The following is a 55478-nucleotide window of genomic DNA, read 5'->3' as shown; positions in this document are numbered from 1 at the left end:
TCTGAAGAGCCTTGCCGAAGAGAGCAATCTGTCGGAAGACGTCATCGTAGCAAGCTTGGAAGCGGCGCTTGGCGCGGCGTATCGAAAGTACCGGGAGGGCACGACCGAGCCGGAAGTGCACCTCAACCGAGAGACCGGCGAAGTCGAAATTTACGACGTTCGCCGGACGACGGAGAACCCAGTCGCCGGAACCAGCGAGATCACTCAAGCGGAAGCGGCTCAAATGGGATATTCGGACGTTCAGCCCGGCGATTTGGTCCGCGTGCCGGTGTACGTCCACCCGGAGAAGTTCGGCCGCATTGCCGCTCAAACGGCCCGTCAGGTGATTATTCAGCGGCTGAAGGACGCGGAGCGGGAAGTCGTGTTCAACGAGTTCTCCGAGAAGATCGGCGACTTAGTGCTCGGCGAAGTGATCCGCTCGGAAAACGATCAGGTGCTCATTCACATCGGCGAGCGGAGCGAGGCGCTTTTACAGAGGGAAGAGCGGATCCCTAACGAAAAGTACGATATCGGCATGAGGCTCAGGTTTTTCCTGCTGGACGTCCGCCAGACGACCCGAGGGCCGCGAATCGTCCTGTCCCGCACGCACCCGGGGCTCCTTCGCCGGCTGATGGAGCTGGAAATTCCTGAAATAGCCGACGGAACGGTGGAAATCAAGGGCATCGTCCGGGAAGCCGGCGCGCGGGCAAAAGTCGCCGTGGCGACGACAGATCCGTCGGTCGATCCTTTGGGCGCCTGCGTCGGCGCTTCTGGCGCGAGAATCCGTTCCATCAGCAGCGAACTTTGCGAGGAGAAAATTGACATCGTCCTGTGGGACGAAGACCCATTGACATACGTCAAGAACTCCCTTTCTCCGGCGACGCCGGTTAAAATTGAGCTGGTTCCCGACGCGGAAAGGTCAGTCCGGGTATTTGTCAAACCCGACCAGCTGTCACTGGCCATCGGTAAGACCGGGCAGAACGTTCGGCTGGCGGCCCGGCTCACCGGATGGAAGCTGGATATTCAATCGTCCGAGAAGTTGGACGAGCCCGCCGGGCAGACTCGGTGAAGCAGACGATTAACCCCCGCAGCTGCGTCGCCTGCCGAAAAACGGACCAGCCGGAAAACATGATTCGGGTTGTCCGCGCTCCCGATGGGAGCGTCTGGATCGACCGGGACGGCAAAGGACAGGGCCGGGGCGCCTACGTCTGCAAAGACGAGCGCTGTATCGTCCTGACCTGTAAGAAAAAGTTGCTCGACAAAGCGCTTCGCTGTTCGGTCCCAGCTGACGTTTACGTCTCTCTAGCGGCCGAAGCCGGGACGAAAACGGCGGGCGCAGGTCGGACGGAGGACCTGCTTTCCCTGTTCGGCTTGGCGCGAAGCGGCGGAAACCTGACGATCGGTCAGGATAAAATTATTGAAGAACTCAAATCGGGCAAACGTCTCGCCGTCTTTACGGCCAGCGACGCGTCCGCCCGGTTTATTGAAAGCCTCAGAGACCGATGCCGGATCGTTCCGGTTTCAGCGGATCGGGAACGGCTGGGGAAAGCTCTGGGACTGCAAAGCTGTCAGGCGGTGGCTCTGGAAGAAGATTCGGGTTTTGCTCGGAAGGCGGGAGACTTCCTGCCGGAGGAAGGAGATGTGCATATCGAACATGCGAGTATATGAACTGTCCCGTCAGATGGGCATATCAACAAAAGAACTGTTGGCGCTGTTGGCGTCGTTGGGTATTGAGGTGAAAAATCAGCTGGGCTCGTTGGACGAGGCGACGGCTGAAAGGGTTATCGCCGCGTATGAGTCTTCTAAGCTCAAAGCGGAGGAAAAAGCGGAAAAGGCCGGAGAAAAGAAATCGGAAAAACACAAGGCAGAAATTTCTCAGAAACAGGCTCCGGCCGAGGAAGCAAAGCCGGCGGCTCAAAAGCCGGCCGCTGAACCGAAGCCGGCTCAGCCGGCCCCTCAGCCGACTGAAAAGCCCAAAAAGGAATCCACGCCTGTTCGGGACGTGTTTGTTGAAAAGGGCAGCACGATTGAAGACGTGGCTGCCGCTTTAGGCGTCTCTGCCGGCGAGGCGGTCAAGCGCCTGATCTCTGAAGGGCTCATGCTCCCGGCCGATCGGCCCGCTGACGACGAAGTCCTTCTGGTGCTCGGAGAGGCGTTCGGCGTGAACTTGGACTGGGCGAAGCCCAAGGAAGAAGAGAAGAAGACCACCAGCATGCGGCCGACGCTCAAAGGCGACAAGCAGGTCGAGCGGTCGCCGATCGTCACCGTGATGGGGCACGTTGACCACGGCAAGACGTCCACGCTGGATGCCATCCGGAAGACCCGGGTCACCGAGCGGGAGGCTGGCGGCATTACCCAGCATATCGGGGCGTCGCACGTCACCCACAACGGAAAGACCATCGTCTTTTTGGACACGCCGGGACACGCGGCCTTCACGTCCATGCGGGCCCGGGGCGCTCAGGTGACCGACATCGCCGTTCTGGTCGTGGCGGCCGACGACGGCGTCATGCCCCAGACCGTCGAAGCGATCAACCACGCGAAAGCGGCCGGCGTGCCGATCATCGTGGCTATCAACAAGATGGACAAGCCGAGCGCCAACCCGGATCAGGTGAAGCAGCAGCTGGGCGGCTACGGCCTTGTGGCGGAGGACTGGGGCGGCGACACGCCGATGGTTCAGATTTCCGCCAAGTCCGGCAAGAACATCGACGAACTGCTAGAGATGATCCTTCTCGTCGCCGAAATGGAAGAGCTCAAGGCGGATCCGACCGTCAGCCCTGAAGGCGTGGTTATCGAGTCTCGGCTCGACCGCGGCAAAGGGGCTATGGCATCGGTGATCGTCCAGCAGGGAACCCTGCACCAAGGCGACGTGATCGTCATGGAATCGTGCTGGGGCAAGGTCCGCGCCATGTTCAACGACGCGGGCAAGTCGGTTCGCTCGGCCGGTCCCTCCACGGCCGTTGAGGTGCTGGGCATGAGCGCGGTGCCTCAGCCGGGAGAGAAGTTCTACCGCGTCGAGTCCGAGAAAAAGGTCCGGGACATCTTCTCAGCTCAGGAAGAGCAGCGGAGAAACGTTCAGAACGAGCCGGTCAAGCGCATGACCCTCGAAGACCTGTACAGCCAGATGGGCGAAGGCGAAAAGCCTGTCCTGTCGATAGTGCTCAAGTGCGACGTGCAGGGGACGACCGAAGCCATCGTCGGGGCGCTGGAAAAACTTTCGACCAACGAAGTTTCTGTGGCGCTGGTTCATACCGGCGTCGGGCGGATTTCCGAGTCGGACGTCATGCTGGCGTCGGCTTCAAATGCCGTCATCATCGGATTTAACGTCAGACCTGACACCAACGTCGAAAAAGTGGCCGAGCGGGAAAACGTGCAGATACGACTTTATCAGGTCATTTACGACATCATGGACGACGTGAAAGCCGCCATGGAAGGTCTACTGAAGCCGAAGATCACCGAGAACCGGCTCGGCGAGGCCGAGATCAGAGCCGATTTCCGCGTGCCCAAGGTCGGCCGGGTGGCCGGCTGCATGGTGACCGACGGGACAATCAAAAAGAACGCCAGCGTTCGGCTCATCCGCGATGGCGTCGTCGTCTGGACCGGGGCGATCGCGTCGCTGCGGCGGGTCAAAGACGAGGCGTCAGAGGTCAAGGCAGGATTTGAGTGCGGCATGACCTTTACGAACTTCCAAGACTTCCACGTGAACGACGTCGTGGAGTGCTACGAAGTTCTTGAGGAAAAACGCACGCTCTAGCGAACGGTGCTAAAAGGAGCGTACCGGGAAAGGAAACGAAAATGAGCGGCTTTCGCATGGACCGGATAAACAGTCAGCTGATGAGAGAAATATCGCGGATTTTGATGAGCGACGTTAAGGACGAAGTGGCCTCTCAGGCGATCGTCACGTCAGTCGAATGTTCCAAGGACCTGAAGTACGCCAAGGTGTATTACACGGCTCTGACCGCTCGCCGCAAAAGTCTGGCAGAGGCGCTCGAAAAAGTCGCCGGCTTTGTCCGAAAGACGCTGGGAAGTCGGCTGCGCTATCGGACGGTTCCGCTCCTTACGTTCGTCTTTGACGAGACCGAGGAGAAAGCCCGCCAGATGGATACTTTGCTCGATCAGGTTGTCACAGATCTGCCGCCGGAACCTGAGGCGGAAGCGCCTGACGGTTCGAATGGCGAGGGGAAATGACCCTCCGCCGGATCGTCGATGCCTTGGCCGGCTCGGGACATTGGCGTTTAGTGTCTCACTTTAACCCCGACGGTGACACGCTGGGGTGCTGCAGCGCGCTCTTTTCGGTCGGTCTTGCCCTCGGCAAGACCGTCGAATGGTGCGGCCAAAGCGCCGTGCCAGCCAGGTACGCTTTCTTGCCTCACGCGTCGGAGTACCATCAGGCAAACCGTTTGCCCGACGACGGCGCGCTGAACGTTTTTATTGACGTGAGCTGTGCCGACAGAGGCCTTCCCGGGCGAGTTGACGTGAACGTCGACCACCATCCGGACAACGGGAACTTCGCCGGGCTGAATTGGGTTGACCCGACGGCGTCTGCCGCGGCTGAACTGGTCTGGCAGATCGTGAAAGAACTCATTCACCCCGTCCCGCAGGAGGCCGCTCAGGCTCTCTTAACAGCGCTTGTGACGGACACGGGGAACTTCCGATTTTCCAGCGTGACGGCCAGAACGCTATCGGTCGGCTCCGAACTGATCGCTTCAGGCGCCCAGCCCGGGTGGGTCGATCTGCAGCTGAACGGACAGGACAGGCTGGAAAAACTTCACCTCTGGGGCCGATGCATGAGCCGGGCTGAAACGCTTGGAAACCACTGCGTCTTAAGCTGGCTTGACGCCCGCGATTTTGCCGAGACGGGCGCCAGTGAGGACGAGACTGACGAGCTGGTCAATCAGCTGACCCGGCTCAAGAACGCCGACCTCGTCGTCTTGGCCTACGAGCAGCGGGACACCGTTCGGTGCAGCGTCAGAAGTCGGGGCGATTGGTCGGCCAGAGAGTTTGCCGGCCGATGGGGCGGCGGTGGACATCACAACGCAGCCGGCTGCCGGCTGCCCCTGCCCTTTGACGGCGCACTGCAAAAATTGAAGGAGGCTTTGGACGATGCTGAACGGAGTGCTGGTCGTCCGTAAGCCTTTGGGACTGCGAAGCACCGACTGCCTGCGTCACCTGTCCCGCGTCCTCGGCCGCCAACAGAAAATCGGCCATGCTGGGACGCTCGACTCAACAGCCAGCGGCGCGCTGATCGTCATGCTCGGTCGGGCAACCCGGCTGAGCAATTTTGTCATGGACCTGCCGAAGCGATACGTCGCTTCGGTCCAATTTGGCTGGGAGACCGACACGGACGACCGGGAAGGCCGGCCGTTAGGCCCTGAGACCGTCCCGTTTCTGGACGATGAAAAGCTGAGCTGCGCCCTGCTGTCGCTCCTTGGCACCAGACTTCAGGTTCCCCCGGCGGTATCGGCGGTCAAAGTTGCCGGCGAACGGTCCCATCGGCTCGCCCGCGGAGGCTACCAAGTCGAAAACGCTCCCCGTCCTGTCACCGTCACGTCAATTCGCGTTATCGGCTCGTTGGAGAAAAGCTGCCGAGTTCTTGACGTGCGGTGTCATCGGGGCACCTACGTGCGAAGCTTGGCGCGCGATTTGGGGCGCGTTACCGGGTGGAAGGCGCACCTAAACGGATTGGAGCGGGTTTCTGTGGGAAACTTTTGTGCGGAGGGCGGGTTGCCGCCGGACGAATTTTCCCCTCAAACCGTGCAAAGGGCGCTTCACCCTGTGACGGCGGTCGCCCGCCATTACGCGAGAGTGTGCGTTTCCCAAGACGTGGAACGCCGGCTGCTTTGCGGGCTACCCCAGCGGCTTGATTTTTTGCCCAAAATTAAATTCGGTCCAGTCACAGGGCCTGTGGCAGTCATCGGGCCGAGTTGGCTGTCCCTGTGCCGAAACGAGCGGCGAGACGGCATGCCTATGTTGTCCCCGTTAGCCAACGTGCCGCTGGCGAAGGTCGTCGAATGATCGGCGTCATTGGAGCCTTCGACGGGTATCATCGCGGACATCAGGCCCTTTTTGCCGCCGCGTCGAAGATGAGCCAGCAGCTTGAGAAACCGTGGCGCGTCGTCACCTTCCAGCCGAGGCCTCGAACCGTGCTGGCCGGAGCCGAAACGGTCTTGTTTACCGACGCGGAAATGACCAAGCTAGACCGGTGGTTCGGCCTTCTGGAGCCGGTCAAGCTTTCGTTTGACGAGCGGCTTCGCTCGCTGCCGCCGGAAGCGTTTTTGGAAGAACTTCTGCGGTCGGTTCACCTTGACGGGGTTGTGGTGGGGCAGGATTTTCGGTTCGGCTACCGCCGCAGCGGCGGTGAAGCCGAGCTGTCTCGGTGGTGCAGCGCTCACCGGGTTTGGCTTGACATTGTGCCGTCGGTTCAGGATCCCGAAGGGCAGACCGTCAGCAGCACCCGCCTGCGGAAGATCGTCGCCTCAGGCGACGTGACCGGAGCCCGACGGCTGCTTGGGTATGGGTGGTTCGCGTCCGGGACCGTCGAAAACGGCCAAGGCCGAGGGAAAACGCTCGGCTTCCCGACGGCGAACATGAGCCTGCCGGGAACGAAGCTCAGACCGGCTGACGGCGTTTACGCCGGCGCGGCGTTGGTTGACGGGCACGCCTACGCGGCTGCCATCTCGGTGGGAATAAACCCCACCTTTGGGGACGTGACGGAGCGGCGAGTCGAGGCGTTTCTGCTGGACATGGAAGGGGACCTGTACCGACGGCCGGTTGACCTGTTTTTCCTCCAACGCCTTCGCCCGATGATTCGGTTTCAAAACTCCGACGAGCTGTCGCTTCAAATTGGCCGCGACGCCGATCGATCCAGAGAACTCTTCGCGCGGCTGTGGCCGGCGCTTCCTGTGCCTGTTGCGGCTTGTTAAAACACGTGATATGATGAGCGCCGCGCGGCCCCGTAGCTCAGCGGATAGAGCGGCTGCCTCCTAAGCAGCAGGTCGAGGGTTCGAGTCCCGCCGGGGTCGCCATTTGGGCTTTTTTTCGGCATGTTTTGCCATCAATCGGAATATGAATAAAATAGCGTGCTAACCTTGAAAACATCTGGGTTGGCACGCTATAATTTTATCGGGGTTAATCGGAATCAAACGGTCTTTACCGGTGCAAAACCGGGACTTAAACCGGGACTGTGTTTTTCGGGTTGAAGATGTTCCCGTTTACAGTCCCGGTTTTTCTTTCAACCCCTTGCTATTGCCGGTATTTCATTTGGGACTTTTTGCAAAAGGAGCCGTCACCTATGCTGACAAAATTAATGATTGATCGATCAAGCGGATGCAATAATAAAAATAAGATCTTTTTACTGAAAATAAGGTCTTAGTTTATAAGGCCCGCCTCATGGAAGGGAAGAGGCTCTTGACGCTGCTTTTCACCTTTGTCTTATAATGAATACAAACGGAGGAGGAGAGCTGAATTGATGTCGAGTATTACAATCCGTGTAACCGAAAGCGAAAAGGCCGTCCTTGAGAGCTTTGCGGCCGAGCGGCGGCTCACCGTGTCGCAGCTGTTGCGCCAGAGCACTTTGGATCGGATTGAAGACGAGTATGGTCTCGCCGTTTACCAAGAATATCTTGCCCTGAAGGACAAAGAATATATTCCCTTTGATGAAGCCGTCAAAGAATGGTACTGAAGAAAGGCTGCAGGGGAGTAAGCTTTTCAATGGGAGGTCAAACGCTTGCCAGTTAAAGCGAAGTGCCTTATTGAAAACTTATTCGCCGGAGACTCTAGGGCTGCGAAAATCCAAGAGCTTTGGGACGCGGGCGCTGTATCCAGAGAGGTCATTCTTTTCGAAAATAGACACATCTTTGTCCCCCCTCCCCGTTGGCAATGCTAGCCCCTTTAAAAATGTATCTCATATCATCTTCATCGAAATCATATCGCTTCACGGGAATCATATAGGGTGAGCAGGCGTTGTAATTGATATCATGGCTGGAGCCGTTTAGTTAAAGTCAAGGCCATGTTCTTCAAGGAGTTTTATAATTTCTTTTCTCGGATTCGTCCATAACGCCCTGTCGCGTGTTCTGCCGCGGATGAATAAGGACACGCGGCCGCAGCTGAAACGCTGGGCGCAGTAAAATAAAAATAAGGGGGTAATCCGAATGTCTTTAATTGACCGCTGGCTGGAGGACTCAAAGCATCCTTTTTTCTAGTTTAATGACCCCAAAACAGGTGAGCAGAAAATTTTAGACGGCCATAAGATAATTAATCTCACACCCGATGACCCACGCTGGGAGCCTATTGACGAAGATATTTATTACGCTCACCACCCAGAAGCGAAAAAGCTTAAGAAGAATCCCCAAAATAAATAACCAACCAAACTGACGCGAAGCATATGGCCCTCCTGCGCTCTGCGCGAAGTATCGGCTGGCCGCGTATGAGTGGGCTAACGCCGCTGTGCGGCTGTCGGGGGGACAGGGAACCAGAGGAAATAGAAGGAGCGGGCTGGCATTTGCCAGCCCGCTCCTTTGTGCCTGCTAAAAATTATTTGCGGAAGGCGAGGAACCAGTCGCCGGACTCCTGGCGCTCGTCGGCCAGTTTGTAGCCGCTGTGGGTGGCAAAGCGAATCACGTTGCCGCGGGCGGTCTCGTTGTCAACGATGACCTGAAACTCCGCCGGCGCGGAGACGACGGCACGGCGGGTGAGGACGACCGGTTCAGGGCAGGAAAGACCTCTGGCGTCGATAGTCATTATTGCTTCCCTCCTTCAATGCGGAGCTGACGGCGCATAGCGAAGCCCACGATGAGGCAGAACAGAAGACCGATGCCGAACGCATAGGGCGCGTGAGCGCCAATGCCGGCGCCGCTGGAAGCCAGACCGAAGTTGTGGCTCGCGGCCGCGCCGAAGACCATGCCAATGACGAACGCGGCGGCGTCGCCGTCGCCCTCGCCGGCCATGATGAGCTGCCGGCCCGGGCACCCGCCGGCCAGTGTGAAGGCCAGACCGGCCAACACCATGCCGAGGAAGTTCCACACGCCGTCAGTGTGGGCGATGGGCTGTCCGGAAAATCCGGGCTTGAACATGCCCAAGTACATGTTGGTACCCATGGCGACGACGATCAGGGTCACCAGCCCCCAGAATAGGTGAGGATCCCGCGCGATGACGAGGTCACGAATGGCTCCGATGGTGCAGAACCGGCTCTTCTGGCAGAGGAAACCAACGACAAGAGCCACAATCAGAGAGTAAACTATAGGCGCGTGCATGGAGCCGGGGCCCTTTTCGGAGAAGAAGATCGGGCCGGCCCCCTCAGGGCCGAACTTGGGCGCAATAAGGAGAAGCGCCAGCAGACCGAGGGCGACGACCGGCAGGACGAACCCGCCGATTTTCGCTTCCTGAGGCGCTGGGTAGGAACGGCCGAGGCTGAACCCGCCGTTCAGGCACTGGATACCGACCAGAATGCCGACCACTAAGCCGGCTATGCCGACGATCGCGTTCCAGTCGCCGCCGGCCAAGCGAAGCATAGCGCGCCACGGGCAGCCGAGGAAGATCAGGGCGCCGATCATGGCGAAGAACCCTAAGAAGAACCGAACAACAGGCGACGAACCGGCGCGGGGTTTGAACTCTCCGGCGGCCAGAGCGGCAACCAACGCGCCCAGAATCAGCCCGATGACCTCAGGTCGAATGTACTGAACAACCGCGGCGCGGTGGAAGCCCAGAGCGCCAGCGATATCCCGTTCAAAGCAGGCGATGCAGAACCCCATGTTGCCCGGGTTGCCCCAAAGAACCAGCAGAGGAGCGAGGATACCGATTGCCAGACCTGTTATAATTGGGCCGGCCCACGACGACAGAAACGACGGTTTCTCATTCATTCTAACGACCTCCAATTAAGTATAAAAACATTTCATCAATATTATAAGTTGCATTCTGTTCCCGTCAAGAGCGGCGGACTCTGTTGAGACGGAAAGGGAGATGGAAATTGCGGTGCATTGCGACGTTCGACGTGACGAGTATGGCGCTGATGTTTGAAAAAGCGTGCCGCGCCGAGGGGCTGTCAGTCCGAGTTATTCCAGTGCCGCGGCAGATTTCAGCCAGCTGTGGGCTGGCGTGCAGTTGGCCCTGCGATAAAGAGTCGGACGTGAAGGACGTCTGCTCCCGCTACCAGATCGACGTGGCGGGCTGGCACGAGCTGGAGGACTAAGGGGCGATGCTGAACCGGCGAACGATTGAGGACATGTGCAAAGCCGCTGAGGCCGGCTCTTCGGCCGAGTCCGCTTGGGCGGCTCAAATCTGTCGGCAGCTGCTTGACCTGCAGGTCGGCGAAACCGTCAAGGTTTCGTTCGAGCCCGGCGAGGAGTTCCTGATCACCTGCTGTCAAGAGGGTTATGAGCTCGAATGACGAAGAAGCGTCAGGACTGTTCTCAGGCCGGAGCTGAAGACCTTTCATTAGGAGCGGCCTTCGGCCAACTTTTCCCGGACGGCGAGCAGGTCAGTTCGGCCGAGGACATATCTTTTGAGCCGGAGTCTCCGACGGGACAGGGGGAGACGCTGAACCTTGCGGGGCGGCGTATCCGTCTGGGGATTCAGCGAGTTGGTCGGGCCGGCAAAACGGTGACTGTCGTTTGTGGTCTGCCTGACGGCGACGCCGGGCAGAAAGCGGCGAAGCTGCTGAAAAAACAGCTGGGGTGCGGCGCGTCGTTCCAAGACGGCGAGCTGATTCTGCAGGGAGACCAAAGGGAGCGACTCCGGGCCGAACTGAAGGCGCTGGGGGCTTCAGACGTGAAGTGACGCGGCGGCACCTACCTTTTGGGGCGTCAGAATTTTATAAAGCGAGGAGCGAGACGGCGATGAGCGATTTGTTCGGGCGCAGAGTCAACATGAGAGGGTTCCCTTACGAAAGCCTGCCGGCTGACGTGGTGGCTGATCTGGAAAACGCGGCTCGGGTCTGCCGGGCGCTCGCGGTGGCGATGACGACGCGGGCGAACAGCGGACACCCGGCCGGGTCCCTGTCCAGCATGAAAATGTATATGGCCGCGTACGGCGTCGCGAACTTGACGCCGGACAACGCGGCGGACCTTGATCGGGATTACATCGCGATCAGTCACGGCCACACGTCCCCGGCCGCGTACGCGACGCTGGCGTACTACGGGTTTGTTGACGGTTTGGACGCCGTGCGGGAGTTCCGGCGCTGCGGATCACTCTTTCAGGGGCACGTGGAGCGGGACGTCCCCGGAATAGACTGGAGTTCCGGCGACCTTGGCCAAGGCCTTTCGGCCGGGGCCGGGTTCGCCTTGGCTCAAACGGCGCGGAAAAACAAGTCAAGAGTGTACGTCCTCATGGGCGACGGCGAGCAGGGCAAAGGCCAGCTGGCTGAGGCCCGTCGGCTGATCGCGGCAAGAAATCTGCCCGTGACGGCGCTGGTCGACGCCAACGACATTCAAATTTCCGGTCGGGTGGAAGACGTAATGCCGATTCACCTGCGGCAGATCTGGGAGGCCGACGGCTGGCAGGTCATCGAGTGCGACGGTGATAATTTCCCGTCCCTGTACGCTGGGCTTCGCCAGGCGTCGCTGTCCGATCGGCCGACGGTTTTAATCTGTCGCACCACCATGGGACAGGGCGTGTCGTTCATGGAAGACCGGCCGGATTACCACGGCAAGGCGGCTACCGGAGATCTGTACCGCCAAGCGATGGACGAACTGAAAGCGCCTGACTTGGTCGCCATGGCGAACAGCTCGTCCGTCCGGACGGCTGGGGCAAAAATGGACAGGCCTCGCCCGGCTTTGAACGTGGGGGCGCCGCGGGTCTACAAGCTGGGTGAAAAGGTCGACTGCCGTTCCGGGTTCGGCAACGCGCTGAGCGACGTCGGCGCGGCGACGAAGGAAAACGGCGGCGGTCCGCTTCTCGTGTTCGACTGTGATCTGGCCGGCTCGGTGAAAACCGCCGACTTCTCCAAAAAATTTCCCGAGTGGTTCGTCCAGGGCGGCATTCAGGAGCACTCGACCGCGACGGCCGCGGGCTCGTCGTCGATTGCCGGGGCGGCCTCTGTGTTCGCCGGGTTTGGCATGTTCGCCCTTGTGGAAGCCTATAACCAGCAGCGGCTCAACGACATCAACGAGACGAACCTGACCTTGGCGCTGACTCACGTGGGGCTGGACGTGGGCGAAGACGGAAAGACGCACCAGTGCATCGACTACGTGGCTCTGGCGGCGAACTGCTTCGGCTGGAAGCTGATCGTCCCAGCGGACGCGAACCAGACCGACCGGGCGCTGCGCTGGGCCGTTCAGGAAGGCGGCAACGTCTGCTTGGCTATGGGACGGAGCAAACTGCCGGTCCTGGAGTTGGACGGCCGACCGGCATTTGAGAAGCCGTTCGTTTACGGCGACGTCGTCCGTCTGCGAGAGGGGAAAAACGGGGCGATTCTCGCGCTCGGCGCCATGGCGAATCAGGCTCTCGAGGCGGCGGCGCTGCTGGCTCAAAAAGGGATTCAGGTGTCGGTCTACTCGGTGAGCTGCCCGTTGGTCTGCTGTGACGAAACGCTGAAAGAGGCGTTCGAGACCGGGGCGGTGCTGACGCTTGAAGACCACAACGCCCGAACCGGCATGGGAAGCTTGTGGCTGGCTCGGGCGAGCGAGCTGGGGCTGACCGGCCGAGCCCTTCGGCTTGGTGTGACCCACTACGGCATGTCGGGTCCCAGTTCGGACGTGTACGCTCAGATGGAACTTGACGGGCAGTCCGTCGCCGAAAGGTTCGCCCGGCTGATTCGATGATTAAAGCGGCAAAAGGGAGACTTCTGCTTCACCTGTGCTGTGCGCCCTGCGGAACAGTCGGCTGGACCGACCTCTTGGCAGAGGGCTGGGACGTGACGGCGTTCTTCTGGGGGGCGAACATTCACCCGTACGGCGAATGGGTTCGCCGCCGGGAAGCGGTCGTCCAGCTGTCCAAAGCGCTAGACGGTCCGGCTCTGCTGCGCCCGTGGGCGCCTGAAGGGTGGTTTGCGGCAGTCCGCGGGTTGGAGCGGGAGCCGGAAGGCGGCGCCCGGTGTGAAAAGTGTTTTGCCCTGCAACTTCAAGCGGCGGCTGACGCGGCCCGCCAGGGCGGCTTTGACGCGCTCTGCACGTCGCTGACGTCAAGCCGGCAGAAGTCGCCGGAGCTGATTAACCGACTGGGGAGAAGTATTGCCGAGCGGCAGGGTCTTTATTGGGAAGAGCGTATTTGGCGCCGGAACAACGGCGCGGCCCGTTCGGCCGAAATCTGCCGCCGATTAGGTCTGTACCGGCAGGATTACTGCGGCTGTCTTTTCAGTCTGGCGTCCCGGCGGAGAGAAGGGAAAATCGCATGAGCGGGATAGTGGATCGGGTTGGCAAGCTGCCGCCGGACGTCCTCCAACAGTCCGTTCTTCGCTGGACTGGCGCGCCTCGGCCCGAGGTTCGCGTTGGTCCGGGGCTTGGAGAGGACGCGGCGGTTATCGACTGGCCGGCGGGCCGCCGGCTCGTCGTGACTAGCGACCCTATTGTGGGCGCGTCAAACGGCGCCGGGCGGTATCTCGTCCAAGTCAACGCCAATGATATCGCCTGCAAAGGCGGGGATCCGGCCTTTTTGGTCGTCACGCTGATCGTCCCGGTCAAACTGGGGCGGAACTGGGCGTCGGAGGTCATGGAGCAGGTCGATCAGGCCTGCCGGGAGCTCAACGTGGCGGTGGTGGGCGGACACACCGAGCTGACAGACCGATATGACTGGCCGGTGATCGTCGGAACCATGATCGGGACAACCGAGTGGGACCTTCAGGCGGGCCGGATTCGGCCCGGCGACAGGCTGATCATCACCAAGCACTTGGGACTTGAGGGAATGGCGATTCTCGCGTCCGATCGGCCGGATCTGTTAAAACCGTCGATGACGTCAGAGGAAATCGCTCAGACAGCAGACTGGCGCGGCCGTCTTTCCGTGCTGCCCGAGTCCAAAATCCTGCGCTCTCGGGCGCATTTTATGCACGATCCGACCGAAGGCGGTTTCTTGGGCGGCCTGACGGAAATCAGCCGCCTCGGCGGGCTGGCAGTTCATCTGGACTGGGACGCTCTGCCGCTTCACCCGCTGACCCGGCGGGCGGCGGACGCTCTGGGGTTTGACCCGCTCAAGCTCATCTCGTCGGGTGCGCTGCTGGCCGTGGTTCCGGAAAACGACGCCGCTGAGCTGATGGGTGAACTGAAGCGGTCGGGCATTGAAGCTGCCCTCGTGGGCGAGGTCACCGAAGGGACGAACAACTGGGAGCCGTCGGCGGATGAAGAACTCTGGGGGCTGTTGGTCAGAGCCTGACGGACTGAAGGAGAAAGGGGAGGTTCAACTTGGAACACATTTGGGCACGGATCGGCGAACTGCGCCGGAACTTGGCTGAACGGAAGCTGGACGCGCTGGTACTGATTGACGCGGAAAAGCTGGGGTGGGTGAACGCTTTCTACTACAGCGGATATCAGGGCACCAGCGCGACAGTCGTCATCACTCATGATCGGGCAATTTTGGCGACCGACTCCCGATACACCCTTCAGGCCAGCGAGACGTCGCCTCTGGAGCTTCAGACCCAAAAAACAGGCGAAAACCACGCCGTTACCGTCAAGCGTTTGGTCGGCGAGCTCGGGCTGAAGCGCTGTGGTTTTGACGGAGCCGCCCTGTCCGCGTCGACCTTCATTCAACTCTCCGAGCTTCCCGTTCAGTGGGAAGACTGCAGCAGCATGATTACCGCCCAGCGGCGCCACAAGGACGCCGGCGAAATTGCCCTGATTCGTCGGGCCGCTGACATCGCGGCCGGCGCGTATCTGGCGGCGCTTAAAACCGTCCGTCCGGGCATGAAGGAGGCTGAGCTGGCTAAAATTATCGAATTGGAAATCGCGAAGCTGGACGGCGAAGGCGTCTGGCACGACGGCGGCATGATCGTGGCTTCGGGCGTGCGGAGTGCCCTGCCTCACGGCAGAGCGTCGAAAAAAACGATGCAGTTGGGCGAGCAGGTAACAGTTGACTACGGCTCGATATACGGCGCGTATCAAAGCGACATCACCCGCAACTTCTCGCTCGGCCCTGTGGCCGACGCCGAGTTCCTCAAGATTCACGATGTGCTGTTGGAAGCGCACAACACCGCGGCTGCGGCATTGAAGCCCGGCGTCATCGGCCGGGATATTGACGCGATCGCCCGGAACATCATCGCCCGGGCCGGGTACGGCCAGTACTTCGGGCACGGACTGGGGCACAGCTTCGGGCTGGAAATTCACGAGAACCCACGCCTGTCCCCTGCTTACGGGGAAGAGCTGCGGGAAGGCGACGTGATCACCGTCGAGCCGGGCATTTATATCCCCGGTCGGGGCGGCCTGAGGCTGGAAGACGACTACCTGATCACGGCGAGCGGGGCCGAACGGCTCAGCAGCGCTCTGCCGCAGGAATTTATTCACCTGAGCCTGTAGTTTCGGAGCTTGTGCCGCGCTGATGTCAGAGGTTCTGAGGGGGCCGTCAGCAGTCTTGCGGCAGAGAAGACGAAGTCTCGTGATATAATAAGAACTGTTCTTGTAAGGAATCGAAAAGGCAGGAAAACTGAGAGGGGGAAAAACAGTGAAGAAGTACGTTTGCACCGTATGCGGCTTTGTGTACGACCCGGAAGTGGGGGATCCGGACAGCGGGATTGCTCCCGGCACGGCGTTTGAGGATATTCCGGACGATTGGGTCTGCCCGGAGTGCGGCGTGGGCAAGGATATGTTTGAAGAGCAGTAGAGAAATGAAACGAAGCGGCGCTGCCAAGCGCCGCTTTTTTTTGTGCGCCCTGCGCCCCAGCGGAGAGCGGAGCCGATAGAGTATAATGAACAAACGGGGCTGTTCTCCCGCTCCCGACTCTCTGACGAAGAGGTGACCTGATGCCCATCACAGTAGAATTTCCGTCGCAGAACAGCGTTCAGCTCAACCAACCGATCTTGGGGACGGAGTTGTTCGCGCTGTACCCACCGGCTCGTCCGGCTGTCGCGATGCGGGTCAACCATTATCTGAGGCCTCTCAGCTGGCAGATAGACGCTGACGCCGCTGTGACGCCAGTGGACACCAGCACGTTTGAGGGCGTTTGGGTGTACCGAAACACTTTGAGCTTCGCGCTGATTATGGCCTGTCACCGCGCTCTCGGCAAAGGGCTGACCGTGCGGCACTCGATCAGCGACGCGCTGTACTGGGTCTTTAACGACGGCACGGCGATGACCCCGTCGGACGTCGCCTCGATTGACGCGGAACTCAGACGGCTTGTCGCCGCCGATATGCCGATTCAGCGCGAGATCCTTTCGCTCGACAAGGTCGTCCGCATCTTCAACGCCCAAGGAAAGCAGGACACGGCCAAGCTTTTGGCCCTGACGGCCGTCGATCCGGTCGAAGTTTACCGCAGCGCCGACCTGTACTGTTGTTTCTACGGCCCCCTGATGCCCTCGATGGGTGAGCTGGACCGTTTTTCCGTTGAGCCGCTGGAGGACGGCCTGGCGCTTCGGTTCCCGACGGTCGCCTCGCCCGACGGTCTGCCGGCGTATACGCCGCTTCCCAAGGTCAGCCGGGTGTTCAGCGAGTTCGGCAACTGGCTGAAAACCATCGGCGTTACGACCATGGCCGATCTGTTCGACGTGGTTAATTCGGGCGGCGACGCGGACGTGGTTCTGTTGGCCGAGGCGCTCCACTCTCAGCGGTTCGCTCAGCTGGCCGAGGAGATCGTCAAAGACCCTGAAAGGCGTATGGTAGCCATCGCCGGGCCTTCCAGCGCCGGCAAAACGACGTCGGCTCAACGCCTCAAAATTCAGCTCCGAATCACCGGCGCTCTGCCGGTTACGCTGTCTTTGGACGACTATTACTTGGACGAGATCACCACGGTGGACGAGCACGGCGAGCCCGACTTTGAGTCCATCGAGGCTCTGGACTTGGAGCGGCTGGAAAAGGACCTCCAGTCGCTGGTCGAGGGCCGTCCCACGAAAGTTCCGATTTTCGACTTTACCCGTCACCGCCGAAGCGGCGAGCGGACCGTCTCGTTGGGCGACAAAGGCATTCTCGTGATGGAAGGCCTCCACGCGCTGAACGATCGGTTAGTTGGCATGATCAAGGCCGAACAGCGTTTTGGGCTGTTTGTGGCCCCCATGACCGGGGTCAGCCTTGACGGGCACAACCGGACGAGCACGACCGACAACCGGCTACTGCGCCGAATGGTGCGCGACTACATGACGCGCGGCTACTCGCCGGAGGAAACGCTCAAAGTGTGGCCGTCGGTTATTCGGGGCGGCAACAAGTACATCTTCCCGTACCAGCAGAACGCCGACGCTATGTTCAACTCCGTGCTGTTCTACGAATTGGCGGTGCTGAAATCGCTGGTTGAGCCCCTGCTTCGCCGCATCGAGGACAGCTCGCCGGTCTACGGCGAAGCCCAGCGCCTGCTGGGCATTCTGCGCTTTGTCCCCGTGCTGTCGGCTCATCTGGTGCCCAACAACTCGGTGCTGCGCGAGTTCATCGGCGGCAGCGTCGTTGCCATTTAGTTTGGAGGTGTCGCCGTGGATAAGGTGACCATGTCTCAGGTTGCCGAAGCGGCTGGGGTCAACAAGGCGACAGTCAGCCGCGCTCTGCGGGGCGACCGGCGCATTTCCGAGGCGACTCACGCTCGCGTCTGGGCGGCGGCCCGCCGCCTCGGCTACGAGAGAAACGCCTTGGCCAGCGGTCTGTCCAGTCGGCACAGCGGCGTCGTTGGGCTTGTTTTGGCGTCGCTTCGTCCGTCATGGACTGGCGCTCTGATTTCCGGCGTCTCGCGAGTGCTGGCTCGCGCCCGCGTTGACCTGCTGATCAGCTCCATAGACGGCAACGGGCGAGGGGCTTCGACGGTCCTGCGCCGCATGACGTCCCGCCGGGTTGATGGCCTGATCTGGCTCGGCCCTTGGGCTGACGGCGAAACCGTTGACGTTCCGGCGGTGTTCCTGGGCGACGGCGCTCCGCTTGGCGGCTGTCAGATCGGCACCGACAGGGAAGAACTGCTCCGGCAGGTGCGGACGCTGGCCAACGGACGGCCGATCCTGTACCGACAGGGGCCGAACGCTTCGTTCTGTTTTCTTGAGGAACTTGCTGCGGCCGACGGCGCTGCAGAGGGGGCTCCTCTTGTCATTTGGGATGGGCTGTCCAGCCCGATCGAAGGCGAACGGCCAGAGCTGGCTTGCGTTCCTCAGGGAGCTTGGGATTGGAACGCTCCATGGCGCGTCGAGCTGCCCGCCGCGGAGCTTGGCGTGCTGTCCGGCCGGCTGCTGCTGAACTGCGTCTTCGGCCGGGGCTGCAGGCCGGCGAAAGTTTCGGTTCGACCCAACTTGGTCTCCCGCGTGGGGACAAACGAGGCGGAAGGAGATGTGGGGTAGATGTCAGGTTGTTCGGGTTCGTGCAGTTCTTGTTCCCATGCCGGGTGCGCCGGGTTCGTCAAGGACCGGCGGGGCGTCAAACGGATCATTGCCGTGGGGAGCGGCAAAGGCGGCGTCGGCAAGAGCACTGTAACGGCGCTCTGTGCGGTAGCCCTGCGCCGTCAGGGCCTTTCGGTCGGCGTTCTTGACGCCGACTTGACCGGCCCGTCGATTCCCAATCTGCTGGGCGTCACGGCTCGCCCGCTGGTGGACGAAAACGAAAAAATTATCCCGTCGGTCAGCTCAACCGGCATCGGCGTGATGTCAGCCAGTTTAGTTCTGGAAGACAACCGGCAGCCGGTGGTATGGCGCGGGCCGATGATTACCGGCGTCATAAAACAGTTCTGGCAGGACGTGGTATGGCAGGGACTGGACTGCCTGCTGATCGACCTGCCGCCCGGAACGGCCGACGCGCCGATCACGGTTCTCCAAATGATTCCGGTTGACGGCCTGCTGGCCGTCACGACCCCGCAGAGCTTGGCGGCGACTATCGTTCAAAAGCAGATCGCCTTGGCCCAGATGCTGCAAGTGCCGCTTCTCGGGCTGGTGGAGAACATGAGCTACACGGTCTGTCCGCACTGCGGCGAGGTCTGGGAGCCGCTGGGGAGCAGCCACAGGGAGGCTATTGAAAAGAACTACGGCGTCAAGACGGTTGCCCGCGTCCCGATGGACCCGAAACTGACCGCGTTAAGCGACGCCGGCCGGCTGGAAGAGTACCAGAACGGCGACCTTGAAGCTCAGCTGCGGGAGGCGTTTGGCCTGTGAGACGGGGAGAAATTCTCCTGTCGCCGGACGCTGGAGCCCAGCTGCCCGAGCTGACGCCGCCGGTCATCGCTGAGGTTGGCTTCGGCAACGGTGAGTTTATGACCCACCTCGCTTCCCGCCGCCCGGACGCGACGGTGGTGGGCTTGGAAGTTTCCATGACCTGCGTCGAAAAAGCCCTGACGCGGGTGCGGCGTCAGGGCTTGCCAAACGTTCGTATTCTTTTAGGGGACGCCCGGTTTCTCCTTCGGGAGTGCTTTCCCGACGGGACGTTCGAGAGAATTTACATGAGCTTCCCGTGCCCGTGGCCAAAAGAACGGCACGCCAAACGCCGCGTCACGGCGGAAGGTTTCTCTTCCACGCTGGCGGCGGTTCTCGCTTTAGGCGGCGTCTTTGAGCTGGCCACCGACGAAGGCTGGTACGCCGACGAAGTGGCGTCCGTCTTGGGCTCTCACCCGGCGCTGTCGCTTGAAAAACGCCTTCTGAACCACCGGCGGGAAATCACCACAAAATACGAGAAGCGCTGGCTGGAAGAGGGCAAGGACATTCACCATCTGTATTTCGTCAAAAAAGCTCCCTGGACGGTTCAGCGGCTGACAGGGCCGAAAGGAGAAGACGCGATGCACGTTCACGTTCCCGGAAGCTCGTTCGATCCGGACGCGTTGGCTCAGGCAGTCCGCGGTCGGGTAGGCCGCACAGGCGAAGCCGGCGGGGAACAGTCCGGCTTTTGGGCGTTCCATTCCGTCTGGACGGGAGAGGACGCCGCGCTGGTCGAGGCGATCTGCACCGACGACGGGTTTGAGCAGAAATTTTACTTTAAAGTCGTTCGTCGGGACGACGGCCTGCTGGTGAAGCTCGACGGGATACACCTGCCGTACTTGACGCCGTCCGTGAGAGGAGCCTTGGCCGATCTAGCCGGTCTGGTGTCGTAAATCATGAAAGAGATGAGGCCCACGACGGGCAAAACGCTTTTGGCTCTTGCCAGCATTTTAGGGCCTATGAGCGGTCGCCGTTTCCTCGACCTGTTTTCCGGATCAGGCCGCGTCGCCGAGACCATGAGGGACCGAGGTGCCGACGTCGTGACGGTGGAAACCGTTCGGAGCCGGGCGGCGGCGATACAGGCGCGGCTGGGGAACAACAGCCACCTCTGCTTAGCTCTCGACGTCCGTCGGGCGCTCAAGTGGCTCTCAAAACACGCACAGACGTTTGACGTCATCTTCGCCGATCCGCCCTACAACGCCGGGTGGATGGAGACGCTGCCGGGCATTCTGGCCGGGTATCCGGAGCTCCTTCGCGACGGCGGGTGCGTCATTTTGGAACATCAAGCCGACGAAAGCGTTCACTTAGAGAAAACGGCATGGGTACAGACCGACGAGCGTCGGTACGGGATCAGCTGTCTGACGTTCCTGCGCCGCCGCGGAGAGGGGGAGTGACGTGTCCAGTCAGCTGAGGGCCATCTATCCGGGCTCGTTCGACCCGATTACCAACGGCCACGTGTTCATTGCCGAGCGCGCCGCCGCCTTGTTTGAAGAACTGTACGTGTCGATTCTGGTCAACCCGCAGAAAAAATCGGCGTTCAGCATCGAGGAGCGGCAGGAAATGGCTCAAGAAGCGCTGAGCCACCTGCCGAACGTGAGGGTGAACGCCTTTGAAGGGCTGCTTGTCGACTTCATGCGTCAAATTCAGTGCCGGGTTGTCGTCCGAGGCTTGCGGGCTCTATCCGACTTCGAGTACGAGTTTCAGATGGCCCAGATGAACCGCCAGCTGGCGCCTGAAATTGAAACGCTCTTTATCGTCACCGAGGCCCGTTACTCCTACCTGTCCAGTCACGCCGTCAAGGACGTGTTTCGGTTCGGCGGCGCCGTGCAGAACATGGTTCCTCCGGGCGTTTACCGCCGTCTTCGCGAGAGGTTTCTGCCGTTCAGGGGCACGGATCGGCAAGAATAAAGTGCTCTTTCAGCACGTCCCTGCTGCGCGGGGCGTCGGTCAGCTCTTCCCAAAGTTTCGCGCCCCTGAGGCCAAGAAGCGCCATGCTCTGGGCAATGTCGCTGTGAGGAACGTCGCCCAGCCGGGAAACGACCGGCAGGTGCGCCGCGTCTCTCATTTGAGCCAAAAGACGCCTCCCGTTTGGGGAAGCGGCCAACGGCCGAATCCACTGCGGCCCGGCGGACTGGAACGCTTTGTTTTCCGGCTGCTTCAGCCCTAAAAAGACGTACAGCAGCTGACGGAAAAGCCGCGTCCTCGGGTATCGGCGGGTGGATAGCCGCTCCACCAGCTCTTCGACGGTCGGGGCGTCCTCGTAGGCGTCCAGCAGGGCGTTTTCTATTCCCTCGCCGAACTCGGCGTAGCTTTGCAGCGACTCGCTCGTCTCCCGGTGGAGGAGGACTTTCAGCGCCGTCCAATAACGCTTCGTGTCCGTCACAGCCCTTCCGCCCCTGAGACAACATTTTAAAATTTCGGCCGACGGGGCGGGTACGCAGACCAGAGCCTCATCGGTCCGGTTCTCGGCGAGCAGCGCGCGCACGGCCGCCGCGCTCGAAAGGCGGCCGCACGGCCGGCTGTCCGAATACCCGGCGCCTTCCCGCTGAATTGGGAACAGATCTGGATTCCAGCCCTGACGCAGCGCCGCCTCGACGTACGACAAGGCGAGAAGGTTGTTGGGAGAGGAAAAAAGCGGGCTGGGGCGGCCGAGCTCGGCTTGCGCCGCTTGGGCTCGGGACACGGCGTAAGAAGCGCCGCTGTCCAAGTTTTGCCGAAGAGCCGCCTTGAAAGCGGCACTTTCGTGAACTAAAATAGAAGCCGTTTCCCTCAGCGGCTCGCCGGGAGTTTCCATGCCAAAGCTGAGCGCCGTCACCACGCCAGTCGCCTGAAGCAGTTTCACCGCCCCGGCGGCGAAGACGCCCGCGTTGAACGAGCAAAACGGCAGCGGAAGCTCAATAACAAGGTCTATCCCGCAGCGGACTGCCGCTTCGGCGCGCTTGTGAGGGGCGGCCACCGCCGGGAGTCCTCGCTGGGTAAAATAGCCTGACATCACCGCGACCGTCGCGTTGACGACGGTTTGACGCTTTAACTGTTCGATTTGCCGGGCGTGCCCGAAATGAAACGGGTTGTACTCGGCCACAATGCCTACCACAGGTTCCATAGGCGAAACTCCCTTCGGGAAGAACTCTGTTTCGTCGCTTAATTGTACCCCACCGAGAGAATCGGGACATACAGTCGAGGAGGTTCTGTCATGAAGATTTTGGTTATCAACTGCGGCAGCTCGTCTCTGAAGTACCAGCTTTTCGACATGGCCGACGAAAGCGTGCTGGCCAAAGGGCTCGTTGAGCGAATCGGTATCGACGGTTCACGGCTCAAGCACACCCGGACGGGGCAGGAAGCCGTTCTGGTTGAACAGCCTATTCCGGATCACAAAGTCGCCGTCTCGCTGGTGCTCAAAGCCCTGTTGGATAAACAGCACGGGGCGATCAAGAGCCTTGACGAACTGGGCGCAGTCGGCCACCGAGTCGTTCACGCCGGAGAAAAATTCTCCTGCTCCGTTCGCTTGGACGACGCCGTCATGGCGGCCCTGAAAGAGTGCATTCCCTTGGCGCCCCTTCACAACCCGGCCAACATCATCGGCATCGAAGCCATCAGCGCCTCCCTGCCGAACGTGCCTCAGGTCGGCGTGTTCGACACCGCGTTCCACCAGACCATGCCCGACTACGCGTACATGTACGCCGTTCCCTACGGGTATTACAAAGACGCGAAAGTTCGCCGCTACGGCTTCCACGGCACGAGCCACCTGTTTGTGTCCCATCGGGCCGCAGAGATTCTCGGCAAGCCGATCCAGGACCTCAAAATCGTCACCTGCCATCTGGGCAACGGCAGCTCGGTCACGGCGGTCAAAAACGGCAAGAGCGTTGACACGTCCATGGGCTTCACCCCTGTCGCCGGCCTCGTCATGGGCACCCGCTGCGGCGACGTTGACCCGTCCGTCGTCACCTACATTGCCGCCAAAGAAGGCGCCGAAAAGGCTGACAAGATTCTCAACAAAGAGAGCGGACTGCAGGGCATTTCCGGCAAAAGCAGCGACATGCGGGACATCGAAGAGGGCATGAAGGCCGGCGACGCTCGGTGCACGCTCGCTTACAACATGCTCTGCTACGGCATCCGCAAGTACATCGGCGCCTACGCGGCCGCCATGGGCGGCATTGACGTTCTGGTGTTCACCGCCGGCATCGGCGAGAACAGCCCGGAAGTCCGCGCGTCCGTTGCCGAAGGGCTGGAATTTTTGGGAATCAAAGTCGATGCGGCCAAGAACGACTTCCGCGGCAAAGAGCGGATCATCAGCCCCGAGGGCGCGCCTGTGACCGTCATGGTGGTTCCCACCAATGAAGAGCTGGTCATTGCCCGGGACACCCTGCGGATCATCTCCGGACGGTAGAAGCCATGACTGAGGAACGGCACGAAGCCTGGCACGCGCCGGCCCTCTTTCCGGACGAGGCGCCGGGATCCGAAAATTCTTTTCAGTGGAACCTCGGCTTGGCAGAGCCGATAACGGTTGGCGGCGCTGAGTATTCGCTGAGCGAACCGGCCCAAATCACCGCCAAAATGAGCCGTCAGAACGGCTCGGTTCTCTTGATCCTGTCACTGTCCTGCCGAATTATCACCCCATGCCGGAGATGTCTCCGTCAAGTTGGTGTTGCAATTCAGGACGACTTCATGTATTCTTTTATCTTGCGATCCGACGTACTTGGAGAGGAAAGCTCCGCCGGCTCAGGGGCCGGTGATGAGGCTGTACTCGTCCCGGTCGCTCGGCTAACTGGCCCGATAGACCTCGGCGATCTGGCATGGGAGTGCTTCATCTGCTCGCTGCCGCCCTACGTTTCGTGTGAAGGCGGCTGTGAAGATGCGGTTGAGCGCTACGGCTCCACGGCCGACCCCAGAATGCAGGTCTTCGCCGATCTTTTCAAAGCGGAAAAGGAGGGAACGAGTAATGGCAACCCCGAAGGGTAAAACATCCCACCGCAGAACACACCTGCGCAAAGCCCACTGGCTCGGAGCTCTGAACAGCCCTGAGACGACGGCCTGCTCTCACTGCGGCGAACCCGTGGCAAACTACACGGTATGCCCGGCCTGCGGATATTACAAAGGCCGTAAGGTCATGACCGTCGCAGCTGACAAAGCTGCCGCCGCCGCCGAATCCGAAGAGGCTGAATAACCTGTAATCAGCTGGGTCGGGCTCGCTGAGCCCGGCCCTTTGCCCTTGATAGGGACGGCTTGTTTTTCGCCGCTTGACTTCGTTGAACTCGTCGGGTAAAATGCTCCGGTACGGGCGATTAGCTCAGAGGAAGAGCGCTTCCCTGACACGGAAGAGGTCACAAGTTCGAGTCTTGTATCGCCCACCATTGCGAATAGGAGCCCCGCCGGATTATTTCCGGCGGGGCTTTTTTGTTTTGGGAACAAATATGGAGCGAAAGTCTCAGAGGATCGCCTGCGTACTCTCACAAAAATACTTGCTTTCGTGCATAGGACGGTGGCTTGTCCGCTGATGAAAAATAAAAATCACCGTACATGCGGCGGACGGCCGGCAGAGACAAGGAAGGGGCAAGGTGGCGGGCACGACGGTTGGAACCATTCTCTTTGACAAACAGCTGTAGTGATGCCGAAGAGCCCTTTTCTGGCCTTTGGCTGACGCTTGCCCATGCTTTGAGGATATTTCTGCGTCAGTCGCTAAAAGAGCGGAGGATTCCTTTTCTATTGGACGTCGACAACATAACGAGCGGCCGCTGCGGGCAGTCGAAGAGGTTCAACGCGGAAAAAGCCAGCCGTCCGTTTTGCTCGGCAGCCGAACTGATGACCGATTTGAATGCTGATGAGCAGGCGCAGTGTTTGGGGCGTAACAAATGCACCGCTAAACAGCGAGGCAGCATGGGCGGCTTGAACGGGCGGCTGAGGGGCTCCAGATGGACTCAAAGGCCATCTACTGAGCGATTCTTCCCTGATTTCCACAAACGCTACATCTTGTCTTGCAGGCTGTTATTAGTGTTTACCTCAGCGATGAGGTCGGAGCTTCATGGTATTGAAATAGTGGAACACCCGGCAATTTGTCGGGCAGATAACAAAATGTGTCAGCTTAAAGCGTCAAGAGGCGTTGTAACGTCAGCACTTAGTCTCCGTCGGCCTAAGGAACGGCATTATTTTCCGCTGGTCCTGGCTCGGGCAAACTGGCGTCGCGTGACAACCTGAGTTCGCTGTCATCAGCGATAAAAAGTGTTAGAATAATCTATAAGTAGAATATGGTGTAGTTTTAAAGACAAAATAAATGAAATAAAAAATAACTTGGAAATAGCCCTTTCTGTTTGGAGATAAAAGCGGTATACTGCAACAAAGCTGAAAGACTCTCGAGGGGGGAGCGAGGCGATGATCGTCGGTATAGGCGTTGATCTGTGCTCAATTGTGCGCATGGAGCGATGCTGTGCCGACGATTTTTTTATTCGCCGGGTATTCACGCCTGATGAGGCGGCGTACTGCCTCCGTCAGGCTGCCCCGGCCCGCCATTTCGCCGCGCGTTTTGCCGCTCGGGAGGCGTTTGTCAAGGCGGCCGGGCTCGGCCTGCTTGAGATAGGCTTTCATAACGTGTCTGTGGCCCGGGACGCGGCCGGCCGGCCGTCTCTTCTTCTGTCCGGACGGGCGGAGGAAGTCTGCCGCGGGGGGACAGTTCATCTGTCGCTGTCCCACGATGGCGGGCAGGCGATAGCATTTGTGGTGATTGAGAGGTGAACCGATGAAAAAATATTACGATTCGGCTTCGGTCGCGAAGCTCGACGCGGGGTTGATTTCATCGGGGATTCCCAGCGCCGTGCTGATGGAAAACGCCGGCGGCGCAATAGCTCGCGACGTTTTGGAGCTTTTCCCGGCGAATGGCTTGCCGCGCAGGGCAGTCATCTGCGTTGGGGCTGGCAACAACGGCGGCGACGGTATTGTGGTCGCCCGGCGGCTGGCCCTTTCCGGTTGGGCTGTGACAATTCTTCTGACTCGCGATCGGGAGGCGCTGAAAGGCGACGGGGCAGTCTTTGCCCGGTTTGTTCCGTCCTCTGTCAGATGGGAAGCGTCCGGCCGTTTAAGCGATGAAGAGGTTCTTCGGGCGTTTGACGCCTCTGACGTGGTCCTTGACGGGCTGCTCGGCACTGGGGCAACCGGTGAGCCTCGCGGCGAGATACGTCGGCTGATCGGCCTGCTGAACCGCTCGGCCGCGCCGTGTCTTTCAATAGACCTGCCGTCGGGGATCGAGAGCGGCGGCCCTTGGGTTCAGGCGGCTTTCACGTCGTCTATAGCGGCGTACAAGGCTTCATGCGCTAGCGGTTCCCGTCGGACGGCCTGCGGCCGGGTGAAACTTCATGCCCTTTGTTTTGGCGAGGCCGATCAGTTAGAAGAGCCGGCGCTGTGTGGGCTTGAACGCTCTGACGTGGCCGCTTTGGCTCCGCGCTGTCCTAACTGGGCGCACAAGGGAACCCGCGGCGGCGTGCTGATTTTTGCCGGGAGCGATCGATACCGCGGCGCGGCTCTGCTTTCTGCCCGCGGGGCGCTCCGCGCTGGGGCGGGGCTGGTCGTTTTGGCGTCCAGCTCTTCGGTGCTCGACGCGGCTGCGGCGTCCCTGCCGGATGCCATCCTCGAGCGGCTTGACGATGGAAGCGACGCGGCGTCAGTCCTGAGCCGCTGGAAAGATCGCTGTCGGGCGATGATCGTGGGCCCCGGGCTTGGCCGGGATGGCCGAGCCGAGGAGGTAGCCGCGGCGGCGGCCGGCTTTGACGGCTCAAGCGTCTGGGACGGCGACGGGCTCAGCTTCCTTCCTCGGCTGGGCACATCTTCTGGGAGACGGTGCCTGACGCCTCACGAAGGGGAGGCGGCGCGGCTTCTCGGCGGCTGGGATTTTGAAAGCGCTCCCGATCGTCGGGCCGAAGGCGCCCGCCGGCTGGCCGGACTGTTTGGGCCGACGCTTTTGAAGGGCCCTGGCTCGCTGGTCGCCGGAGAAAAGATATCGGTTATCGAGGCGGGCGGTCGGGCGCTGGCCGTCCCCGGTTCGGGCGACGTGCTGAGCGGCGCTGTCGGCGCCATGCTGGCCGCCGGTCTGGACTGCGAAGCGGCCCTTGTCGTCGCGGGCTGGTGTCACGGACGAGCCGGCGACCGGCTGACAGAGCGGCTCGGAGCTGACGGACGTCTGGCTCAGGAAATTGCCGACGAGCTGCCCCAGTGCCTGAACGAGGTCTGCTCATGACCGGCGGAGAAAGTTTTTCTCTCTTTCTGGCTACGCCGGACGAGACGGTTCGTCTCGGCGAGATGCTCGCCCGCTGCGCGTTCCCGGGGCTGGCTATTTTCCTTGAAGGCGATCTCGGGGCAGGCAAGACGACCCTTGTGACGGGGATGTGTCGGGCCTTGGGCTGGGACAGACCGTCCAGTCCGACCTTTGCGATCGTCAACGAGTATCCGGCTCGCCAGCCTTTGGCGCACGTTGACCTGTACCGGCTGGAGGACGTGGACGAGCGGGACTTCGGGCTGAGCGATTACCTTTCCGACGGTTGGATCTTGGCGATCGAGTGGCCCGACCGGCTGAGAACGGCTGATTTTCCCGAGTGGTGGCGCATTCAGCTGACCTGCGCCGATTCGGGGCGGAACGTTCGTCTGAGCTCTTCAGGACGCTTGGCCTGCGAAGCGTTGAAAAAACTTCGAGCGGAGGTCTGCCGTGGCGACTGAGACGATTCTTTCAATCGACTGCGCAAATCGGTGGACTTGCCTCGGCCTGTGGCGGGACGGTCCGGTTGGCCAGATGGAGCTGAACTTGGGACGCCGTCAGGCGGCTCAGTTGCCTCTGGCGGTTGAGGCGCTGATGAATCTGGCCGAATTTCAGCTATCCGGCGTGACTGCTGTGGCCCTGACGGTTGGCCCCGGTTACTTCACGGCCCTGCGAATCGGCTTGGCCTACGGGAGCGCGCTGGCGTTTGCTCTCGGAGTGCCAGTGGTTCCGCTGTCGTCGCTTGAAGTGCTGGCCCGGTCGTTTCCGGCCGATGGTCTCGTCGTGCCACTCATCGCCGCCTCTCGGAGTCGGGCGTTTTCCGGCGCGTGGCTCCACGGGCGGCAAGTCCTTGAAGAAGCGGAGCGCTCCAGAGAAGAGCTGGACGCGGCGCTGAGCGGTTTTAAAGAAGCCAAATATCTGGTCGCAGCAGCTGACGAGCGGCTGTTTTCCGAAGGTGACAGCGGGGGAATAACGGTCATTCCTTCTGCCAGCGGCACTGCAGCGGCCGGTTTGGGATTTGAACGTCGGGAGGAAGCTGTTTCTCCTGGGGGGATTCGGGCTCGCTATTTGAGGGAACCCGGACTGGGACGGAGCGTGTAAGAAATCCTGGAGGTGAATGGTTTTGGAGAAGAAACACTTTAAGGTTCTGGTCAACGCCGGATGGTGCAAAGGCTGCGGCCTGTGCGTCAGCGTCTGCCCCAAAAAGGTGCTGGCGCTCAACGAGCGGGTGAAGAGCGAGCCGGTCAATCAGGACGACTGCATCGGCTGTCATCAGTGCGACTTCATCTGCCCAGACCTGGCGATTACCGTTCAGAACGACGAGGGGGAAAGCTCGAATGGCTAATGTCAAGTTCTGGCAAGGGAACGAAGCGGTGGCGTACGGCGCGTTAGCCGCCGGATGCCGGTTCTTCGGAGGGTACCCCATCACTCCGTCTACCGAGATTATGGAAACAATGGCCGTCGAGCTGCCCAAAGTCGGCGGCGCGTTCATGCAGATGGAAGACGAACTGTCGGCCATAGCGAGTTCCATCGGCGCGTCCATCGCCGGCCTCAAGTCCATGACCGCCAGCTCTGGCCCCGGTTTTACGCTGAAGCAGGAAAACCTCGGCTTGGCCTACGAAGCGGAAATTCCGCTGGTTGTGGTCGACGTCATGCGCGGCGGCCCGTCTACTGGGCTTCCCACTCAGGCGTCCCAGCAGGACGTTATGCAGGCCCGGTGGGGAAGCCACGGCGACCACGGCACTATCGCCTACGCTCCGGCGTCGGTTGCCGAATGCTTCTCCCTGACCGTCCAGGCGTTTAGCGACGCGGAGAGGTACCGTCAGCCGGTGCTCATCATGAGCGACGCCGAAATCGGACACATGCGCGAGAAGTTCATCGTCCCGGACATGAAGGATTTCACCATCGTGAACCGCAAGCGTCCCACCTGCAGTCCTGATGAGTTTGTGCCGTACCGTCCGGACGTGTGCGACGAAGTGCCGCCCATGGCCGCGTTTGGCGACGGCTACCGCTGGCACGTCACCGGCCTCACCCACAACGAGTGGGGATTCCCCACCGGCGACCTAGTGGAAATTGAAAAGAAAATGAAGCGGCTCATGAACAAGATCGACCGATTCCGCAACGACATCGTCAAGTATGACCTTGTTCACGCCGAAGACGCCGAAATACTTGTCGTCTCCTACGGCTCGGTGTCGCGTTCCAGCATCCGCGCCGTCCTCGACGCCCGCGCCAAGGGCATTCGGGCCGGACACTTCCGCCCGATCACGCTGTGGCCTTTTGCCGACAAGGAACTTGAACGCCTGGCGAGAAAAGCTAAAGTCGTCATCGTTCCTGAGCTGAACTGCGGCCAGTTCGTCCTGGAAATTGAACGGGCTATCCACGGCAAAGCGAGAGTTGTGCCAATGAGCTTGATCAACGGCGAGCTGTTCCAGCCGTCAGAGATCCTTGAAAAGATCGTGGAGGAGGCGAAGTAGAATGCCGTCGAAAGAAGTATTTGATTGGATTCGTCCTCGTTTTTTCCCGCACATCTGGTGTCCCGGGTGCGGTCACGGCATTATCCTGAACGCGCTGCTGCGCACGTTCGCTACCTTGGGGCTTGACCCAACTCAGACCGTACTGGGCTCCGGAATCGGCTGCTCCAGCCGTATGCCCGGCTACGTCAACGCCTGCACGCTCCACACGACCCACGGCCGTTCGCTCGCGTTCGTCACCGGCATCAAAATGGCCAACCCCAAACTCACCTGCATCGACGTCATGGGTGACGGCGACTGCAGCGCCATCGGCGGCAACCACTTCATTCACGCCTGCCGCCGCAATATCGACATCACCGCCGTCGTCATGAACAACAACATTTACGGCATGACCGGCGGACAGATATCGCCCACGACGCCGGTGGGATCCATCGCCAAGACCGCGCCGTACGGCGCCATTGACCCGGCGTTTGACATCTGCAAACTGGCTGCCGGCGCAGGGGCCAGCTACGTTGCCAGAAGCTGCGTCGCTAACCCGCGGGAAATCGAAAAGTTCTTAGCCGCCGGCATCAAGCACAAAGGCTTCTCGGTCGTCGAAATCGTCACCCACTGCCACACCCAGTACGGCCGGTACAACAAACTCCGCACGCCGCAGGCGAACATGGCGTTCTTCAAAGAGCGCATCGTCCCGGTTCGTAAGGCTGAAACCATGACGCCGGAAGAGCTGACCGGCAAAATCGTTACCGGCGAATTTGTCAACATCGACCGGCCGGAGTACTCTGAACAGTACTACGCCAAGGTCGCGAGCGTCCGCTCGAAGGAGGCCTAGCCATGTCGAAACGTTTTGAAATCTGCTTGGCCGGATCCGGCGGGCAGGGCGTCATCACCGCGGCAGTCATGATCGGCGAAGCCGCCGCCGAATTTACCGACGGCCTTTACGCCGTGCAGACCCAGAGCTACGGCCCCGCGGCCCGAGGCGGCAGCGCCAAGGCTGAAGTGGTTCTCTCCACCGAACCTGTCGACTACCCCAAGCCCATGAGCCCTGACCTGACCATTTGCCTCAGCGGGCAGGCGGCGGAGAAGTACGGACACTTCGTCAAACCGTCCGGACGGCTGATTTTGGACGATTTCATGGTTCAGGAAATCCCGGACGTGGAAGCCAACATCTACAGCCTGCCGGTTGTCACCACCGCTCGGGACGTCATCGGCCGGGAGATCGTCACCAACATGGTTGCGCTGGGCATGGTCGCCCGCGTGCTGGAACTTGAGCAGGTCATGACGCCCGACGCCATCCGCAAAGCCATGCTCGACCGGGTTCCCAAGGGGACCGAAGAGCTGAACGCCAAAGCGTTTGACGAAGGCTACAAAATCTTCAAGGCCAGCCAGTCGCACCACTTCCAGTAAGCTCTTAACAAACCGCCGCGCGGGACAAGCCAGAGGCCTGTTCTCGCGCGGCTTTTTCGGAGGAAACTATGAAACTTGAAATTGAAGGCGTCAACTCGTTGGGACAGGGACTGTCACACCTTCCCGACGGCCGGGTCGTCTTCTGCACCGGCGCTCTGCCCGGCGAAACTGTGGTCGCCCGGTTGACGATGGAGAAGAAAGCCTACGCCGTCGCTGAAATTGAAACCGTCGCCGTCCCTCACCCTCAGCGGGTCAAACCGTCCTGCCGGTGGTACGAAACCTGCGGCGGCTGCCAACTCCAGCACGCCAGCCGCTCCCTTCAGCTTGAACTGAAAAGCCTCATCGTCGAAGACAGCTTGAGAAGGCTCGGCGGCTTCGACCTGCCGGAAAAAATCTCCTGCCTTCCGTCGCCAGTTCAGTGGGGCTACCGGAACAAAGCCTCCTTCCCGGTTCGCAGGACGGCCAGCGGCGAAACGACAGGCTTCTTCAAAATGGGAACTCACGATATCGTTCCCATTGAAACCTGCCCGTTAGTCTGCGACCAAGCGGCTCAGCTCTATGGCACTCTGCGCGGCCTCGTGCAGGACGGCGGGTTTTCAGCCTACGACGAAAAGACCGGCCGAGGCTGGCTGCGCCACATAGTCGTCCGGGCTTCAACGTACGGCAGCGGCCTGCTCGCCCTGCTCGTCGTCACCTCCAAACCCGACCAAGAGGGGATGGCGAGCTTGCGGGACCTGTGGCGCTACCTTCAGAGCCGCCAGCCAGCGCTCTCCGGTCTTGCCCTCTCGATCAACCCGAGCCGGGGCAACCGAATCATCGGAGACGAAACGGTCCCAGTCGCCGGAACCGACCGAGTTCATGAATGCCTTGGCCCCTTTCGGCTCGAGTACGACGGCACCTCGTTCTTTCAGGTCAACACCGCTCAGGCCGCTCGGCTATTCGACTACGCCTCGTCTCTTGTTCCAGACGGAAGCCGAACGCTTGAACTGTACTGCGGCGTTGGATCGCTCACAGCGTTTCTCGCCCGAAAAAGCAGAGCCGTCACCGCCGCTGAAATATGGCCTCCTGCCGTTGAAATGGCGCGGAAAAACATGAGCGGCAACAACTTAACGAACGTCGAGCTTCGCCTTTCTCCGGCGGAAAAACTGCCGTCCGATCTGTTCGAAGGTCAGGACTGTCTCGTCGTCGACCCGCCGCGTACCGGCTGCGACGGCGAAATGCTCGCCCGGCTCGCCGGGACGTCGATCAAGTCGATCGTCTACGTCTCCTGCAACCCTGCCACGCTGGCCCGTGACGCAGCTCGCCTGCAAAGTGCCGGATATCAGCTTGTCACCTCATCGGTCAGAGCCTTTGACATGTTCCCCCAAACCAGCCATGTGGAGACGGTAGCTCTGTTGTCCAAACTAAATACAGAACATCATTTAGATATAGAAATAGGGGAAGATGAATTATCTGAAATTGACTTTTCAAAAGACGCAACTTATGGAGAAATTAAAAAGTATGTGTTAGATAAATACGGACTAAAAGTTTCAAGCCTATATATTGCACAAATAAAAAGGAAACATGGTCTAATAGAGAGAGAAAATTATAATTTTAGTAAGAAAGAAAATCAAAGAGTGCCAAATTGCCCAGAAGAAAAAGAAAAAGCAATCGAAGATGCTTTAGAGCATTTTGGAATGATTTAAATAATATCTAAGATTGAAAATTTTAAAATTAAGACTTAAAAACTTTAAGATTAAAAAGATATGTACTTCTTATATAACCTAAGAAGATTAATTGAAAATCAGGGGAACGATGATGGTAAAATAAAAAATTTTAACAACTAAAGAAGAATTAGGCATTATTGCCAAAGAGGTTTTTATGAAGTTAAAAATACTGAAAAAGACTTGTTAGAATTGAAAATTTTAGATCATTGTGCAGGGTTTCGTGTCATAATAGTGATAGAGGCAAATAGTTATGTAAATATAAAGAGTTCAAGACTTCTACCAAAGTTTAAAACTCAAAAAATAAATAGTTGGTGTGCTGCTTAGAGTAACCATTTTGATAATGTGGATGCGAAACAAAAAGAGATAATCAGACTTCGTAAAAAATTGAAACAGGTTGAAATGGAGAATGATATTTTAAAGCAAGCTGCACTACTGTTAGGCAAAAAATAGACCTCATTATCTCGAACCGAGATAAATATAGCATTAGTGCAATGTGTAGACTACTTGGGGTCACAAGAAGTTTAGTCTATTATCATTTGAACAAAGAAAAAGATGTGAAATTAGATGAAGATGAAAAACTAATAGAAGAAATAAAAGAAATATTCAGAAGAAGTAGAAACAACTATGGAACACGCAAAATAAAAAAAGAACTAGGGAAAATTGGATATAAAATATCGAGAAGAAAAATAGGCCGAATAATGAAGAAAAATGGCCTAGTCTCAAACTATACAGTAGCACAATATAAAGTAATAAGATCCAAATGCAACGAAGAAGACATCCCTAACCTTTTAAATAGATAATTTGACAATAGAGACTATTTAGAAGCAATAGTAAGCGACCTAACATATGTAAGAGTAGGAAAAACATGGAATTATATATGTTTAATAATAGACTTAAACAGCCGTGAAATAATAGGATACTCATCAGGTAAAAACAAAGATGCAAATCTAGTAGCAGAAGCATTTTACTCAATAAGGCAGCCACTAAATCGTATAAAAATATTTCACACAGACAGAGGAAGAGAATTTAAAAATATAAAAATAGAAGAAATATTAAAGGTATTTGGGATAAAAAGATCGCTAAGTAAAAAAGGAAGCCCATATGATAACGCAGTAAGCGAAGCAGTCAATAAAGTAATGAAGACAGAATTCATATATCAGGAGAACTTTACTAATTTCCAAGAACTTAATCTAAAATTAGCAGAATACGTATATTGGTATAATAACCTAAGGATTCATGGATCTTTAGGATATAAAACACCAGTAGAATATAGAAAAGCAGAATAAAAAGCTCTGGAAGTTTCATAAATTAAATAAAATATATGAACAGACTGTCAAGGGCAAATTTCAACGAAATTTGGGCGAAGCCTTTACCCTTGATTGTCTGAGAATATATTTTATAATCTAAAGAAACTTTCAAGCTTGATAATGTTCGGTTATAAATTGTCTAAAAAAGGGTTGCCATTCCATGTATTTGGGTTCATTAGAAGAATGCCGAGCAATGGGTAACATGACGCTGATGTGTTTATACACAAAAAAGCTACACGTGCGTTGGCTGACAACAGGGAGCTAAGTAAATTAACACCAGCTAAAATGTTTGACGCTATTAATAAATGACAAGTATATGAAATTGGTTTTACCTAGTTTAAAAAAGAAATTATAATGAAAATATGGAGGCTAAGAATATGAAGATTAATAATGAATGTTGTTGTGGATGCAAAACAGAAAAGCCGGATCAAATTAAAGACAATTGTCCTGTATGTAATAATGAAGGGATTTCCGTTAGTAAAGTAACTGTTGAACATCTAGTGGTAGATGATTATCGTAATGCTGTTAACGGAGATCAATATAAGATTTGCATGAACGAGGACTGCGACGTTGTTTACTATAACTTAGATAATGAAATAAAATTCTTGAAAGACCAAGTTAGAGTTCCTATCTGGTTTAAGAAAGATGCAGATCCTAAGTATGCTTGTTATTGTAGCGAAGTCACAGAAAATCAGGTAATTGAAGCAGTTGTAAAGCATGGCGCGAAATCCGTAAAAGAAGTAAATGCCATCACTGGGGCAATGAAAAATTCTAATTGTAAAGAAAACAATCCGTTGGGAGTTTGTTGTCATAAGATTATTCAGGAAGCTATCGATAAAGGCTTGAAAATGAAATAATTACAGTCGATATGTTCCTACAAACGAGAGCCAATCTTTGATATGTTTCCATCTACGAGCGTGGATATGTTCCCCATAACCATAGGGGTTGAGACGGTGGCGATGCTCAGCCGCTAGGGCACGCGGAGCTGATAATTACAGCAAGAGCTTATTTATAATGATTCTTTTGTAAGATGATAATTCTCGGAATATTGGTCTGCTCCCCGTCAATAGGACACCAGCTGAAAATCTTGCGTACCAAGTTGGCTGGACAACGTTACTTATTCAGTGGGAAGATGATGAGAAAAAAGGACTTCAAGTAAAAACTCCATCGGATAAATTTAAATGGAATCAACTTGGCGAATTATATCAGTGGTTTACAGACACCTACGCCCATTTATCGTTAGAAGATTTGAAAGATAGATTAAAGAAGAATATCACTTATATTAATGCAATGATTGATAGGATGAGTGATGAAGAATTATTTGAACCGCACATGAGAAAATGGGCTGACGAGGCTACAAAAACGGCAGTATGGGAAGTATATAAGTTTATTCACGTGAATACTGTCGCTCCTTTTGGAACTTTTAGAACTCAAATCAGAAAATGGAAAAAGATGGAACTGTAATTCTAATTTATCAAGCTGAACAATAAAGGTGTATGTTGCTGACCCGACGGCCGCGCATAGCTCGTGCCGTTGAGGCCACGCGTGTATGCATATGTTGAATCAGATAGAGAAAGGAACAGGGAAAGAGGCTCGAAGCTGGAATAACTGGCATGAATTAAACCTTCTCTTTCACGGGACGCGCCATCATTTGCGGCAGAATGTTTTTTACTATGCTGAGCGCGAACTTGATACGGTGTCTTTACTTGCCAAAGAGCAAGCGGAGGAAAGCTCTTGTGTCTGTCTAATCGTTACGCAGAGCGCCAAGTTGTCAAAGAAAGAACGCAGCGCAGAGCATGTGCCCGTTTTGAGGCGACTCCACAAAATAGGTCGATTTCTTCTTACGAAGCAGAGAGAATAGAAAAGAGGTTGTCTCAGGCCAGCTGAGACAACCTCTTTTTATTGACGCAACGCCCGCTATTCTTTGTCGCTGAACAGCATTCGGCCGACGGAGAAGGCTTCTTCCAGATCAAGGCAGAAGGAGCAGCAGGGGCATATTTCATTTTCCTTGGCGAACTCGTCATAATCCTGCTGGGACTTGAAAAAGAGCATGGAGCAGCAGCAACATGAAGCCCAGTTGTCGCTGGCTTTCAAGTCGGAGTGCAGCACGCGGATAGCCTCTCGGTCCGGCAGAGCGCAGCATATCTTTTTATCCTTGATCGCGATGCGGATCGCGACGCCGCTGTTGCTGCAGGACGATGTGACGACGATGTCTTGATCGAAGGTGAAGGCGCAGCCGAGGGCGTCGATGGCGCACATGCAGTAAACCGCGCGGCCGTCGGCCAACGTCACCAGGTGGCGGGACGGCTTGGCTGAGACAGGGTAGATAGAAGAAACGCTGCCGTCTTCTTCGATTGCCAGAGCGTTTTTGGACTGGAGCGTTTTAACCATCGCTTTTTCGGCGTCGTTCGCGGCGAAAAACGGTTTGTGAGTGTCCGCAATGGAATTGATGATCCGGTTGCGGAACGCGTTTTCCTCGGCGGTTAAGCGCGCAGCGATGCTGTCAATGATGATACGGTCCCTGTCGTAATTCTTGAAAGTCAGCGAGTCCCTAAAGTTTGCTATGATACCAACACCCTTTCTTGAGTGATAATGAATGAGCCTAGGCTCAGGCGAGCGCTTAAAGCGTGATGATCTGGTCGACTCCTGCTGAGGCGAGCGTGGCGTACAGGTTGGGGAAACAGCCGATCGCCGCGCCGTCGACCAGTTTGTCGTCAATCCCGCGCTCGATCGCGCACAGGTCGCAGGCCATCAAGATCGTTCCATATTTCTTGTGAATCTTCTCTAGACGATCGCCAGTGCTACTGCCGCGCGTGAGCAGGAACGTGTTGTCGAAAAAGAACATCATTCCCGCGACCTCAACGCCGTGACGCTCCTCAAGCATCTGCGGAATAATCATCTTGTCCAGAATGCGCTGTGCGTTTGTTGTTGAGAAAATATACACGACCTTCATGTTGCTTCAACCTCCTCACTCATGATTGATTGCCGGGGCAGAGCTGTTCTGCCTCAAAAGGGAAAATAACAGTTACAGCCGTTAGAGGATAAAAACGCCGGTGGCTAGACAGATTCAATAAGTTTCGACTCGCGGAACGCCTTCCGCAAAAGGTCGGTGAGGTCACTCTCGTAGGTTTTGAACTGTTCAGAAGTGCGGTCGCGCGGGCGGGGCATGTCGATGGTAACATCAGCTAAAAGTCGGCATCCATTGGACCCCATGACGAGCACCCGATCGCTGAGGAAGACCGACTCGCTGACGTCGTGAGTTACCATGACGACGGTCGTCGCCACTTGACGCACCATGAGATCAAGCTCGTTCTGCATGATTTCGCGCATCTGAAAGTCAATGGCACCAAGAGGTTCGTCCAGCAGGAGCACTTTAGGACGGCTGGCCAGCGCGCGCACAACGGCTACGCGCTGCTGCATGCCGCCGGAAAGCTGAATCGGGAACTTGTTCTCGTGCCCCTTCAGGTGCGCCAGTTCCAACAGCTCCGCGAGCCGCTCTTCTTTTTCCTTGCGCGATGCGCCGGCAATCTTCATCGAGTAGAGAATATTGTCTTTGACGGTCATCCACGGGAAGAGCGCGTAATTTTGAAAGACGTATCCCCGCTCGACGCCGGGGCCTTCAATCTTCTGGCCGTCAAGCGTGATGGATCCCTCGGAGCAGGTCTGAAAGCCAGCCATAATGGTGAGAAGCGTCGTCTTGCCACAGCCCGAGGGTCCAAGCAGCGAGACGAATTGCCCCTGTTCCACCTGAAACGAAAGGTCGCCGATGACAAAATGGGTTGAACCATTCCGCTCGATGAAGAACTTTTTGACGTGATTAATTGCCAGCTGCGCCATCTTTATATCTCCATCCTGTTAGGCACCGTTCGAGCAACACGATGCTTTGGTCAATGGCAAAGCCGACAAGGGCTGACATAATCATGAGAGCGTACAAGAGGGGCGTCTGCATGCGCACCTGTGCTTCGACCATGATGTAGCCGAACCCGGTGCTGGTGGCGATGAACTCCGCGCAGATGACCGACATCCAAGCGCTCCCCAAGGCGAGGCGACAGCCCGTCAGGAAGTTCGGCAAGGCTCCCGGCAGGACGACGTCCCGCATCACTTGCCACGTTTTCGCCCCCATGCAGCGCGCCGCGTTCTTATAGTTGGGATCAATGTTCATGACCCCGGAAATTGTGTTGATCAGAATGGGGAAAACAGCGCTCATGGTGATCATGAAGACGGTCGGGCCGTCGCCCAGCCCGAACCAGATGATGGACAGGGGAACCCACGCCATGATAGGCACCTGCCGAATCGAGTTCACATAAGGCGACAGCGCGACAAGAGTCGTGCGGGAATAGCCCATCAGAAGGCCCAATGGTAGCCCGATCATGATCGCGAAGACACAGCCTGTGAAAACGCGGGTCAGGGTGATGTACAAGTTTGACATCACTTTTCCGTCAAACCAGCCTGTGAAAAACACTTTCATCGTCGTGAGAAAATCGGGAAGGATCAGGCTTCTGTTGATCGCTTTTGCCACAAAATACCAAATCGCGCAGACAAGCGCTGTGCCCGCCACCATGTAAACGACGCCTTTTTTGCGTCCCATGATGCCAGTTAGATCGAGCCCTCTTCTGGAAGAGTTAACAATTGAACGTTCAGTTTTTGCCATGCTTTGGACGTTTCTTCTCTGCGTTCAACGTGCAGGACGTCCGTCAAGAGTCCGTTGCAGAGAGAACCTTCTAACCTCCTGACCGTGTCGTTGTAAAACCGAATGAAATTTTTAAAGTTCTGGCCCTGAAGCGCGTCGTTGTGAACGAGGAGCACCGCTGTTGGCGCGCCGCTCGGCAGGGGACGGAGCACGTACTGCGGCAGCCTGATCGCGTCAGCGGCGTCAAGGACCACGGCGTCTACGGCCCCGCACTCCAGCGCATACGGCAGGGCCGGAGCCGCGATTGGGTGCAGTTCTGCCGTCCGTCCTAAGGTGCGGACGAGGGCCTCGTATTGAAGCACTCGTCCGCTCATATATCCAACCGATCGTGGGGTATTGTTTCCCCGGCTGACGAGAACGTTGGCGTTTTTCACCAGCGGGCCGAAAATCCGAAAGGGAGCGCCGGTCCCAAGGAACTTTTGTGCCGCGTCAGGGCACAGCACCGCCATATCGAAATCGCCGCCGGCCAACGCGAACTCGGCCTGTGTTCCACAGCAGTCGCTCAGCTGTAAAAACGAGAGGCGGTTCATATCGACAGCTTTCGCCTTCGCGCAGTAATCCTGTGCGGCGTGGGCGATGACGTGCCCCGCCAGATCGTTGCCGCAGGCGATTTTCAGGTATTCTCGTGGCGCGCGCCGCGGCGTTATTTCCTGTAAGAGCGTAACGGCCAACGCGGCGCCAAGAATGGCGAAGAGGGGGATAAATCGCCTATTCAACGATACCGTCAACCGCGACGGCCTTCGCTCTCCAATCTTTGTAGCTCATTCCCAGCGGGAAGACTGGGTCAACCTGCTCTGCAATGAACTTGTCAAAGTCAATCGCGCCGCTGGCGTTGAAGTACGTGAGGTCGATGTAGTCATCAAGATTCACCGAATTGATGTCGTCGCGGACGTGGTATTTCTTCATGGTGTCGAGCTGGTTCTGCATGTACTGGCGGTTCAGCTTCCAGCTGAGAGTCCGGCCCTCTTCGTTAAGCTTTTTGTACAGCGTCATCAGGCCAACTTCGAGTGGCACGTTGTAATTCGCGGAGAAAATTTGGGCGGCCTTGTACGGGTGCAGGTACATGAACTGTAAGCTCAGCGTGTGGGCCAGCAGCATTCGGCTGGCCAGCTTGGGGTGCTTTTTAGCGAAGTTGTAGTTCATGCAGACTTTGCAGCACGTGCCGTGTCCGCTCTCGCGCTGGGTGTTCTGGCGCACCATGACCCAGCCGGTTTTTTCGTACTCGGCCATAGAACCCCACGGATCGCAGCAGGTGAACGCGTCCAGTTTGCCGGCCACCATCGCAAAATACGCGTCCGCATCGCTCATCGAATAATTCTCGTAGTTCTTAATATCATTCGGGATCCCCAGCTGGGCAGTCCATTCCTGCCAGTTCAAGTCATTTGCTGTGTCTCCGCCGGCGCAGATTTTTTTGCCGATCAAGTCATGTGGGGTCTTAATCTTAAAGCTGCACACCAGATACTCCGCGCCGCCGGTGTGGTTTTCGGCGGCAATGAAAAGCGGCGTGCCGACCTGCACTGCCCGGAGCGTGGTCGTCCAACCGGCATAGGCCATGTCCATTCTTCCGGCGCTCATCGCTTCGGGGACCTTTCCGTTGCCGGTGATTTCTACTTTCATGCCGAGCGCCTTGAAAATGCCGGAATCTTTGCCGATGCAGGCAGCGGTCATGTGGTCACAGTTGTAGTAGCCGAGGTTGACCGTGTAGTCGGCGTCTTCCTTTGGGAGCGGCTCGAGCGAATACTTTGATACCATCGCCGCAACGATGCTTTCATTGTCAACGGCCATTGCTGACGAAGCGGTCAAGACGGTTCCGAGTGCGATGGATAACGCCAGTGCGACAAGACTCTTTTTCATGTTCAAAAAACTCTCCTTTGTGGGGGATAGATAAAACACACGTTTAGCAACAGTCTTCCATGCCCTCGCCGAAGAGACTGATCCATTTCCCCTCGACGAAGCGAAAAACAGCAAAACCAATATGGATGCCTTTTTGCCCGGAGACCAACAGCTCGACCGGCGGCCGCTCATCGATATCCCGCCACTGCATCCGGTAGTTCTCGAGCGGTGCGCGGGTCCACTCGGAAACGAGAAAATTCCCGTTGCTGGAATACACCGCGACCATTCGGTTTTCGTTTTCGTTTTCCCGGTACATGACGACAAGGTCTTCGATACCGTCGGCGTCGCAGTCTCCTGCGAGCGTCAGAAGGATTTCGCGGTCGGGGACGCACTCCTGGAAACGCTCAATGAGAGACGAAACCGGCGCAGCCCAAACGCGATACGCCAAGCCGTTCAAAAACAGCCCAACCAGTACCGACAGACGCGCCGCTTGGAGCCATATTCGCGGCCTTCTCATTAAGCTCTCCGACGCAGCGTGCGGCACACGTGAAGGAACCAGCCGTAACATCCAATGCCGAGAACGAGCAGGGCGCAGAACAGCTTGAATCGGTCGGAAAAATCGAAGGAAAACTTGTACGCAAAATCGATTTGCCCCTGCGAATGCGAGAGGTCAAAGATCGGCCGAAAACGCTCCGCGAAGAGGTAATTCGTGATGGAACCAAAGATCAGGCCACAAACCACCAGAGTTCCAGTGTAGATAACGACAGCCCTTTTGCCGATCAGACGCCAGATGCTGACCATCTCGGGAAAATTTGTGGCCACGCTCGACAGGAGAAATGTCACGGCAACTCCTGGGGCAGCTCCTGCGCTGACCAGCGCGGCGATAAACGGGATATGTCCCAAAGCGCACACGTACATTACACAACCGAGCAGCGTAATGCCCAACAGCGATACCAGACGCGGATTGCTGAGGTAGTCGAGGATAAAGGACACCGGCATGACGGCAAGCAAAAGCGCGGCAAAAGCCGTGCCAACGAGGATAAATCGACAGGTCTGAACGGCAAGATCGTTGAATCCCCACTCCAAGCCGCCCTTGAGGCGTTGGGCCAGCGGCTGAAGTTTGTAATCATGCGCTTGTTCGGCGTTTCCCGCCAGTCCCGCGGCCATCGGCGATTGAAGTTCAGGCCCTCCCAGAGCATTTCCAATGACGCCGATCGTGGCAGGAATGATAAAACCGCTGAGCAGGTAGACCGTCGCGATCTGAGGCCCGAGCATGGCGTAAGCCAGAATCACGGCTGCCGGATTGATGATTGGCGTCGCGACCAGAAATGCCAACGTCGGTCCCAGATACGCGCCTGAATAGTACAGCCCGAGAGAGAGCGGAACCACGCCGCAGCTGCAGATAGGAAGCAGCATCCCGGAGACGGTCGCCTTCACAATAGAAGAAAATTTTTTGTTGCCAAGAGAGCGCTGCAGCGCTTCCGGGCGCAAAACGGCGTGGAGCACGCCGCAGAGCAGGAAGCTGATAATCAACCACGGCCCGCTCGTTTTCAGCATTTCCCAACAGTATTGAAAGAAAAGCTTCATAACTCCTCGCCGATCGCCTCTGAGATGATCTTTTCGATAGAGCGGCGGCTCAAATCCTCATAGCGGTCCGTGCCGTTGATAATCATCGTTCCTCGCGTGATCGGACCGTACTTCGGCAGATAATCGAAATCTTTGCCAACGTAGTAGATCTTCAAGTCGATTTTGTCTGGAAAGCGCTTCTGAAGATCCCTCAAAACATCGCCGTACCCATCGCAGCAAGGGCACGTGTTGATAAACTCAACTTTCGTCATCCCACATCATCTCCGCACTTTTGTTTGGTATCAGACAGTCCGCTGCAGCTATCTCCCTCCCCGTGGAACTTCACATGACAATAAAGAATGAAGGTTAAAGACATCTCAGCTGTTAATAATTATATTCCGAAAGGAGTTAATGCGCAATCTAACATAGAATAGATAAGTTTCCTTTAAAGAATCTTTGGCCGGGCGGACGAATCCCGCGTAGCGCGGAAAATTCTGTGACGGTCCCTCGTCTGAAGAAAGCACTGTTGCGTGAAACCTTTTGGCATGATAAAAACCGTGCCCTCCGACGACGCTACCTGCTTGTCAATCTGTTATCGAATATGCTAATAGGTTGTTTCGTCTGGCGGAGCCGGCGCTTCTAGAAGTGCAGCCAGCGTAAAGACAAATTTCAGCGAAGACCGAAAGCGGAGAACCGCTCAGGCAGGATAGGCCTTCGGCGTTCAAGCTCGAGAAGGAGTCACAGATGTTTATCGTGTTATGATAAACACATATTAGGTTGAGTTACGAGAGGCTAAGATGGATAAATTCAGCCTGTTTAAAGAGCCTCGGGCGGTTTTGAAGATGGAAAGAGGAACAGAGAGGAAAGGACGGGCGTATTCGGATGGCAAAGGGAATCATCTATGTAATGTCGACCGTTGTTCCGGGACTGATCAAGATTGGCAAGACGGGGACGGAGAACTTTGAATCGAGAATGTATAACCTTGAGCGGAACGGATACTTCAACGTGGTCGGTCTGCAGCGGAGATTTGCTATTGAAGTGGATGAGTATGACGAAAAAGAGAAACTGCTTGATGAGATCTTCAGCAAGAACCGCGTTCCTAATTCCGAATTGTTTGCCCTCGATATCGAGCTGGTCGTTCAGCTGCTTGCGTCTTTTGAAGGGCGCCAAGTGTACCCAAAGAACAAGACGAAGGAGAATAGCTTTGCCATAGCTGACCGTCAACGCCGGGAGAGAGAAGACTGGAACAAGCTCCCGGACGGGCAGTATTTTATTTCTGGAAGCAAAAAGAACTTTGGCAAAATAAAAGCCACGATGCACGTTGAGAATGGCACCTTCATCGTCGAGAGGGGAAGCGTCTGCGTTCCCTTCGCTGACGGCAAAGTGCAGCCCGGTTTTATTGGGAACGCACGAATAGAGGAGAACATACTGCAGGAAGATGTCCCCTGCAGTTCGCCGTCCGCCGCAGGAGCGCTTGTCTTGGGGCGAAGTACCAACGGCTGGACGGCGTGGAAAGACAGCTCAGGCCGTTTGATAGACGTTTACCGCATGCCCGAGCCAGATGAAAAAGAGGTGGCTCAGAAAGGACATTAGAAGACACCGATTCATTCTCGGCACAGAAAAAAGTTTCTCGCTTGCGGAAAACGAGGGACTTCTCATCACACAAGAGGAACGGCTAGCCGTTAGGAAAGCTTTGCGGAAGCTGGCGTTTCCAGCAGTTGAGAAGAGGGTATGCAGAGATTAGTTCCCCTAATCCGCATAAAGCTATATGATAATAGTAAGCATTCTTATTATAGTGGCAAATCTCTTCGGGTGATAGGATATGCGTGTCGTTGAGGCAAACACATTAAAATTATTGAGGAGGGTGTTCTTATGAAAAAACTTGATATCTATTTGGCAAATCTGGTCGTTGGCAACATTAAGCTGCACAACCTGCACTGGAACGTGAAGGGCTTCGCTTTTAAGCAGGTGCACGAGTACCTTGAGTCCCTGTACGACGAGGTCTTTGAGAAGATGGACGAGGTGGCCGAGCTGCAGAAAATGAAGGGCGAGTTTCCGAAGGCGTCGGTCAAGCAGAGCCTTGAGCTGGCTTCCGTGAAGGAGCTGGAGGACAAGAGCTGGGACGTCAAAGAAGCGGTGACCATCGCCCTTGAGTACGTGAAGGAAATGAAGAAGCTGGCCCTTGAGATCCGCTCCGAGGCGGACGAGAAAGATAATTTCGCTCTGGCCAATATAATGGAAGATCACATTGCTGGCTACAGCAAGGAGATCTGGTTCATGGAGAGCATGCTGGCATAAGATGAATAGCCTAAGGGCAGGACGGCGTGCGCCGTCCTGCCCTTTTGACGTTGAACTCTTCTGCGCCCAAAGTGGCGGGCTGCAGTGAATAAAAAAACGCCAGAAGCTCCAATGAGCTTCTGGCGTCATTTTTATCCTACTGAGGGAGCGCTATCGGGACTGGACTTCGGTCCACGTGGCGCCGCCGCCGTTGAGCGCGGGGATCTGGTTGGGGTTGTCATTCCCGTTTGTCTGGTAAATGCGGTTGTCTTGGTCCGCCCAAGTGTGGTTGAAGTCGCTGCTGTAGGTCAGCTCCTTGCCTGTCGCGGTGTTGACGCCCCGGGAAGTTCCGGTGAGCACGTCATTCCAGCCTTGGTTGACCCGCTCTTGGCTCAGCTGGCGGTTTCGAATGGTCGCTTGCCGCTGTTCGGCGATGTACTTGTTGGTGTCGATCATCTGCTGGGTTTGTCTGTTGCGGGCCTGCTGCCTTTGCTGCTGCACGGCCGTTGTGAATTGGGTGCTCAGGCTCTGCCAGTACGGGTCTTCCTTGTAGCTATTGACCATGCGGATAAACTCCTGCGCCGCGTTCTGCAGTGGGCCTTTGGAGACGGGGATGTCGTACCCGAAAATCCCGCTCGGGCCAAATACGGCTACATAGCCCATCCCATCTTGGTTGATCAGCGTGCTGTAGTTCTTGAAGTACGCGAGCGAGTAAAAATCTTCGCCGTTGATTTTGAGCTGGTACACGGCGGTGCCATCGGCAACGCTCTGCTTTGTAATCATGCCTTCCGGCAAGACGTTCCCCTGTTTGGGATAGACCTTTGCCTCAAGAACCCGCACGTCGGTGATTTTGCCGTTGGGCGACGGGGAAATCTGCATGAGCGTTGGGATTGTTTGCTGCATGAACTCGTTCAGGTCAACGACGTGATTGGGGTAAAGGATTTTTGCCATCGGAGAGTTGCCGTACATCTGGGCGGTCATATCAGAAGTGATGACCATACCACTAGCGTTAATATACTGATAGGTCATAAAAAATCCTGTAGAAAGGCTAAGCGTTTCCTTCATGTCGGGCGCTTGGGCTCGAACGTAAAACGTTACCGGATTGTCTGCCTGAGCGTTCCAGCTTGTTTTTGTGCTGACGCTCCAATCTGCCGGCAGCTGGATCTTTGCTATCGGGAGCTGAACGTTCGTGTCGAATAAGACGAACTCTTTGAGCGAGCCGCCTGAACCGTTCTGGCCTGACGTTTGGCCGGTTGGCTGGCCGGCGGGCTGATTTGCCCCCGGCGTCTTCCCGGTGAATTTGCCGAGCAGGTCTTTCAGCGTGCCGGCCTGTCCCGAGGAGGGATAAGCGACGGCAAGCAAAGCCAAAGAGACGGCGCAGGAAAGAGCCGCTAAGACGTGAAAGCGAGACGTGTTGAACTTCATGGGATCTCCTCCTTTGAACTGTTGCCAACATGAATAACTGCACTGAAAAAAGCTTCCGGCTGCCGCGGCCAGGTCGATCTTTTGTATTTCTAATATTATACGTTCTAGATTTCAGACCGCAACGTTTGAGGCTCCTCGAGCAGCCCGCCGGGCTGAGGGGCGGGCTTTGAGCTCGATAACAGGGCACAGAAAAGGCCCGAAGCGAAAACGCTTCGGGCCAATGCTCGTCCGAAAAGGGCCGAGTTGTGCGCAGGGCAACGCGCGGGCGGCGGAGAGACGGGCTACTTGTTGTTCGTGTTGTCGCTGATGAGCTGATAGCCGAGGTTCTTCCAAGCCTCTTCGACTTCAGTCATGCACTTGTTGGTGAACTCGGTAACCATCTTGGTGCGGGCGGCCGGATCCTTCTCGGCCTTGAGTTTTTCGTCCATCTGGGCGACGTCCTCGACCATCTTCTTTTCCAGCGGAGTTCTGACTTTCGTCAAGGTTTTCATGCTGCTGGCGTATTTTTCGAGCGCCAGGTCGTCAACGAGCATGAACTTCCACTGCGCCGAGTCGGGCGAGTAAAGATTCCGATCGAACGTGCGCCAAGACTTCGGCGTGTCGACGACGCCGTTGTAAATGGGCACGTAGCAGGTCGTGTGCGGGTTGTCGTAGCCGAACCACAGAACCGTCGTGGCTTCTTTCGGCATGCCGTCGCGCACTTGGGCGACGAAGCTGTAGGCGCAGTCCCACTTGGCGATCGGGCGCGAGTAGGGGATCTGCAGCAGGCGGCGCTGGGCTGACGTGGGGAACGGAGAGGCCAAGGGACTCTTCGCCAGCTGGTCGCCGTCTCTGATGAACCACTGGTCGGCGTTGTACATGTCGAAAATCGTTCCGTCCATGTGAGACCGCAGGAGTTCCTGCACGTCCTGAACGGACACTTTCTTCTTCGGCTTGATGGCGAACGGGTAACTGGTTACTTCTGCCCAAGGATCCCACTCGCGGTCAGGATCAAGTTTGCTGTAGGTGTAGTACAGCCGGTTGCGGACCCAGTCGGACGAGATCGCCCAGCCGCCCAGCAGGGGGGAATAGGCCTTCGTCCAGTTGAAGGGCTCGCCGCTCTTGGGATCCCACCAGCCCATGTCGATGGCGAACTGCTGGTAGTTTTCGCTCGCCATGTAGTTTTCGGTGTCTTCGGGGTGAACTTCCTGGATACGGCTGACGTTGCAGGTCACCGTAACCATGTCGTCAGGAACGCGGCGGGCGACCCAAATGGCGCCGGGCTTGCCGCTGTCAGGCTGCCAGGTGAACCCGACGGAACGGAGCTCAAAGACCCACGCTTCCTTCGTGTCGGCGATGCAAAGGCTTTCGCCTTCGTAGTCGCAGGAGCCGAGGAAGCCGTATTTCTCGGCCAGCGTTCCCATCGTCTTGATGGCTTCGCGGGCCGTCTTGCAGCGCTGCAGCGCCAAGACTTCAAGCTGTTCAATGGTGAGAATGGCCTTGGCGTCGGGACGGAAGGACTTCATTTCCATCTTCTGGGAGACGGTGCTCTCGCCGAACGCCAGTCCCCATTCGTTCATGAAGGGATACCCGACGTTGTAGTAACCGTAGGTTTCTTCTACCTGAGGAATCTCGCCGATTTTCACCGGATCGCCGTACTCTTCGTTGGTGATGTTCCAGAATACAGGCGTGGTGGAACCCTTTTCGTGCTTGCCTCCCGGGATAAAGGTGACGCGGGCGTTGTAGAACGCGCCGTCAGCCGTATGGGATGTGATGACCGAGCCGTCTGCGGAGGCCAGTCGGCCAACGAGAACGTCCGTGCAGCTCCATGCACTGGTCGCCGCGAGTACGATCGTGCTGAGAACGAGCGGAGTAATACGAGATTTTTTCACAAGAGTACCCCTTTCTGTGAGGTCAAAGAATCTCTGAGATGCCGTCGCCCTAGTTGCGTAATAACGCGCAACAAAATTATAGCAGTTCTCATGTCCCTTTTCGGCGTGGCTCTGGTTATTTTTATTGGAAAATAATTGTGAAAAATCCCATCTGATACAATAGAACGTAGAAAAGCGTGGAAGGGGGCGTCAGAAATGAGACGTCTGGCAATGTGTATTCTTGCTGCCCAGCTGGTCGCTTCGACGGCATGGGGCGCCGTTCGGCCTGTTGACTTCTTTTATCGTCTGCGGTCTGGGACTCTCGAGCAGGCGACTGGGGATTTTTCGGACGGGGCGTCGGCTTCTTGGACCGAAAAGGACGGGACGACGCCTCTGATGGCGGCGACTGAGAACCAAAATCAGAAAGTGCTGTATCACGTGCTCGTTTCAGGCGGGCTGAAGACGCTGAACGCTCAGGATGAGCAGGGACAGACGGCGTTAGTTCGGGCGTGCGGTAACAAAAACGTTAATCCTGAGGTGGTTCGGCTGCTGATTCTCGCAGGGGCGAAGCTGGATATTCGGGATAATCGGGATCGGACGGCCTATTCGCTCGCCAAGATGAACCCGTCCATCCGAAAAAGTGATGTGTACAAAATGATTACCGACCGGCTGGCGGGCATCACGCCGTGCTGAGCGAAATGACCTCTGCCCGGGGGCAGATGTTCGGGCCTAGCGGCACAGACAAAAGAAGCGCAGGAACCTTTTAACGGGTTCCTGCGCTTCTTCTTTTTGCTTTTTACCGTTCGATGAGTCCCCAGTGGGACAGCCGGCGGGTCGTTTCTTCCCGGCCGAGAAGTTCGGCGATTTCAAAGATGCCCGGGCTGACTTTATAGCCGGTCAGGCACCACCGAAGGGGCATGGCGACCTGCTTAAGTTTGCAGCCGTTGTCGGTGCACCACTGGCGGGCGAACTCTTCCAGCTGGTGGCCAATCCACTCCGGCCGGGCGGTCATCTGGGTGAAGAACTTCCGCAGGAGAGCGCGGTCGTCATCGGTCAGATCCGACGCGTCGTACCGTTTGGTGACCGGCGCGAATCCGACGAAGTAGTCGGAGAACTCGGCCAGCTCCCGGCAGGTCTTTCCGCGGCCGCCCATCAGGGCGAACGCTTTGTCCAAGTAGTCCATCGACAGGTTCGAGCAGTCGATCCCTTCGTCTTCCCAGAAGTGCTTGACGAGCTCAAGTTTTCGGGCTGTCGGCAGTTTTGCCAGATGAGCGCCGTTGATGTAGTTGAGCTTGTCCATGTCGAAGACCGACGGCTTGCGGATAATGTCGGACAGCTGGAACTGTTCGACGGCCAGATCCCGGTCGAAAATTTCCACGTCGCCGGCAGGCGCCCAACCGAGCAGGCAGAGGAAGTTGAAGATCGAGCTGGGCATGTAGCCGAGGTCGCGGTACTCGTAAACGCTGGTCGCTCCGTGGCGCTTGGACAGTTTTTTCTTGTCCGGCCCAAGGATCATCGGCAGGTGGGCGAACTGGGGCATGTTCCAGCCCAAGGCGCGGTACAGGAGAACCTGCTTGGGCGTATTGGACACGTGGTCGTCGCCTCTGATGACGTGGGTGATGTTCATCGTGTGGTCGTCCACGACGACGGCATAGTTGTAGGTGGGGAAGCCGTCGCTCTTGATAAGGACGATGTCCTTCATCTGGCCGTTTCGCCCGTCGATGAGCGAGTCGCTCTTCACGTCGATGTGGCCGAATACCTGATCGTCGAAGCCGATGTCGAGCCCGAGCGGCACCCGATAGATGACCGCGTTGCCGTCCTTGTAGGCCTTCCCTTCGTCCAAAAGCTGCTGAGCGTACTGGCGGTACAGGCCAAGCCGTTCGGTCTGACGGTACGGTCCGAAGCTGCCGCCGACGTCGGGGCCCTCATCCCAGTCAAGGTTCATCCACTTCATGCCCGACATAATGGTCTCTTCGTACTCGGCGGTGGACCGCTCCCGGTCGGTGTCTTCAATCCGAAGGATAAAAGAGCCGCCGCAGTGACGGGCCCACAGCCAGTTGAAAAGGGCCGTGTGGGCGCCGCCGATGTGAAGCGCTCCGGTCGGACTGGGGGCAAAACGAACTCGCACCGTGTTGTTCATGGTCGGAAGATCCTCCTTGTGAATCATTTCCACAGTATTTACAATCAATGGTTGTAGATGACTATTATACCTGTCCGGGGAATGGAATCAAACGGGCCGAAAGACCTTTCCTGCGATCTGCCGGGCCAGTAGGGTACAATAAACGCAGAATGACCGAGGAGGCTTGGAAGATGACAGAACGGCGAATACTTCTTGTTGACGGCCATGGCATCGCGTTTCGGGCGTTTTTTGCCCTGCCGGAAATGACGGCGCCCAACGGGACGCACACCAACGCGGCCGTCGGCTTCTTCAACATGCTGGGCCGAGCCGTAACGGCTCACCAGCCCGACAGAGTTGTCGTGGCGTTTGACATGAAGGGCCCGACGTTTCGCCACGAGCTCTTCGCCGACTACAAGGCGAACCGCCCGGCCACGCCGCCGGAGTTCAGCGAGCAGATGCCGATTATCCATCAGCTGCTGGCGAGCGCCGGGATCGACGTGATGGAGTCCGCCGGGCTGGAAGCGGACGACCTGATCGGCGCGGCGGCCTGCCAGTGGAGCGAGGACGCCCAGATCCTGATCCTGTCATCGGACAAGGATATACTTCAGGTGCTGGGGCCGGGAGTGACGATCCTCAGGCCGGCCAAGGGCGTCTCGGACGTCGAAATCGTAACCGCTGAGTCGTTCGCCCAAGAGTGGGGCTTCCCCCCCGCCTGATGGTCGATTACCTGGCGCTTGTCGGTGACAAGGTGGACAACGTGCCCGGCGTGCCGAGCGTGGGCGACAAGACGGCAAAGCGCCTGCTCTCGTCTTACGGTTCCATTGAGGGAATCTTGGAGCACGCCGACGAACAGACTCCGGCGCTGCGAAAAAAGCTGGGCGAGTTCGGCGCTCAGGCTCTCGAAACCCGAAAGTTGACGAAACTTCGCTGCGACGTGGACATGACCCAGTTTGAAAACCAGTCGGCCCAGCCGGACGAAAAGAGCTTTAACGCCGTGCTTGACGGGCTGGCGATTAACCACCGACTGGCCCGGCCGTTTTTTCCGACTCAGGCCGCATCCGAAGGGCAGGGAGCCGACGAACCGCAGGTCGACGACGTCGAAACGATCGTCCTGTACCCTGAGCCGGCCGAAGAAGTTCCGCTGACTACGCTGATTGGCGCGCCCCGGTTGGCCGTGGACGTGTCGGACGACGGGGAAACCGCCAGCATCTGCGCGCCCGGCGGCCAGTGGTGGAGCGGACCGCTGGCCGAACTGAAAGGGGAGAGCGGCGTCCTGTCGCGCCGAAAAGTTTACTGTTCTGACTTAAAGCGGCTGTTCGGCCTGACCGGCCTTTCTGGCAGTTGGGACTTGAAGACAGCCCACTACCTTCTGCACCCTGACCTGACGGCTCACGGCCTGCCTGATTTGGCCGACGGGCTGCCGTTTGGCCCGGAGCGGACGCTGCGGCTGTTTCCCCTCGCCGAGGACTTGAACGAAAAAATTGAAAGCTACGGCATGACCGACCTGATGAAGACGGTCGACTTGCCCCTCCTTCCGGCCTTGGTCCGAATGGAGCAGGCGGGCGTCCACTTGGACGGCCCGGCGATGGTCGCGTTTACCGCTCAGCTGGAAGCGTCCCTCGACCGGGTGAGCGGCGAAATACTGACCTACGCCGGCGGGCCAATTAACTTGAACTCGCCCAAACAGGTGGGCGAACTGCTGTTTGAAAAACTCGGCCTGCCGGTCATCAAGCGAACCGCCCAGAAAGGGTACTCTACCGACGTGTCCGTGTTGGAAACGCTCTGTCGCTCAGTCGGCGACATCTGCCCCGTGCCAGCGCTCCTGCTTGAGCACCGGGAGCTTTCAAAAATGCTGTCAGGCTTTGCCGTTCCCTTGGCTGCCGCGTCTCGAGACGGGGTGGTTCACAGCACCTTTGAGGCTCAGACCACCGGAACGGGGCGGCTCAGCAGCCGGGATCCGAACCTGCAGAACCTGCCCAACTACAGCGAGCTGGGCGGACAGCTCTGTCGGTGCCTGACCGCCGGCCCGGGCGGCGTCTTCGTGGCGGCGGACTACTCCCAAATTGAACTGCGCGTGTTGGCTCACCTGAGCGGCGAACGCCGCCTGCGGGAGATCTTTGAGGCCGGTCGGGACATTCACACCGAAACGGCCGCGATGATCCTAGGCATCCCGGCGGACAGCGTCACCAAAGAACAGCGCCGGATGGCCAAAACTGTCACGTTCGGCCTGCTGTACGGCATGAGCGCCTTCGGGCTGGCCGACCGGCTGTCAGTCGGTCAAGCTGAAGCCCGCGGAATCATGGACGCCTACTTTGCCGCCCTTCCGGGCGTTCGGGAGTACGTGGACGCGACGGTTGCCGAGGCCCGACGGCGGGGTTACAGCCAAACCGCCTATGGCCGGATTCGTCCCTTGGACGAAGTGGCGACGGGACGTCAGACCGATCGGGGGCACGCTCGCCGCGTGGCGATCAACTCGCCTGTGCAAGGGACCGCGGCCGACATCACTAAAATGGCTATGATCACCGTCGACCGAGAGCTGGCGGCCGCCGGAGTTCCGATGGTCCTGCAGGTTCACGACTCGATCGTCTGCCGGACGACGCCGGAGAACGCTGAGCCGGTGGGGAAGAAACTCGCCGAACTCATGACTGGCGCGGTAAAACTCTCTGTGCCGCTGGCTGTGGAGACGAAAACGGGAAAAACTCTGGCTGACGTCTAAGGCCTCAGGAACGGTAATTTATGGTAAAATCTGTAGCGATTTGCGGCAGACTTCAACGGTTTGAAAGGGGACAGCACGGTGATTCTCACTTCTCTTCGCACTCAGATTAAATGGATTCTGGTAGCGTTTCTTGTCGCGTTCGGCCTCTCGATCCCGCTCATGTACGGGGTGGGCAGGCATGATGAAAAGAACAAAGGCGTCCGGGATCACGTTGTAGCCAGCATTGACGGGCGCGAGTACAAGCTGAGCGAGCTTCACAAAGCCATGCAGGGCTACGCGGAGCGCAACAACATCAAGCTGACGCAGGAGAACCTGCCGGCTGTCTACCAGCAGACCTTGGACTCGCTGGCAACCCAGATTGCCCTCGACAAAGCCATTAAAGAACGGGGCATTGAGCCGACGGAAGCTCAGGTCAACGAACAGCTGAAACAGCTTGAAGTCCAGTACGTCACCAAGGAAGCCTTCTTGGCGAACCTTCGAGCCACTGGTTCTTCTCTCGAACAGGTAAAGGCCAACTTGGCCCATGACTTGGCCGTCCGCCAGCTGCTGACGCAGGAGAGCGAGTCGGCGACCGTCGACGATCAGCAGGTAAAGAGCCTGTACGACCTGTTTGTTACCATGAAGCAGCCCATGGTCTACCGCCCGTCCGGCGTTGAGGGCCATCACGCCGAATTTAGGACCAAAGAGGCCGCCGAGGCGTTCCTCGCCGCTGTTAAAGCGGGTGAAGACTGGAAAACTGCCGCCGACAAGGCCGGCGACAACAAGATCGGTTCTACCGACGGCAAGATGACCAGCTTTGTGTCCGACACCGACGTCAAAGAGCGATTCCCGTTCCTTGGCACCATGAAGGACGGAGACTACACGCTTCAGCAGATTGCCGACGGCGATTTCTTGATCTTCCGCCGCGTCGGCGCAACGACAGAGAAAACTCTCACGTTTGAAGAGGCCCAGCCCCAGTTGAAAGCGCTGGCTCTGAATCAGGCCCGGATGGTTAAACAGCAGGAGTTCCTCACCGCCCTGAAAGACAAGGTTAAAGTTGAGATTATCGATCCGGACGTCTTCCCCAAACCGGAAGCGCCGAAAAAAGAAACGGCCGCCCCGGCTGCAGACGCCGCTAAACCGGCAGCAGAGGCCCCGAAGGCTGAAGAAGCCAAGCCTGCAGAGGCTCCGGCGGTTGAGGCACCGAAGGCCGAAGAGGCCAAGCCCGCAGAGGCTCCGGCGGCTGAAGCACCAAAGGCTGAGGAAGCCAAGCCCGCAGAGGCCCCGGCGGTAGAAGCTCCGAAGGCTGAGGAAGCTAAGCCCGCGGAGGCTCCGGCCGCTGAGGCACCAAAGGCCGAAGAGGCCAAGCCCGCAACAGCCCCCGCGGTTGAAGCGCCCAAGGCCGAGGAACCGAAGCCGACAGCAGCTCCGGCGGTTGAGGCACCGAAGGCCGAAGAGGCCAAGCCCGCAGAGGCTCCGGCGGTTGAGGCACCGAAGGCCGAAGAGGCCAAGCCCGCAGAGGCTCCGGCGGCTGAAGCACCAAAGGCTGAGGAAGCCAAGCCCGCAGAGGCCCCGGCGGTAGAAGCTCCGAAGGCCGAGGAAGCTAAGCCCGCAGAGGCTCCAGCAGTCGAAGTCCCGAAGGCTGGAGAGGCCAAGCCTGCAGAGGCTCCGGCAGTTGAAGCTCCGAAGGCCGAAGAGGCCAAGCCCGCAGAGGCTCCGGCAGTCGAAGCTCCGAAGGCTGAGGAAGCTCAGCCGACAGAATCTAAGTAACGCGATACGTCGTAGAAGCACGCGCGCGGCTTGACAGAAAACGACACTCGGCTTACAATATCGTCTGTTTCATGGAGCGGAGAGATGGCCGAGAGGTCGAAGGCGCACGCCTGCTAAGTGTGTGACCCGTTTCGGGTCCGAGGGTTCAAATCCCTCTCTCTCCGCCACTGACAACGAGCGCCGGTAGCCCAGCTGGATAGAGCGTCTGGCTACGGACCAGAAGGTCGTGGGTTCGAATCCTGCCCGGCGCGCCAAAAAATTAAAAGTCCCGTGCGACAAGGTCGCACGGGACTTTATTTTTACCGGGCTTGTAGATATCATTGTTAAAAGATGTCGCGTCTGTTTTAACGGCTTCTAGGCCAAAACGGCTCCAAAATAAGACTTGAAGCGGCCCAAAGAAAAACAGACGGCCAAATTTGGGCCGTGACGAGATTAGAACGTCCCTGTTAACTCAATCGAAAAGATAGAAAAGCTCAGCTTGCCCCGTCGAGACTTAAAACAGGCCCTTTCATCTGTAACGAGGAGAAGGGCGTAAGAAGACTCATGGAGCAAAGCGAGCTTGCATGATGCAAGAATAGCTCGTGAAGAGACAAAACTAAAACCATTATGAAACGCGTAAGACCGCGCAGGCCCCCTAACCGTGGCTATGGGCTGTGCTTGCGGAGGCTTTATGATTTTGTTGTAAGGCGGCTAGGCGGTGCATTTGCACTGCGTTCTGTGCTGCCATAAAGAAGGCCACTCCTTGAACTGATATGCTCCCCCCAAGTAGGACAGGGAAATATAAAACCTACTTGGGGGGTATTTCTATGCCCAGAAAAAGCAAGATAGACTCAGCTTTGAAAATATCTCTAGTTGAAAGCTATCTCCGAGACGAAATCAGCTGCACAGAAGCGACAAGGCAAGCGGGGCTTAGGGGCCGCGCATCGTTTAGGAGTT

The 55478-nt window shown here is 57.5% G+C and carries 57 protein-coding genes, 4 tRNA genes and 1 pseudogene (1 of these 62 running past the window's edge); 47 read left to right on the top strand and 15 right to left on the bottom strand.

All coding sequences use genetic code 11. The annotated features are described in order from the left end of the window. The 9 genes from nusA to relB form a co-directional block, all read left to right on the top strand. A protein-coding gene (gene nusA, locus HMPREF1249_RS07325) for a transcription termination factor NusA (protein WP_008520581.1) crosses the window boundary here: on the top strand, positions 1–1048 show its 3' portion. It extends 29 nt beyond the left edge of the window; only the last 1048 of its 1077 coding nucleotides appear in the window; the start codon falls outside the window, past its left edge; it ends in the stop codon at positions 1046–1048. After that, entirely contained in the window at positions 988–1647 is a 660-nt protein-coding gene (rnpM, locus tag HMPREF1249_RS07320) for an RNase P modulator RnpM (RefSeq protein ID WP_231286723.1), read from the top strand. Before nusA ends, rnpM begins: the two co-directional genes overlap by 61 nt. Then, a complete protein-coding gene (infB, locus tag HMPREF1249_RS07315) occupies positions 1634–3730 on the top strand; it encodes a translation initiation factor IF-2 (protein WP_155801287.1) in 2097 nt (698 codons plus the stop codon). Before rnpM ends, infB begins: the two co-directional genes overlap by 14 nt. A 41-nt stretch (positions 3731–3771) precedes the next feature. After that, a complete protein-coding gene (gene rbfA / locus HMPREF1249_RS07310; RefSeq protein WP_021776071.1) occupies positions 3772–4164 on the top strand; it encodes a 30S ribosome-binding factor RbfA in 393 nt (130 codons plus the stop codon). After that, positions 4161–5108 carry a DHH family phosphoesterase gene (locus HMPREF1249_RS07305; RefSeq protein WP_008520587.1) on the top strand — a complete coding sequence of 316 codons (948 nt, stop codon included), beginning with the start codon at positions 4161–4163 and terminating at the stop codon, positions 5106–5108. The genes rbfA and HMPREF1249_RS07305 overlap by 4 nt, the downstream gene beginning before the upstream one ends. Continuing rightward, complete coding sequence (gene truB / locus HMPREF1249_RS07300; protein ID WP_008522694.1) at positions 5080–5991, top strand: tRNA pseudouridine(55) synthase TruB; 912 nt, start codon at positions 5080–5082, stop codon at positions 5989–5991. The genes HMPREF1249_RS07305 and truB overlap by 29 nt, the downstream gene beginning before the upstream one ends. Continuing rightward, complete coding sequence (ribF, locus tag HMPREF1249_RS07295) at positions 5988–6899, top strand: riboflavin biosynthesis protein RibF (RefSeq protein ID WP_008520589.1); 912 nt, start codon at positions 5988–5990, stop codon at positions 6897–6899. Before truB ends, ribF begins: the two co-directional genes overlap by 4 nt. Before the next feature lie 26 nt (positions 6900–6925). Continuing rightward, a tRNA-Arg gene (locus HMPREF1249_RS07290) sits at positions 6926–7001 on the top strand. A 443-nt stretch (positions 7002–7444) separates the two neighbouring features. Then, on the top strand, positions 7445–7657 hold the full coding sequence (relB, locus tag HMPREF1249_RS07285) for a type II toxin-antitoxin system RelB family antitoxin (RefSeq protein ID WP_008520694.1): 213 nt from the start codon (positions 7445–7447) through the stop codon (positions 7655–7657). Between the two features lie 851 nt (positions 7658–8508). Here relB and HMPREF1249_RS07280 read toward each other — a convergent pair. Then, positions 8509–8715, bottom strand: a complete 207-nt coding sequence (locus HMPREF1249_RS07280; protein ID WP_008520698.1) for a sulfurtransferase TusA family protein — start codon at positions 8713–8715, stop codon at positions 8509–8511. Then, a complete protein-coding gene (gene yedE / locus HMPREF1249_RS07275; RefSeq protein ID WP_008522696.1) occupies positions 8715–9833 on the bottom strand; it encodes a YedE family putative selenium transporter in 1119 nt (372 codons plus the stop codon). Before yedE ends, HMPREF1249_RS07280 begins: the two co-directional genes overlap by 1 nt. 107 nt (positions 9834–9940) lie before the next feature. Here yedE and HMPREF1249_RS07270 point away from each other — a divergent pair, with 107 nt between their 5' ends. The 14 genes from HMPREF1249_RS07270 to coaD all read left to right on the top strand — a co-directional run bounded on the left by HMPREF1249_RS07270 (position 9941) and on the right by coaD (position 21101). Continuing rightward, complete coding sequence (locus tag HMPREF1249_RS07270; RefSeq protein WP_008522697.1) at positions 9941–10162, top strand: DUF3343 domain-containing protein; 222 nt, start codon at positions 9941–9943, stop codon at positions 10160–10162. Between the two features lie 6 nt (positions 10163–10168). Further along, positions 10169–10360 (top strand): hypothetical protein, encoded by a 192-nt coding sequence (locus tag HMPREF1249_RS07265; protein ID WP_008520704.1) that lies wholly within the window; start codon positions 10169–10171, stop codon positions 10358–10360. Continuing rightward, a complete protein-coding gene (locus tag HMPREF1249_RS07260; RefSeq protein WP_008520705.1) occupies positions 10357–10749 on the top strand; it encodes a translation initiation factor in 393 nt (130 codons plus the stop codon). Before HMPREF1249_RS07265 ends, HMPREF1249_RS07260 begins: the two co-directional genes overlap by 4 nt. A gap of 59 nt (positions 10750–10808) precedes the next feature. Next, on the top strand, positions 10809–12731 hold the full coding sequence (locus tag HMPREF1249_RS07255; RefSeq protein ID WP_008522698.1) for a transketolase: 1923 nt from the start codon (positions 10809–10811) through the stop codon (positions 12729–12731). Beyond that, positions 12728–13303 (top strand): epoxyqueuosine reductase QueH, encoded by a 576-nt coding sequence (locus HMPREF1249_RS07250; protein ID WP_008520709.1) that lies wholly within the window; start codon positions 12728–12730, stop codon positions 13301–13303. Before HMPREF1249_RS07255 ends, HMPREF1249_RS07250 begins: the two co-directional genes overlap by 4 nt. Then, positions 13300–14274, top strand: a complete 975-nt coding sequence (locus HMPREF1249_RS07245) for an AIR synthase family protein (protein ID WP_008520711.1) — start codon at positions 13300–13302, stop codon at positions 14272–14274. The genes HMPREF1249_RS07250 and HMPREF1249_RS07245 overlap by 4 nt, the downstream gene beginning before the upstream one ends. Positions 14275–14303: 29 nt before the next feature. Beyond that, positions 14304–15410, top strand: coding sequence for a M24 family metallopeptidase (locus HMPREF1249_RS07240; RefSeq protein WP_008522699.1), 1107 nt, complete (start codon positions 14304–14306; stop codon positions 15408–15410). 145 nt (positions 15411–15555) lie between these two features. Beyond that, a complete protein-coding gene (gene rd / locus HMPREF1249_RS07235) occupies positions 15556–15714 on the top strand; it encodes a rubredoxin (protein WP_008520715.1) in 159 nt (52 codons plus the stop codon). A gap of 140 nt (positions 15715–15854) precedes the next feature. Beyond that, the gene (locus tag HMPREF1249_RS07230; protein ID WP_008520718.1) at positions 15855–17492 is read left to right on the top strand and encodes a nucleoside kinase; all 1638 of its coding nucleotides are present in this window, start codon (positions 15855–15857) and stop codon (positions 17490–17492) included. 15 nt (positions 17493–17507) lie between these two features. Beyond that, the gene (locus HMPREF1249_RS07225; protein WP_008520719.1) at positions 17508–18353 is read left to right on the top strand and encodes a LacI family DNA-binding transcriptional regulator; all 846 of its coding nucleotides are present in this window, start codon (positions 17508–17510) and stop codon (positions 18351–18353) included. Beyond that, entirely contained in the window at positions 18354–19157 is an 804-nt protein-coding gene (locus HMPREF1249_RS07220; protein WP_008520720.1) for a P-loop NTPase, read from the top strand. Further along, a complete protein-coding gene (gene trmB, locus HMPREF1249_RS07215) occupies positions 19154–20086 on the top strand; it encodes a tRNA (guanosine(46)-N7)-methyltransferase TrmB (protein ID WP_021776066.1) in 933 nt (310 codons plus the stop codon). The genes HMPREF1249_RS07220 and trmB overlap by 4 nt, the downstream gene beginning before the upstream one ends. A gap of 3 nt (positions 20087–20089) precedes the next feature. Next, positions 20090–20587, top strand: a complete 498-nt coding sequence (locus HMPREF1249_RS07210; RefSeq protein WP_008520722.1) for an RsmD family RNA methyltransferase — start codon at positions 20090–20092, stop codon at positions 20585–20587. 1 nt (position 20588) lies between these two features. Continuing rightward, on the top strand, positions 20589–21101 hold the full coding sequence (coaD, locus tag HMPREF1249_RS07205) for a pantetheine-phosphate adenylyltransferase (RefSeq protein WP_008520723.1): 513 nt from the start codon (positions 20589–20591) through the stop codon (positions 21099–21101). On the opposite strand, the gene HMPREF1249_RS07200 is transcribed toward coaD, so the two are convergent. Beyond that, positions 21076–22296, bottom strand: coding sequence for a tRNA(Met) cytidine acetate ligase (locus HMPREF1249_RS07200; RefSeq protein WP_008520724.1), 1221 nt, complete (start codon positions 22294–22296; stop codon positions 21076–21078). The genes coaD and HMPREF1249_RS07200 overlap by 26 nt on opposite strands. Positions 22297–22386: 90 nt before the next feature. On the opposite strand from HMPREF1249_RS07200, the gene HMPREF1249_RS07195 reads away from it, so the two are divergent. The 16 genes and pseudogenes from HMPREF1249_RS07195 (at position 22387) to HMPREF1249_RS07920 (ending at position 35781) form a co-directional block, all read left to right on the top strand. Further along, positions 22387–23580: an acetate kinase gene (locus HMPREF1249_RS07195; RefSeq protein ID WP_008520725.1), complete on the top strand. Its 1194-nt coding sequence runs from the start codon at positions 22387–22389 to the stop codon at positions 23578–23580. A 5-nt stretch (positions 23581–23585) separates the two neighbouring features. Beyond that, positions 23586–24152, top strand: coding sequence for a YceD family protein (locus HMPREF1249_RS07190; protein WP_008520726.1), 567 nt, complete (start codon positions 23586–23588; stop codon positions 24150–24152). Further along, positions 24133–24357: a 50S ribosomal protein L32 gene (rpmF, locus tag HMPREF1249_RS07185; protein ID WP_008522703.1), complete on the top strand. Its 225-nt coding sequence runs from the start codon at positions 24133–24135 to the stop codon at positions 24355–24357. The genes HMPREF1249_RS07190 and rpmF overlap by 20 nt, the downstream gene beginning before the upstream one ends. A gap of 112 nt (positions 24358–24469) precedes the next feature. Then, a tRNA-Val gene (locus HMPREF1249_RS07180) sits at positions 24470–24544 on the top strand. Positions 24545–25559: 1015 nt separating this feature from the next. After that, positions 25560–25919: a holo-ACP synthase gene (acpS, locus tag HMPREF1249_RS07175; RefSeq protein ID WP_008520732.1), complete on the top strand. Its 360-nt coding sequence runs from the start codon at positions 25560–25562 to the stop codon at positions 25917–25919. A 4-nt stretch (positions 25920–25923) separates the two neighbouring features. After that, the gene (locus HMPREF1249_RS07170; RefSeq protein ID WP_008520734.1) at positions 25924–27414 is read left to right on the top strand and encodes a bifunctional ADP-dependent NAD(P)H-hydrate dehydratase/NAD(P)H-hydrate epimerase; all 1491 of its coding nucleotides are present in this window, start codon (positions 25924–25926) and stop codon (positions 27412–27414) included. Beyond that, positions 27411–27890: a tRNA (adenosine(37)-N6)-threonylcarbamoyltransferase complex ATPase subunit type 1 TsaE gene (gene tsaE, locus HMPREF1249_RS07165; protein WP_021776085.1), complete on the top strand. Its 480-nt coding sequence runs from the start codon at positions 27411–27413 to the stop codon at positions 27888–27890. Before HMPREF1249_RS07170 ends, tsaE begins: the two co-directional genes overlap by 4 nt. Further along, positions 27880–28530 (top strand): tRNA (adenosine(37)-N6)-threonylcarbamoyltransferase complex dimerization subunit type 1 TsaB, encoded by a 651-nt coding sequence (gene tsaB / locus HMPREF1249_RS07160; RefSeq protein ID WP_021776089.1) that lies wholly within the window; start codon positions 27880–27882, stop codon positions 28528–28530. The genes tsaE and tsaB overlap by 11 nt, the downstream gene beginning before the upstream one ends. Positions 28531–28546: 16 nt before the next feature. Beyond that, positions 28547–28774, top strand: coding sequence for a 4Fe-4S dicluster domain-containing protein (locus tag HMPREF1249_RS07155; RefSeq protein ID WP_008520741.1), 228 nt, complete (start codon positions 28547–28549; stop codon positions 28772–28774). Next, positions 28767–29903: a 2-oxoacid:acceptor oxidoreductase subunit alpha gene (locus tag HMPREF1249_RS07150; RefSeq protein WP_008520743.1), complete on the top strand. Its 1137-nt coding sequence runs from the start codon at positions 28767–28769 to the stop codon at positions 29901–29903. The genes HMPREF1249_RS07155 and HMPREF1249_RS07150 overlap by 8 nt, the downstream gene beginning before the upstream one ends. A gap of 1 nt (position 29904) precedes the next feature. Further along, the gene (locus tag HMPREF1249_RS07145) at positions 29905–30729 is read left to right on the top strand and encodes a 2-oxoacid:ferredoxin oxidoreductase subunit beta (RefSeq protein ID WP_008520745.1); all 825 of its coding nucleotides are present in this window, start codon (positions 29905–29907) and stop codon (positions 30727–30729) included. A gap of 2 nt (positions 30730–30731) precedes the next feature. After that, complete coding sequence (locus HMPREF1249_RS07140; protein ID WP_021776081.1) at positions 30732–31304, top strand: 2-oxoacid:acceptor oxidoreductase family protein; 573 nt, start codon at positions 30732–30734, stop codon at positions 31302–31304. Between the two features lie 68 nt (positions 31305–31372). Then, positions 31373–32989 (top strand): 23S rRNA (uracil(1939)-C(5))-methyltransferase RlmD, encoded by a 1617-nt coding sequence (gene rlmD, locus HMPREF1249_RS07135; RefSeq protein WP_021776079.1) that lies wholly within the window; start codon positions 31373–31375, stop codon positions 32987–32989. A gap of 357 nt (positions 32990–33346) precedes the next feature. Then, positions 33347–34296: pseudogene (locus tag HMPREF1249_RS08130) on the top strand (IS3 family transposase); the annotation flags it as partial. Between the two features lie 383 nt (positions 34297–34679). Beyond that, entirely contained in the window at positions 34680–35174 is a 495-nt protein-coding gene (locus tag HMPREF1249_RS07925) for a Csac_0668 family 2Fe-2S cluster-binding (seleno)protein (RefSeq protein WP_002846217.1), read from the top strand. Positions 35175–35364: 190 nt separating this feature from the next. Next, positions 35365–35781: a ClbS/DfsB family four-helix bundle protein gene (locus HMPREF1249_RS07920; RefSeq protein WP_446718520.1), complete on the top strand. Its 417-nt coding sequence runs from the start codon at positions 35365–35367 to the stop codon at positions 35779–35781. A gap of 453 nt (positions 35782–36234) precedes the next feature. Here the strand turns inward: HMPREF1249_RS07920 and HMPREF1249_RS07130 are convergent, their stop codons facing one another. The 9 genes from HMPREF1249_RS07130 to saoT all read right to left on the bottom strand — a co-directional run bounded on the left by HMPREF1249_RS07130 (position 36235) and on the right by saoT (position 42678). Beyond that, positions 36235–36708 (bottom strand): alkylmercury lyase family protein, encoded by a 474-nt coding sequence (locus tag HMPREF1249_RS07130; RefSeq protein WP_021776090.1) that lies wholly within the window; start codon positions 36706–36708, stop codon positions 36235–36237. A gap of 229 nt (positions 36709–36937) precedes the next feature. Next, positions 36938–37270 carry a DsrE-related protein SaoD gene (gene saoD, locus HMPREF1249_RS07125; protein ID WP_008522717.1) on the bottom strand — a complete coding sequence of 111 codons (333 nt, stop codon included), beginning with the start codon at positions 37268–37270 and terminating at the stop codon, positions 36938–36940. A 104-nt stretch (positions 37271–37374) separates the two neighbouring features. Then, positions 37375–38154 (bottom strand): ABC transporter ATP-binding protein SaoA, encoded by a 780-nt coding sequence (gene saoA, locus HMPREF1249_RS07120; protein ID WP_008522718.1) that lies wholly within the window; start codon positions 38152–38154, stop codon positions 37375–37377. Further along, positions 38135–38905 carry an ABC transporter permease subunit SaoP gene (gene saoP, locus HMPREF1249_RS07115; RefSeq protein ID WP_021776072.1) on the bottom strand — a complete coding sequence of 257 codons (771 nt, stop codon included), beginning with the start codon at positions 38903–38905 and terminating at the stop codon, positions 38135–38137. Before saoP ends, saoA begins: the two co-directional genes overlap by 20 nt. 8 nt (positions 38906–38913) lie before the next feature. Next, complete coding sequence (gene saoB / locus HMPREF1249_RS07110) at positions 38914–39723, bottom strand: ABC transporter substrate-binding (seleno)protein SaoB (protein ID WP_155801323.1); 810 nt, start codon at positions 39721–39723, stop codon at positions 38914–38916. Continuing rightward, a complete protein-coding gene (saoX, locus tag HMPREF1249_RS07105; protein WP_008522721.1) occupies positions 39716–40861 on the bottom strand; it encodes an ABC transporter substrate-binding subunit SaoX in 1146 nt (381 codons plus the stop codon). The genes saoB and saoX overlap by 8 nt, the downstream gene beginning before the upstream one ends. A gap of 43 nt (positions 40862–40904) precedes the next feature. After that, on the bottom strand, positions 40905–41357 hold the full coding sequence (gene saoC / locus HMPREF1249_RS07100) for a Cys-Cys-COOH (seleno)protein SaoC (RefSeq protein ID WP_021776084.1): 453 nt from the start codon (positions 41355–41357) through the stop codon (positions 40905–40907). Beyond that, positions 41357–42427, bottom strand: coding sequence for an efflux transporter SaoE (saoE, locus tag HMPREF1249_RS07095; RefSeq protein WP_008520779.1), 1071 nt, complete (start codon positions 42425–42427; stop codon positions 41357–41359). The genes saoC and saoE overlap by 1 nt, the downstream gene beginning before the upstream one ends. After that, on the bottom strand, positions 42424–42678 hold the full coding sequence (saoT, locus tag HMPREF1249_RS07090) for a thioredoxin-like (seleno)protein SaoT (protein ID WP_008520781.1): 255 nt from the start codon (positions 42676–42678) through the stop codon (positions 42424–42426). Before saoT ends, saoE begins: the two co-directional genes overlap by 4 nt. Positions 42679–43288: 610 nt before the next feature. On the opposite strand from saoT, the gene HMPREF1249_RS07085 reads away from it, so the two are divergent. Both HMPREF1249_RS07085 and HMPREF1249_RS07080 read left to right on the top strand, forming a co-directional pair. After that, positions 43289–43999, top strand: a complete 711-nt coding sequence (locus HMPREF1249_RS07085) for a DUF4357 domain-containing protein (protein WP_021776075.1) — start codon at positions 43289–43291, stop codon at positions 43997–43999. A 279-nt stretch (positions 44000–44278) separates the two neighbouring features. After that, positions 44279–44704, top strand: a complete 426-nt coding sequence (locus HMPREF1249_RS07080; protein WP_021776070.1) for a Dps family protein — start codon at positions 44279–44281, stop codon at positions 44702–44704. Between the two features lie 150 nt (positions 44705–44854). Here the strand turns inward: HMPREF1249_RS07080 and HMPREF1249_RS07075 are convergent, their stop codons facing one another. Together HMPREF1249_RS07075 and HMPREF1249_RS07070 are read right to left on the bottom strand one after the other, a co-directional pair. Beyond that, the gene (locus HMPREF1249_RS07075) at positions 44855–46108 is read right to left on the bottom strand and encodes a hypothetical protein (RefSeq protein WP_008520792.1); all 1254 of its coding nucleotides are present in this window, start codon (positions 46106–46108) and stop codon (positions 44855–44857) included. 281 nt (positions 46109–46389) lie between these two features. After that, a complete protein-coding gene (locus HMPREF1249_RS07070) occupies positions 46390–47979 on the bottom strand; it encodes a dipeptidase (RefSeq protein ID WP_021776073.1) in 1590 nt (529 codons plus the stop codon). Positions 47980–48174: 195 nt separating this feature from the next. Here HMPREF1249_RS07070 and HMPREF1249_RS07065 point away from each other — a divergent pair, with 195 nt between their 5' ends. Beyond that, positions 48175–48651 carry an ankyrin repeat domain-containing protein gene (locus HMPREF1249_RS07065; protein ID WP_008522728.1) on the top strand — a complete coding sequence of 159 codons (477 nt, stop codon included), beginning with the start codon at positions 48175–48177 and terminating at the stop codon, positions 48649–48651. 103 nt (positions 48652–48754) lie between these two features. Here the strand turns inward: HMPREF1249_RS07065 and gltX are convergent, their stop codons facing one another. Then, positions 48755–50098, bottom strand: coding sequence for a glutamate--tRNA ligase (gltX, locus tag HMPREF1249_RS07060; protein WP_008522729.1), 1344 nt, complete (start codon positions 50096–50098; stop codon positions 48755–48757). Between the two features lie 170 nt (positions 50099–50268). Here gltX and HMPREF1249_RS08125 point away from each other — a divergent pair, with 170 nt between their 5' ends. The 5 genes from HMPREF1249_RS08125 (at position 50269) to HMPREF1249_RS07040 (ending at position 54796) form a co-directional block, all read left to right on the top strand. Continuing rightward, complete coding sequence (locus tag HMPREF1249_RS08125) at positions 50269–50793, top strand: 5'-3' exonuclease (RefSeq protein WP_021776069.1); 525 nt, start codon at positions 50269–50271, stop codon at positions 50791–50793. Then, positions 50793–52793 carry a DNA polymerase gene (locus HMPREF1249_RS07055; RefSeq protein WP_231366892.1) on the top strand — a complete coding sequence of 667 codons (2001 nt, stop codon included), beginning with the start codon at positions 50793–50795 and terminating at the stop codon, positions 52791–52793. Before HMPREF1249_RS08125 ends, HMPREF1249_RS07055 begins: the two co-directional genes overlap by 1 nt. A gap of 78 nt (positions 52794–52871) precedes the next feature. Beyond that, positions 52872–54542: a SurA N-terminal domain-containing protein gene (locus tag HMPREF1249_RS07050; RefSeq protein WP_231366891.1), complete on the top strand. Its 1671-nt coding sequence runs from the start codon at positions 52872–52874 to the stop codon at positions 54540–54542. A gap of 78 nt (positions 54543–54620) precedes the next feature. Next, positions 54621–54709: transfer RNA gene (locus HMPREF1249_RS07045), tRNA-Ser, on the top strand. A 10-nt stretch (positions 54710–54719) separates the two neighbouring features. Beyond that, positions 54720–54796: transfer RNA gene (locus HMPREF1249_RS07040), tRNA-Arg, on the top strand. The last annotated feature ends 682 nt before the right edge of the window (positions 54797–55478 follow it).

Origin of the sequence: Jonquetella sp. BV3C21, from assembly GCF_000468895.1 — a bacterium.
GTDB lineage: Bacteria > Synergistota > Synergistia > Synergistales > Dethiosulfovibrionaceae > Jonquetella > Jonquetella anthropi.
This window is presented reverse-complemented; position numbering and strand designations above follow the sequence as displayed.

Bases quoted from the DNA above. Each gene is read 5' to 3' on its own strand.
- rnpM (WP_231286723.1), top strand. From the start codon at position 988: ATGGAAGCTGGATATTCAATCGTCCGAGAAGTTGGACGAGCCCGCCGG.
- infB (WP_155801287.1), top strand. From the start codon at position 1,634: ATGCGAGTATATGAACTGTCCCGTCAGATGGGCATATCAACAAAAGAA.
- rbfA (WP_021776071.1), top strand. From the start codon at position 3,772: ATGAGCGGCTTTCGCATGGACCGGATAAACAGTCAGCTGATGAGAGAA.
- HMPREF1249_RS07305 (WP_008520587.1), top strand. From the start codon at position 4,161: ATGACCCTCCGCCGGATCGTCGATGCCTTGGCCGGCTCGGGACATTGG.
- truB (WP_008522694.1), top strand. From the start codon at position 5,080: ATGCTGAACGGAGTGCTGGTCGTCCGTAAGCCTTTGGGACTGCGAAGC.
- ribF (WP_008520589.1), top strand. From the start codon at position 5,988: ATGATCGGCGTCATTGGAGCCTTCGACGGGTATCATCGCGGACATCAG.
- relB (WP_008520694.1), top strand. From the start codon at position 7,445: ATGTCGAGTATTACAATCCGTGTAACCGAAAGCGAAAAGGCCGTCCTT.
- HMPREF1249_RS07280 (WP_008520698.1), bottom strand. From the start codon at position 8,715: ATGACTATCGACGCCAGAGGTCTTTCCTGCCCTGAACCGGTCGTCCTC.
- yedE (WP_008522696.1), bottom strand. From the start codon at position 9,833: ATGAATGAGAAACCGTCGTTTCTGTCGTCGTGGGCCGGCCCAATTATA.
- HMPREF1249_RS07265 (WP_008520704.1), top strand. From the start codon at position 10,169: ATGCTGAACCGGCGAACGATTGAGGACATGTGCAAAGCCGCTGAGGCC.
- HMPREF1249_RS07260 (WP_008520705.1), top strand. From the start codon at position 10,357: ATGACGAAGAAGCGTCAGGACTGTTCTCAGGCCGGAGCTGAAGACCTT.
- HMPREF1249_RS07255 (WP_008522698.1), top strand. From the start codon at position 10,809: ATGAGCGATTTGTTCGGGCGCAGAGTCAACATGAGAGGGTTCCCTTAC.
- HMPREF1249_RS07250 (WP_008520709.1), top strand. From the start codon at position 12,728: ATGATTAAAGCGGCAAAAGGGAGACTTCTGCTTCACCTGTGCTGTGCG.
- HMPREF1249_RS07245 (WP_008520711.1), top strand. From the start codon at position 13,300: ATGAGCGGGATAGTGGATCGGGTTGGCAAGCTGCCGCCGGACGTCCTC.
- HMPREF1249_RS07230 (WP_008520718.1), top strand. From the start codon at position 15,855: ATGCCCATCACAGTAGAATTTCCGTCGCAGAACAGCGTTCAGCTCAAC.
- HMPREF1249_RS07220 (WP_008520720.1), top strand. From the start codon at position 18,354: ATGTCAGGTTGTTCGGGTTCGTGCAGTTCTTGTTCCCATGCCGGGTGC.
- HMPREF1249_RS07210 (WP_008520722.1), top strand. From the start codon at position 20,090: ATGAAAGAGATGAGGCCCACGACGGGCAAAACGCTTTTGGCTCTTGCC.
- HMPREF1249_RS07200 (WP_008520724.1), bottom strand. From the start codon at position 22,296: ATGGAACCTGTGGTAGGCATTGTGGCCGAGTACAACCCGTTTCATTTC.
- HMPREF1249_RS07195 (WP_008520725.1), top strand. From the start codon at position 22,387: ATGAAGATTTTGGTTATCAACTGCGGCAGCTCGTCTCTGAAGTACCAG.
- HMPREF1249_RS07190 (WP_008520726.1), top strand. From the start codon at position 23,586: ATGACTGAGGAACGGCACGAAGCCTGGCACGCGCCGGCCCTCTTTCCG.
- rpmF (WP_008522703.1), top strand. From the start codon at position 24,133: ATGGCAACCCCGAAGGGTAAAACATCCCACCGCAGAACACACCTGCGC.
- acpS (WP_008520732.1), top strand. From the start codon at position 25,560: ATGATCGTCGGTATAGGCGTTGATCTGTGCTCAATTGTGCGCATGGAG.
- HMPREF1249_RS07170 (WP_008520734.1), top strand. From the start codon at position 25,924: ATGAAAAAATATTACGATTCGGCTTCGGTCGCGAAGCTCGACGCGGGG.
- tsaE (WP_021776085.1), top strand. From the start codon at position 27,411: ATGACCGGCGGAGAAAGTTTTTCTCTCTTTCTGGCTACGCCGGACGAG.
- HMPREF1249_RS07155 (WP_008520741.1), top strand. From the start codon at position 28,547: ATGGTTTTGGAGAAGAAACACTTTAAGGTTCTGGTCAACGCCGGATGG.
- HMPREF1249_RS07150 (WP_008520743.1), top strand. From the start codon at position 28,767: ATGGCTAATGTCAAGTTCTGGCAAGGGAACGAAGCGGTGGCGTACGGC.
- HMPREF1249_RS07145 (WP_008520745.1), top strand. From the start codon at position 29,905: ATGCCGTCGAAAGAAGTATTTGATTGGATTCGTCCTCGTTTTTTCCCG.
- HMPREF1249_RS07140 (WP_021776081.1), top strand. From the start codon at position 30,732: ATGTCGAAACGTTTTGAAATCTGCTTGGCCGGATCCGGCGGGCAGGGC.
- rlmD (WP_021776079.1), top strand. From the start codon at position 31,373: ATGAAACTTGAAATTGAAGGCGTCAACTCGTTGGGACAGGGACTGTCA.
- HMPREF1249_RS07925 (WP_002846217.1), top strand. From the start codon at position 34,680: ATGGAGGCTAAGAATATGAAGATTAATAATGAATGTTGTTGTGGATGC.
- HMPREF1249_RS07130 (WP_021776090.1), bottom strand. From the start codon at position 36,708: ATGGTTAAAACGCTCCAGTCCAAAAACGCTCTGGCAATCGAAGAAGAC.
- saoD (WP_008522717.1), bottom strand. From the start codon at position 37,270: ATGAAGGTCGTGTATATTTTCTCAACAACAAACGCACAGCGCATTCTG.
- saoA (WP_008522718.1), bottom strand. From the start codon at position 38,154: ATGGCGCAGCTGGCAATTAATCACGTCAAAAAGTTCTTCATCGAGCGG.
- saoP (WP_021776072.1), bottom strand. From the start codon at position 38,905: ATGGGACGCAAAAAAGGCGTCGTTTACATGGTGGCGGGCACAGCGCTT.
- saoX (WP_008522721.1), bottom strand. From the start codon at position 40,861: ATGAAAAAGAGTCTTGTCGCACTGGCGTTATCCATCGCACTCGGAACC.
- saoC (WP_021776084.1), bottom strand. From the start codon at position 41,357: ATGAGAAGGCCGCGAATATGGCTCCAAGCGGCGCGTCTGTCGGTACTG.
- saoE (WP_008520779.1), bottom strand. From the start codon at position 42,427: ATGAAGCTTTTCTTTCAATACTGTTGGGAAATGCTGAAAACGAGCGGG.
- saoT (WP_008520781.1), bottom strand. From the start codon at position 42,678: ATGACGAAAGTTGAGTTTATCAACACGTGCCCTTGCTGCGATGGGTAC.
- HMPREF1249_RS07085 (WP_021776075.1), top strand. From the start codon at position 43,289: ATGGCAAAGGGAATCATCTATGTAATGTCGACCGTTGTTCCGGGACTG.
- HMPREF1249_RS07080 (WP_021776070.1), top strand. From the start codon at position 44,279: ATGAAAAAACTTGATATCTATTTGGCAAATCTGGTCGTTGGCAACATT.
- HMPREF1249_RS07075 (WP_008520792.1), bottom strand. From the start codon at position 46,108: ATGAAGTTCAACACGTCTCGCTTTCACGTCTTAGCGGCTCTTTCCTGC.
- HMPREF1249_RS07065 (WP_008522728.1), top strand. From the start codon at position 48,175: ATGAGACGTCTGGCAATGTGTATTCTTGCTGCCCAGCTGGTCGCTTCG.
- gltX (WP_008522729.1), bottom strand. From the start codon at position 50,098: ATGAACAACACGGTGCGAGTTCGTTTTGCCCCCAGTCCGACCGGAGCG.
- HMPREF1249_RS08125 (WP_021776069.1), top strand. From the start codon at position 50,269: ATGACAGAACGGCGAATACTTCTTGTTGACGGCCATGGCATCGCGTTT.
- HMPREF1249_RS07055 (WP_231366892.1), top strand. From the start codon at position 50,793: ATGGTCGATTACCTGGCGCTTGTCGGTGACAAGGTGGACAACGTGCCC.